43 protein-coding genes and 1 pseudogene (2 of these 44 running past the window's edge) are annotated in these 57,671 nt (G+C 38.1%); 23 read left to right on the top strand and 21 right to left on the bottom strand.

From position 1 onward, the window contains the following. The 4 genes from IPP61_06950 to IPP61_06935 all read left to right on the top strand — a co-directional run. On the top strand, positions 1-816 hold the final stretch of the coding sequence (locus tag IPP61_06950) for a VCBS repeat-containing protein (GenBank protein MBL0324903.1). Its footprint begins 2,403 nt before the window's first position; only the last 816 of its 3,219 coding nucleotides appear in the window; its start codon lies beyond the left edge, outside the window; the stop codon is at positions 814-816. A 13-nt stretch (positions 817-829) separates the two neighbouring features. Then, positions 830-4,144 (top strand): VCBS repeat-containing protein, encoded by a 3,315-nt coding sequence (locus IPP61_06945; protein ID MBL0324902.1) that lies wholly within the window; start codon positions 830-832, stop codon positions 4,142-4,144. After that, the gene (locus tag IPP61_06940) at positions 4,144-7,428 is read left to right on the top strand and encodes a VCBS repeat-containing protein (protein ID MBL0324901.1); all 3,285 of its coding nucleotides are present in this window, start codon (positions 4,144-4,146) and stop codon (positions 7,426-7,428) included. The genes IPP61_06945 and IPP61_06940 overlap by 1 nt, the downstream gene beginning before the upstream one ends. Positions 7,429-7,544: 116 nt before the next feature. Further along, positions 7,545-9,737 (top strand): alpha-galactosidase, encoded by a 2,193-nt coding sequence (locus IPP61_06935; protein ID MBL0324900.1) that lies wholly within the window; start codon positions 7,545-7,547, stop codon positions 9,735-9,737. Positions 9,738-9,790: 53 nt separating this feature from the next. Here the strand turns inward: IPP61_06935 and IPP61_06930 are convergent, their stop codons facing one another. The 5 genes from IPP61_06930 to IPP61_06910 all read right to left on the bottom strand — a co-directional run bounded on the left by IPP61_06930 (position 9,791) and on the right by IPP61_06910 (position 17,914). Further along, positions 9,791-11,485: an alpha-glucosidase gene (locus IPP61_06930; GenBank protein MBL0324899.1), complete on the bottom strand. Its 1,695-nt coding sequence runs from the start codon at positions 11,483-11,485 to the stop codon at positions 9,791-9,793. A 323-nt stretch (positions 11,486-11,808) separates the two neighbouring features. After that, complete coding sequence (guaB, locus tag IPP61_06925) at positions 11,809-13,278, bottom strand: IMP dehydrogenase (protein ID MBL0324898.1); 1,470 nt, start codon at positions 13,276-13,278, stop codon at positions 11,809-11,811. 377 nt (positions 13,279-13,655) lie between these two features. Continuing rightward, the gene (gene msrA, locus IPP61_06920; protein MBL0324897.1) at positions 13,656-14,264 is read right to left on the bottom strand and encodes a peptide-methionine (S)-S-oxide reductase MsrA; all 609 of its coding nucleotides are present in this window, start codon (positions 14,262-14,264) and stop codon (positions 13,656-13,658) included. Between the two features lie 77 nt (positions 14,265-14,341). Further along, complete coding sequence (gene ppk1 / locus IPP61_06915) at positions 14,342-16,540, bottom strand: polyphosphate kinase 1 (protein ID MBL0324896.1); 2,199 nt, start codon at positions 16,538-16,540, stop codon at positions 14,342-14,344. 180 nt (positions 16,541-16,720) lie between these two features. Beyond that, on the bottom strand, positions 16,721-17,914 hold the full coding sequence (locus IPP61_06910) for a HAMP domain-containing histidine kinase (protein ID MBL0324895.1): 1,194 nt from the start codon (positions 17,912-17,914) through the stop codon (positions 16,721-16,723). Positions 17,915-18,330: 416 nt separating this feature from the next. Between IPP61_06910 and IPP61_06905 the strand changes: the two genes are divergently transcribed. Then, on the top strand, positions 18,331-19,584 hold the full coding sequence (locus IPP61_06905) for a glutamyl-tRNA reductase (protein ID MBL0324894.1): 1,254 nt from the start codon (positions 18,331-18,333) through the stop codon (positions 19,582-19,584). Positions 19,585-19,726: 142 nt separating this feature from the next. After that, positions 19,727-20,146: a DUF4190 domain-containing protein gene (locus IPP61_06900; protein ID MBL0324893.1), complete on the top strand. Its 420-nt coding sequence runs from the start codon at positions 19,727-19,729 to the stop codon at positions 20,144-20,146. A gap of 41 nt (positions 20,147-20,187) precedes the next feature. Here the strand turns inward: IPP61_06900 and IPP61_06895 are convergent, their stop codons facing one another. Beyond that, positions 20,188-22,563 (bottom strand): TonB-dependent receptor, encoded by a 2,376-nt coding sequence (locus IPP61_06895; GenBank protein ID MBL0324892.1) that lies wholly within the window; start codon positions 22,561-22,563, stop codon positions 20,188-20,190. Positions 22,564-22,659: 96 nt separating this feature from the next. On the opposite strand from IPP61_06895, the pseudogene IPP61_06890 reads away from it, so the two are divergent. The 4 genes and pseudogenes from IPP61_06890 to IPP61_06875 all read left to right on the top strand — a co-directional run bounded on the left by IPP61_06890 (position 22,660) and on the right by IPP61_06875 (position 27,953). Further along, positions 22,660-23,926 (top strand): annotated as a pseudogene (locus IPP61_06890) (right-handed parallel beta-helix repeat-containing protein). 79 nt (positions 23,927-24,005) lie between these two features. Continuing rightward, a complete protein-coding gene (locus IPP61_06885) occupies positions 24,006-25,073 on the top strand; it encodes a hypothetical protein (protein MBL0324891.1) in 1,068 nt (355 codons plus the stop codon). A gap of 199 nt (positions 25,074-25,272) precedes the next feature. Then, the gene (locus IPP61_06880; protein MBL0324890.1) at positions 25,273-25,860 is read left to right on the top strand and encodes a hypothetical protein; all 588 of its coding nucleotides are present in this window, start codon (positions 25,273-25,275) and stop codon (positions 25,858-25,860) included. A 2-nt stretch (positions 25,861-25,862) separates the two neighbouring features. Next, a complete protein-coding gene (locus IPP61_06875) occupies positions 25,863-27,953 on the top strand; it encodes a M48 family metalloprotease (protein ID MBL0324889.1) in 2,091 nt (696 codons plus the stop codon). Here the strand turns inward: IPP61_06875 and IPP61_06870 are convergent. Next, the gene (locus tag IPP61_06870) at positions 27,946-28,152 is read right to left on the bottom strand and encodes a hypothetical protein (GenBank protein MBL0324888.1); all 207 of its coding nucleotides are present in this window, start codon (positions 28,150-28,152) and stop codon (positions 27,946-27,948) included. The genes IPP61_06875 and IPP61_06870 overlap by 8 nt on opposite strands. A 40-nt stretch (positions 28,153-28,192) precedes the next feature. Then, positions 28,193-28,405 carry a hypothetical protein gene (locus tag IPP61_06865; GenBank protein ID MBL0324887.1) on the bottom strand — a complete coding sequence of 71 codons (213 nt, stop codon included), beginning with the start codon at positions 28,403-28,405 and terminating at the stop codon, positions 28,193-28,195. 709 nt (positions 28,406-29,114) lie between these two features. Between IPP61_06865 and IPP61_06860 the strand changes: the two genes are divergently transcribed. From IPP61_06860 to IPP61_06835, 6 genes are all read left to right on the top strand, one after another. Further along, a complete protein-coding gene (locus IPP61_06860) occupies positions 29,115-29,876 on the top strand; it encodes a hypothetical protein (protein MBL0324886.1) in 762 nt (253 codons plus the stop codon). A gap of 307 nt (positions 29,877-30,183) precedes the next feature. Continuing rightward, positions 30,184-30,594, top strand: a complete 411-nt coding sequence (locus IPP61_06855; protein MBL0324885.1) for a hypothetical protein — start codon at positions 30,184-30,186, stop codon at positions 30,592-30,594. 12 nt (positions 30,595-30,606) lie between these two features. Further along, positions 30,607-31,842, top strand: a complete 1,236-nt coding sequence (locus tag IPP61_06850; protein MBL0324884.1) for a hypothetical protein — start codon at positions 30,607-30,609, stop codon at positions 31,840-31,842. Positions 31,843-31,954: 112 nt separating this feature from the next. Beyond that, positions 31,955-33,148, top strand: a complete 1,194-nt coding sequence (locus IPP61_06845) for a phospho-N-acetylmuramoyl-pentapeptide-transferase (GenBank protein ID MBL0324883.1) — start codon at positions 31,955-31,957, stop codon at positions 33,146-33,148. 209 nt (positions 33,149-33,357) lie between these two features. Then, positions 33,358-36,123, top strand: coding sequence for a S9 family peptidase (locus IPP61_06840; protein MBL0324882.1), 2,766 nt, complete (start codon positions 33,358-33,360; stop codon positions 36,121-36,123). Positions 36,124-36,162: 39 nt separating this feature from the next. Beyond that, on the top strand, positions 36,163-36,969 hold the full coding sequence (locus IPP61_06835; GenBank protein MBL0324881.1) for an ion transporter: 807 nt from the start codon (positions 36,163-36,165) through the stop codon (positions 36,967-36,969). A 5-nt stretch (positions 36,970-36,974) separates the two neighbouring features. On the opposite strand, the gene IPP61_06830 is transcribed toward IPP61_06835, so the two are convergent. The 4 genes from IPP61_06830 to IPP61_06815 form a co-directional block, all read right to left on the bottom strand. Then, on the bottom strand, positions 36,975-37,742 hold the full coding sequence (locus tag IPP61_06830; GenBank protein ID MBL0324880.1) for an amidohydrolase: 768 nt from the start codon (positions 37,740-37,742) through the stop codon (positions 36,975-36,977). 1 nt (position 37,743) lies between these two features. Beyond that, the gene (locus IPP61_06825; protein ID MBL0324879.1) at positions 37,744-38,316 is read right to left on the bottom strand and encodes a peptide deformylase; all 573 of its coding nucleotides are present in this window, start codon (positions 38,314-38,316) and stop codon (positions 37,744-37,746) included. Positions 38,317-38,379: 63 nt separating this feature from the next. Further along, entirely contained in the window at positions 38,380-39,477 is a 1,098-nt protein-coding gene (gene gmd / locus IPP61_06820; protein MBL0324878.1) for a GDP-mannose 4,6-dehydratase, read from the bottom strand. Then, positions 39,474-40,022: an SPOR domain-containing protein gene (locus tag IPP61_06815; GenBank protein MBL0324877.1), complete on the bottom strand. Its 549-nt coding sequence runs from the start codon at positions 40,020-40,022 to the stop codon at positions 39,474-39,476. Before IPP61_06815 ends, gmd begins: the two co-directional genes overlap by 4 nt. 393 nt (positions 40,023-40,415) lie before the next feature. On the opposite strand from IPP61_06815, the gene IPP61_06810 reads away from it, so the two are divergent. Beyond that, on the top strand, positions 40,416-41,198 hold the full coding sequence (locus IPP61_06810; protein ID MBL0324876.1) for an SDR family oxidoreductase: 783 nt from the start codon (positions 40,416-40,418) through the stop codon (positions 41,196-41,198). A gap of 23 nt (positions 41,199-41,221) precedes the next feature. Beyond that, positions 41,222-41,551, top strand: a complete 330-nt coding sequence (locus tag IPP61_06805) for an L-rhamnose mutarotase (GenBank protein MBL0324875.1) — start codon at positions 41,222-41,224, stop codon at positions 41,549-41,551. 3 nt (positions 41,552-41,554) lie between these two features. On the opposite strand, the gene recF is transcribed toward IPP61_06805, so the two are convergent. Continuing rightward, positions 41,555-42,619: a DNA replication and repair protein RecF gene (gene recF, locus IPP61_06800; GenBank protein MBL0324874.1), complete on the bottom strand. Its 1,065-nt coding sequence runs from the start codon at positions 42,617-42,619 to the stop codon at positions 41,555-41,557. Positions 42,620-42,961: 342 nt separating this feature from the next. On the opposite strand from recF, the gene IPP61_06795 reads away from it, so the two are divergent. Beyond that, positions 42,962-43,957: a hypothetical protein gene (locus IPP61_06795; protein MBL0324873.1), complete on the top strand. Its 996-nt coding sequence runs from the start codon at positions 42,962-42,964 to the stop codon at positions 43,955-43,957. 62 nt (positions 43,958-44,019) lie between these two features. On the opposite strand, the gene ygiD is transcribed toward IPP61_06795, so the two are convergent. From ygiD to IPP61_06775, 4 genes are all read right to left on the bottom strand, one after another. Continuing rightward, positions 44,020-44,871 (bottom strand): 4,5-DOPA dioxygenase extradiol, encoded by an 852-nt coding sequence (ygiD, locus tag IPP61_06790; GenBank protein MBL0324872.1) that lies wholly within the window; start codon positions 44,869-44,871, stop codon positions 44,020-44,022. Between the two features lie 222 nt (positions 44,872-45,093). Further along, positions 45,094-45,759, bottom strand: a complete 666-nt coding sequence (locus IPP61_06785) for a DUF2461 domain-containing protein (protein ID MBL0324871.1) — start codon at positions 45,757-45,759, stop codon at positions 45,094-45,096. 114 nt (positions 45,760-45,873) lie between these two features. After that, a complete protein-coding gene (locus IPP61_06780; protein MBL0324870.1) occupies positions 45,874-46,380 on the bottom strand; it encodes a hypothetical protein in 507 nt (168 codons plus the stop codon). A gap of 28 nt (positions 46,381-46,408) precedes the next feature. Further along, the gene (locus tag IPP61_06775; GenBank protein MBL0324869.1) at positions 46,409-46,774 is read right to left on the bottom strand and encodes a hypothetical protein; all 366 of its coding nucleotides are present in this window, start codon (positions 46,772-46,774) and stop codon (positions 46,409-46,411) included. Positions 46,775-46,978: 204 nt separating this feature from the next. Here IPP61_06775 and IPP61_06770 point away from each other — a divergent pair, with 204 nt between their 5' ends. Then, positions 46,979-48,505 (top strand): carboxypeptidase, encoded by a 1,527-nt coding sequence (locus IPP61_06770; protein ID MBL0324868.1) that lies wholly within the window; start codon positions 46,979-46,981, stop codon positions 48,503-48,505. Positions 48,506-49,019: 514 nt separating this feature from the next. Here IPP61_06770 and IPP61_06765 read toward each other — a convergent pair. The 4 genes from IPP61_06765 to IPP61_06750 all read right to left on the bottom strand — a co-directional run bounded on the left by IPP61_06765 (position 49,020) and on the right by IPP61_06750 (position 54,173). Further along, the gene (locus tag IPP61_06765; GenBank protein MBL0324867.1) at positions 49,020-51,572 is read right to left on the bottom strand and encodes a carboxypeptidase-like regulatory domain-containing protein; all 2,553 of its coding nucleotides are present in this window, start codon (positions 51,570-51,572) and stop codon (positions 49,020-49,022) included. Positions 51,573-51,648: 76 nt separating this feature from the next. Beyond that, on the bottom strand, positions 51,649-52,155 hold the full coding sequence (locus tag IPP61_06760; protein MBL0324866.1) for a hypothetical protein: 507 nt from the start codon (positions 52,153-52,155) through the stop codon (positions 51,649-51,651). Positions 52,156-52,218: 63 nt separating this feature from the next. Beyond that, positions 52,219-52,890 carry a DUF1080 domain-containing protein gene (locus tag IPP61_06755; protein ID MBL0324865.1) on the bottom strand — a complete coding sequence of 224 codons (672 nt, stop codon included), beginning with the start codon at positions 52,888-52,890 and terminating at the stop codon, positions 52,219-52,221. A 23-nt stretch (positions 52,891-52,913) separates the two neighbouring features. Beyond that, complete coding sequence (locus IPP61_06750) at positions 52,914-54,173, bottom strand: DUF5009 domain-containing protein (GenBank protein MBL0324864.1); 1,260 nt, start codon at positions 54,171-54,173, stop codon at positions 52,914-52,916. Positions 54,174-54,283: 110 nt separating this feature from the next. Between IPP61_06750 and IPP61_06745 the strand changes: the two genes are divergently transcribed. The 3 genes from IPP61_06745 to prfA form a co-directional block, all read left to right on the top strand. Beyond that, positions 54,284-55,528 carry a D-alanyl-D-alanine carboxypeptidase gene (locus IPP61_06745; protein MBL0324863.1) on the top strand — a complete coding sequence of 415 codons (1,245 nt, stop codon included), beginning with the start codon at positions 54,284-54,286 and terminating at the stop codon, positions 55,526-55,528. Positions 55,529-55,979: 451 nt separating this feature from the next. After that, the gene (locus IPP61_06740; protein MBL0324862.1) at positions 55,980-56,546 is read left to right on the top strand and encodes a Crp/Fnr family transcriptional regulator; all 567 of its coding nucleotides are present in this window, start codon (positions 55,980-55,982) and stop codon (positions 56,544-56,546) included. A gap of 210 nt (positions 56,547-56,756) precedes the next feature. Continuing rightward, on the top strand, positions 56,757-57,671 hold the 5' portion of the coding sequence (prfA, locus tag IPP61_06735) for a peptide chain release factor 1 (protein ID MBL0324861.1). It continues 156 nt past the right edge of the window; the window shows 915 of its 1,071 coding nt (coding positions 1-915); the start codon lies at positions 56,757-56,759; the stop codon falls past the right edge of the window.

The following is a 57,671-nucleotide window of genomic DNA, read 5'->3' as shown; positions in this document are numbered from 1 at the left end:
ACGGCTTCAATAAAATTGGCTGATAATAAAATTCTGGTGGTAGGAGAATGGATGGCTCCAACCATTTTGGAATGGAACTCGGGAGAACTCAAGATAAACAACCAAGGAATTTCCGATAACCTTGAAGGCTGGTGGAATTGTGTAAAATCAGGTGACCTAGACGGAGATGGCGACCTGGATCTGGTGCTTGGAAACATCGGCAGGAATGTACAGTTTAAAGCTAGCCCCGAAGAACCGGCGGCTTTGGTTTTTAGTGATTTTGACCAAAATGGGCAAATTGACCCATTTATGGATTATTACATTCAAGGTTCAGCTTATCCACCTTATAGCAGAGATGAAGTTACTGATCAGATACCATTGCTCAGAAGAAAATTCCAAACCTATAAAAGCTTTTCAACGGCAGTTTTAAGTGATTTTTTTGAGAAAAAGCAGCTCGAAAGTGCCCAAAGGCAGCAGATCAAAGAAACAGAAACCTTGTTTCTCGAAAATCAAAACGGGAAATACATAATCCATAGATTGCCAATTGAGGCACAGTACAGTTCAGTGTTCGACATCTTGATTGAAGATTTTAACCATGACCATAAAAAAGATATTTTGCTGGTGGGAAATAACAGCAAAATGAGGCTCAGAATGGGCAAAATAGATGCTAATTTTGGTCAGATGTTTTTGCAAAAAAATAAATTTCAATTTGATTTTGTGGAACCTCTGAAATCAGGTGTTAAATTAAAAGGAGATGTAAAAAGTGTAGTAAAAATAGGAAACAGGATAATATTTGGAATAAACAACCGGAAAACGGAAGTCTATTCTTTGCGATAAATATTTTAACAAAATGAAAAAATACTTAATACTGTTAATTCTAATACCAGGAGCATTTTTGGGTTGCAAAAAGCAAAATCAGGATGCTCTTTTTGAACTTCTGGATTCCTCCGAAACAGGAATTAACTTCAGTAATGACATCAGGAACTCCGAAAATTTCAATATTTTCAACTATCGCAATTTCTACAATGGTGGCGGTGTAGCTGTGGGAGATATCAACAACGACAACCTGCCCGATGTGCTCCTGACCTCTAACATGGGCGAAAACAAACTTTTCCTTAATAAAGGCAACATGAAATTTGAGGACATCAGTCAAAAGGCCGGGATCACTCAAAAAGGCAAATGGAACACAGGCGTGGTCATGGTTGACATCAACCAGGACGGCTGGCTGGATATTTATATCTGCAATGCCGGAATCGACAAATTTAAAAACAAAGAGGGTAACGCACTGTTTATCAACAACAAAGATTTGACTTTTTCAGAAAAAGCCCGGGAATACGGCCTCGACGATAAAGGTTATACCACTCATGCTGCGTTTTTTGACTATGACATGGATGGCGACCTCGATTGTTATATTCTCAACAATAGCTTTATTCCGGTAAACACCCTCAACTATGACAACAACCGCGACCTTAGAGCCGAGGATTGGCCGGTGAAAGATTTCCTGAAAGGCGGTGGCGATAAACTGATGAAAAATGAAAATGGTAAGTTTGTCGATGTATCAAAAGAAGCCGGTATTTATGGAAGCCTTATCGGTTTTGGTTTGGGTGTAACCGTAGGCGATGTTAACAACGACAATTACCCCGACATCTATATTTCAAACGACTTTTTTGAAAAAGATTATCTGTATATCAACCAGAAAAACGGGAAGTTTTCAGAAGAACTCGAGCAGAGAATTGAGCACACTTCACTGGCATCAATGGGTGCTGATATGGCAGATATCAACAATGACGGCTTTCAGGAAATCTACGTTACAGACATGCTCCCACGGGACGAAATGCGGCTGAAAACCACCACTTCTTTTGACAATCATTATGTGTATAAACTCAAATATGATAAGGGATTCTATAACCAGTTTATGCAAAACAGCCTGCAACTCAATAATCAGGATGGTACATATTCTGAAATCGCCAACTATGCGGGTGTATCGGCAAGTGACTGGAGTTGGGGTGCCCTCATGTTTGATGCCGACAACGACACCAAAACCGATATTTATGTTTGCAACGGTATCTATCATGACCTGATTGATCAGGATTTTATTGATTTTTTTGCCAATGAGGTCAACCAGAAAATGGTGCTTTCGGGGAAAAAAGAGAAATTTAATGACATCATCAAACAAATGCCTTCACGCCCGATTGTCAATAAGTTTTTTCACAATATTGGCGACCTGAAATTTGCTGACGAAGAAGAAAAATTTGGATTTACTGAGCCTTCATTTTCTAATGGTGCCGCCTACGTTGACCTTGACAATGACGGCGATCTCGATTTGGTTGTCAACAATGTAAATCAGGAATGTTTTGTTTACAAAAATAAAACTCAGGAAAGCAAGACTTCTGAGAATAAGAATTTCTTAAAAATTAAACTCAACGGAAATGCTCCCAATCTCAATGCAATAGGCTCTAAAATATGTGTTTTTCTGCCAAATGGTGAAAAGCTGGTAAGGATTATTAACCCTTCCAGAGGTTTTCAGTCAAGTACCGAGTATATGCAGACAATCGGCTTGGGAAAACATACACAGGTAGATTCAATAAAAATTATCTGGCCCGACAGGAAAGTGTTTTTGGCAAAAAATGTAAAATCAAACCAAACTTTAACTTATAACCAAAATCAGGCGAAAATTGAACCTGAAACTAAAGGGCAATTACCCAATACGATTTTTGCAGAAAGTAACCTTATCAATGATTTTATTCATAAAGAAGACTCCTACGAAGATTATTATTCTGAAAAAAATATACCACAAAAACTCAGTGCAGAAGGCCCAAAAGTAGCGGTAGGAGACGTAAATGGCGACAAACTGGTGGATATTTATATTTGCGGAGCCAAAGACCAGGCAGGGGTATTGTATTTGCAATCAGGCGGAAAATTTGTCAAAAAACAAGAACCTGATTTTGAAAAAACAGCCTTCTTTGAAGATACAGCCGCCGAGTTTTTTGATTGTGATGGCGACGGCGACCTCGACCTGTTTGTAGGAACCGGCGGCAATCAGGAAGACCCTAAGGACAATCGCTACCTGAGCAGATTATACAAAAATGATGGAAAAGGGAATTTTTCTGGTGATCAGAAGGCAATTCCCTATTTAGGAACCAACGTTTCCTGTGTTGCTCCCCATGATTTTGATGGAGATGGTGACATTGACCTTTTTGTGGGTAGTCGCTCGATGCCGCTCAATTATGGGCAGGTTCCGCCGAGCTTTTTTCTGGTAAACAACGGAAAAGGATATTTTGAAAATTTAAAAAGTGATGAAAGTGAAACCAAATTTGGATTGGTTAGAGCCGCCGAGTGGGCCGATGTTGATAATGATAACCGCAAAGAATTAATCGTTGTGGGTGACTGGATGGCACCTACTATTATTTCTTTAAAAGGCAGAAAGATACAGAAAATTACCTCCGGACTTGAAAGTTTTCCAGGTTTTTATGGTGACGTGAAAGTTGCGGACTTTAATGGTGACGGCAAAACTGATTTGGTTTTAGGCAATATGTCTGAAAACTCATTCTTTAAAGGATACCCCCTGAAACTTTGGGTAGGAGATTTTGACAAAAATAAAATCAACGACAAGGTCATTACCCGAAATGTAGATGGAAAAGACAAGCCTGTATTTTTGAAAAGAGAACTAATGGAGCAATTTCCATTTCTCAAAGCACAAAACCTTAAACACAGTGAGTTTGCCAAAAGAAGTATTCAGGATATTTTTGATGAGAAAAAAGTGTTGTCTGGAATTCAACAGACAGAGGCTTCGGAGTTCAGGTCGTATGTTGCCATCAACAAAGGCAAGGGGCAATTTGAGATGGTTTTGTTACCTACTCAAGCTCAGTTGAGTGCTGTAAGTGCCATTTCGGTGTTTGATTATGACCATGACAACAAACCCGATATTATTCTGGGAGGAAATTACTATGGGTTTATTCCGCAATTTGGCCGTCTGGATGCCAGCCGTGGTGTGGTTTTAAAAAATATGGGGCAAGGGAAATTCCAGAATGTCTCCAATATAAAAACCGGATTATATCTGAAAGGTGAGGTAAAAAATATCAAAACCCTTCAAATCAACGGTAAAACGTGGTTGCTCAGTGCCAGCAACAATTTGAAACCTCAATTCTTTAAACTCAGTATTTGATGACGAGGCGAATCATTTGGATTGTTTTGGCTTGGTTGGTTTTTTCCTGTAATAAGGAAAACTCAGAGCCCGTTTTCAGGCTTTTGGAAAGCAAGGATACCGGGCTAGATTTTGTCAATAAACTTACCCCCACCAAAGACCTCAATATTTTTAATTATCTGTATTATTACAATGGAGCCGGATCCGGTGCTGGCGATCTCAATAATGATGGCCTCATAGATCTCGTGTTTTCAGGAAATCAGGTGGACAACAAACTCTATCTCAACAAAGGGAATCTGAAATTTGAAGATATAACAATTAAATCAGGTTTTTCTGCCAAAAAAGGTTGGTCCACTGGGGTTTCATTGGTCGATATCAATCAGGATGGCCTTTTAGATATTTACATTTGCAGGGTGGGCGATTTTCTGGGTTTAAAAGGTCATAACCTGCTTTTTGTATGTAAAAATATTGATAAAAATGGCCTTCCACATTATACTGAAGAGTCGGCAAAATATGGTCTGAATTTGGTTGGATTTGGAACTCAGGCCTCGTTTTTTGATTATGATGCCGATGGTGACCTTGATTTTTTTCTGCTGACCCATTCTGTGCATCAAAACAACACCTATAACCAGCGGAGTATATTTCTTGACACTTTTCATCCGCTTGCCGGAGATCGTTTTTTTGAAAATATTGATGGAAAATACATAGAAAAGACCAAAGAAGCCGGAATTCAGGCTTCAGCAGTGGGTTATGGACTGGGCTTGGCTCTCGGCGACGTAAACCTTGATGGCTACCCGGACATTTATGTTGGCAACGATTTTCACGAAAATGATTATTTGTATATCAATCAAAAAAATAAAAACTTCAAAGACCTCTCCACACAGAGTTTTTCTAATACCAGCCGGTTTTCTATGGGTGTGGATGTAGCCGACCTCAACAACGATATTTTTCCGGAAATCTTTTCACTCGATATGCTTCCCTATGACTCTGAGCTTTTGAAACGCTCCGACGGTGAGGATGCTTTTTACAATTTCAAATTCAAACTTTCGCAAGGCTATAGCGTACAATTTGCCAGAAACAACCTTCAGCACAACAACGGTGACGGTACATTTTCAGAAGTAGGGATGTTTGCCGGAGTTCATGCTACCGACTGGTCCTGGTCCACTTTATTGTTTGATTTTCAGAACGATGGCCTTAAAGATATCTATATTTCCAACGGTATCAGCAAGCGGCTCAACGATCTCGATTATATCAATTTTATTTCCAATACCGAGATGCAAAGAAAGCTTTCTGAAGGGAAAATTGATGAACTCGAAAAGGCCTTACATGACTTTTTGCCTGAAATAAAAATCCCGAATCGATTTTATTCCAATAATGGTAATCTGGCATTTAGTGATTTTACTAGTGCTATCAAAAATGCCCGGGATTCTTATTCCAATGGCTCAATCTATGCCGACCTCGACAATGACGGCGACCAGGATATTGTAACCAACAATATTGATGATGCCGCATTTTTGTATGAAAATCTTAGCAATGAACAACATTCCGAAAATCAAACGCTGACGATAGACCTTAAAGGCCCTGAAAAAAACAAAACCGGAGTGGGAACCAAATGCATAGTTTATGCCGGAGGTAAAACTTTTTATCAGGAAAAATTTCCCGTTCATGGCTTTATGTCGTCAATGGAAACACCTCTCCAATTTGGATTGGGTACGGTTAAAAAAATAGATTCTGTTTTGGTAATTTGGCCAGATAATCATTTCGAAAAAATCATTTCGGCTCAAGGCAAAAAACGCATTTCGGTAAGTTATAAATCCAATTTGCCGGTATTTGAATATTCAAAGTTACATAAGGAAAATACTGAATATAAGGATATTAGTGAAGAGATTAATCCTGGAATAGTACACCAGGAAAACGATTTCAATGATTTTGATTATCAGCCACTTTTGCCCAATATGATTTCTAAAGAAGGTCCTGCTTTGGCCATTGGAGATGTAAATCATGACGGACAGGAAGACTTATTTTTGGGCAATGCCAAAGGAAAAGTGTCTGAAATTTACTTACAAAATAAAACCGGCAAACTTCTTCGGTTTCCGCAACCTGAGCTCGAAAACGACAGCCTTTTTGAAGATATCGATGCCCAATTTGCCGATTTTAACCATGACGGCCACCTCGATTTAGCCGTACTTTCAGGAGGAAATCAGTTTGAAAAAAATTCAGAGTATCTCAGACCAAGAATTTATCTCAATGACGGAAAAGGCAATTTCAAAAAGAATCCTTCGGCATTCTCCGGAATCTCACTTTGCGGTTCGGTTTTGCTGGTCAAAGATGTCAATGCTGACGGCCATCCTGACCTGTTTCTGGGTGCCCGCTGTGTGCCATTCGCCTATGGAGAAATCCCGAAATCCTACCTCTTGATTAATGACGGCAAAGGCAATTTTCAGGATAAAACCGAACAATTAATGCCCGGCCTCGGGTTGAAAGGCATGGTTAAATCTGCCGTTTGGACCGATATCAATCAGGATAAAGTCCAAGAGCTCGTAGTAGCCTATGACTGGGGCAAAGTGGTGGTTTTTGAATATAAAAACAAAAAATATGTGGCTCGTGACCTCACCGAAAAGTCGGGTTGGTGGAATTTCGTGTATCCCATGGATGTGAACCTAGATGGCAAAACAGACCTGATATGTGGAAATCTGGGGACCAACAGCCGTCTAAAAGCTACTGAAAATGAGCCGGTTAAAATGTATGTCAACGACTATGACCAAAACACACGGTTGGATCAGATCCTCACTTATTATGTCGGTGGAAAAGAGACTATCTTTATCGATAAGCGGGAGTTGGAGAAGCAACTTCCGTCTTTCAAGAAGAAATTTTTATACTACAAGGATTTCGCCCAAGCCAGCTTAGAAGACTTATTGGGTGTCGAAAAAATAAAAAGTGCCACTATTTTTGAAGCTGATTTTATGGAAAATGCTGTCTTGATTAATAAAGGCAAGGGTACATTTGATCTGATGCCACTAGATGGCAAAGCCCAATGGGCACCATTTTATGCAGCTGAGAAAGTTTCAGATAGTGGAGACTTCCTCATGCTTGGCAATTTTTATGATTGCAATATCCAAATGGGTATTTATGATGCCGACCGCGGCAATATTTATAATTTTTCAGGCAAAAAAGCTATCAAACCCTTTGTTTCTGGTGGGATAAGAGGCCAAATCAAAAAAATTAAAACTATGACCATTGCCGGAAAACAGGTCGTCGTTGTAGCTGGCAATAATCAGGCTTTGAAATTTTATAGTAAGAAATAATTTTTGAACGGTTATTAATTAGTATTACCGTAATTATCTCAAAATAAGTCTGAAAGCTTTTTTAATTAAGTTTGTAATTTGTAAATTGAATACTTAAAATCGCCGTTTGGTTAAAAATGAAAATCCTTAAATTACTAATCACTTTTATATTCCTTGGATGTTCGGTCGTATTTGGACAGAAGACTGTTTTAATTGAAACTAAGGATTTTGCCCAGGTTTTTGAAGTAGATCCTGACCAAAAGCTAAAAAGCATTCATTTTGGTTCAAAACTTATCAATGAGTCTGATTATTCGGCTGTTTCAAATAGTTACAATTATTTTGATAACAATGCCGGAATCTTCAACAATATTTATACTCCGTCCGGTACTTCAAATTTGGTTGAGCCCGCTATTTCAATTATTCATTCTGATGGAAACACTTCCACGGAATTGCTCTACAATACGCATAAAGTTGAGAAACTAAGTGAAAATGTTAGACAAACCGTCATCTCGTTGATTGATCCGGTTTACAATACGATAGTTAAACTTTATTTTAAAGCCTATTTTGATCAAAATGTTGTGGAGCAATGGGCCGAAATTACAAATGGTGAAAAGTCTTCAATCAGGCTTTCAAAATATGCATCAGCAAATTTATATTTTCACAATCAGGAATATTTTCTAAAACACTTTCATGGAGGCTGGGGCAAGGAAATGAAACCCGAAGAAACCCGTTTAACAGCAGGAATAAAGACACTGGACTCAAAACTTGGTACACGTGCAAACCTCTTTCAACCTCCCAGTTTTCAGCTTTCTTTTGAAAAACCTGCTACCGAAACTTCCGGAAAAGTTTTGCTGGCCAATTTGGCATGGTCGGGTAATTTTAAAATTGATTTTGAAAAAGACGCTTACGAAAACCTGCGGTTAATTGCCGGAATTAATCCTCATGCCTCTGAATATCAGCTTGCTGCCAATCAGACATTTAAATGCCCTTCTTTGATTTATACTTATTCGGAAAACGGCATTGGAGAGGCCAGTCGGAATTTACATAGCTGGGCCAGAAAATTCAGAATTCTTGATGGTGAAGGTTCCAGGCTTACACTTCTCAATAACTGGGAGGCAACCTATTTCGATTTTGATGAAAACAAGCTCACTGAACTTTTTAAAGGTGCCAAAAAACTTGGAGTAGATATGTTTTTGCTGGATGATGGGTGGTTTGGCAACAAATATCCCAGAAATGCCGACACCGCCGGTCTTGGAGATTGGCAGGAAAACAGAAAGAAATTGCCCAATGGAATTGGTTATTTGGTGAAAGAAGCAACTAAAGCAGGGGTGAAATTTGGAATTTGGGTAGAGCCAGAAATGGTAAATCCCAAAAGTGAACTTTATGAAAAACACAAAGATTGGGTAATAAGGCAAGACAGCAGGCCTGAGCATTATTTCAGAAATCAACTCGTGCTCGACCTTACTAACCCCGAAGTTCAGGAATTTGTTTTTGGAATTTTAGACAATCTTTTCTCCAAAAATCCTGAATTGGCTTTTGTTAAATGGGACTGTAATGCAGTCATTTTTAATGCCCACTCTGAATATCTGGAAAAAAATAAGATTCCTCAAACCCAGCTCTATGTTGACTACGTAAAAGGATTGTATTCGGTTCTGGAAAAATTAAGAGCTAAATATCCCAAATTACCCATGATGCTATGCTCCGGTGGTGGAGGAAGGGTTGATTATGAGGCTCTTAAGTACTTTACAGAATTTTGGCTTAGCGATAATACCGACCCTTTGGAGAGAGTTTTCATTCAATGGGAAAGCTCAATGTTCTATCCGGCGGTTTCCAGTTGTAATCACATCACTGATTGGAGTAAGGTAGGTTTAAAATACCGCACCGACGTAGCCATGATGGGCAAAATGGGCTATGACATTGTTGTGGATCATCTTAGTGCCAATGAGTTGCTGTTTAGTCAGGAAGCCCTTAAAAAATATGATGAGCTAAAGCCGGTTATCTGGAAAGGAAATTTGTACCGATTACTTAATCCCTGGGAAAGTCCGGTTGCTTCTTTGTTTTATTCCAATCCCGGAAAATCAAAAGCCGTAATGTTTAATTATTTGGTTTCCAATAGGTTTGATATTAATTATACTGTTCGTCCAATAAAACTACAAGGACTAGACCCCAAAAAGAACTATACCATAAAAGAGATAAATCTTTTTCCAGGGACAAAATCAGGGATGGAAGATAGCAAAGTATATACGGGTGATTTCCTGATGAAAATTGGAATAAATCCCAACATTACCCTTTCCAGAACAAGTGTTGTTTTAGAAATATCGGAGAAATGAAATACCATTTAAATTGTCCTATGAATCTTTTTTCGATTCATAGGACTTATTTTCTATTTCACCTCATATACCCTCGCCTCGTAAGGCCTCAGTACTATTTTATTTCCACTTATTTTTTGTGTATCGGAATAATTGTTAATCAGTAACTTACCCAGTTTTTTATCAGTAACCGTACTTGCATTTTTCTTTGAGAAATTCAATAAAACCAATATTTTCTTGCCTTCCATCTCACGGGTGTAGGCATATATGTCAGGATTGTGTTCATCGACCAGCGTGTATTTACCATATACCAGCACCTGATTTTTCTTTCTCAATGCCACCACTTTTCTGAAATAATTCAATGGCGAATTTGGATCCATTTCCTGTGCGGCTGCATTTAGCGTTTTATAATTGGGGTTTACTTTCAGCCAGGGTTCTCCGGTCGTAAATCCGGCATTTTTGGTGTCATTCCATTGAAATGGCGTGCGGCCGTTGTCACGGCTGCCCAACTTCATATCTTCCAGAAGCTTCTTCAGGTCGCCACCATTTTTCTTTTGATATTCATACTCATTTCTACCGGCCACGTCACGGTAGTCATCAATCGTCTCAAATCTAATGTTAGTCATCGCCAGCTCATCACCATTATAATAATACGGCGTGCCACGCATGGTCATGATAAATGTGGTCAGCATCTTCGAGGATAAATCCCGATATTCCGGTGCATCATTACCAAAGCGGGTTACCATTCGGGCCTGGTCGTGGTTGGCCAAAAATATCGATAGCCAGCCTTTTTCTGCAAATTCGGCGTCCCATTTCGAGAACACCTTTTTAAAATGTGTCAGACTGTAGCCGTCGGGTTTTGCGATGTCCACCCCCTCAAAAGCATACGCCATATTTAATTCCTTTCTTTCTGCATCAACCAGATTATGAGCATCTTGCATCGTATTGCCGGCTCCTTCGGCTACACTCATCACCTTATACTTGCTGAAAACCTGCTCATGCATTTCCTTCAGATAATCATGCAGATGTGGCCCCATGGCATAGTATTTCACAAAATCCTTCTCCCAGCCTTTGGGCCATTCCGGGAAGGCGATGTCTTTCGAAGCAAATTGAAACGCATCCAGCCTAAAGCCATCCACTCCTTTTTCTGCCCAAAACTTCATAATATCATACACCTCCTGTCTCAGCTTGGGGTTCTCCCAGTTTAGGTCGGGTTGTTTTACAGAAAAATAGTGCAGGTAGTAGCTATCTGTTGTTGCATCGTACTTCCAGGCATCATGATTTAAATCAAAAAGACTGTATCGGTAAGGAGGCTTACCCTTTTCTGCCGGCCACCAGTGGTAGTAATCGCGGTATGGGCTAGTACGCGAGCTGCGGCTCTGCTTAAACCATTCATGCTCGTCGCTGCTGTGGTTCACCACCAGGTCCATCACGAGTTTAATATTCCGTTCATGCATCCCTTTAAGCATCGCATCAAAGTCGTCCATCGTGCCAAATTCCTTCATAATCGCCCGATAATCACTGATATCATAGCCATTGTCATCATTGGGAGAGGCAAAATACGGGTTGATCCACACCGCCGTTATTCCCAGGCTTTTCAGATAATCCAACTTCGAGATGATGCCCTTCAGGTCACCCACACCGTCGCCATCACTATCCTTAAAGCTCCTGGGATATATCTGGTACACCACTTCTTTTTTCCACCATTCTGTATTATTTGATTTTTGTGCCCACACCGCACCGGCAGCAAAGCATAGCAGCCCCGCCATAAAGAGAGATTTCATTTTAATCATAGGTTATTTCAAACAAAAATAGCTTTTTCTATATTTTTCGAAGCCATTTTTATTAAAAAATTCAATTGGGCGGCTGACCCATGCCATCCCCCTCAGCCGGGGGCTGTCTTGAGTCACCAGGCTATCCGCTACAAGTCCGGCCACGCACCAGCCTGCCGCACTGCGGGCTTTTCGCTACTATCCTTGCCGCGGGGAAAATAAAGTCATATAAAACTGTTTCCCCAGGGTTTTTGCAGAAGATTTACAAAAAAGAGCCTTGAAAAAGAAAAATTAAAAATATTCTGTTTTCAGACAAAGATTTATCTTGTCGAATAGTTCGGTGCTTCTTTGGTAATCATGATATCATGAGGGTGAGACTCCTTCATACCTGAGGAAGTTATTTTTATAAATTTCGCTTTTTGCAAATCCTCAATAGAGCCGGCACCACAATAGCCCATCCCGGCTTTAAGACCACCTGTCATCTGATATATTATTTCGCGGGCCATACCTTTAAATGGCACCCTGCCCACGATTCCTTCCGGAACGAGTTTTTTCACATCCTCGGTTGCATCTTGAAAATAACGGTCTTTCGAGCCATCTTCCATGGCCTCCACTGAACCCATGCCGCGGTAAGACTTAAATTTCCGGCCTTCAAATATTACGATTTCTCCGGGTGCTTCTTCGGTACCGGCTAAAAGGGAGCCCATCATAACAGTGCTTGCCCCGGCAGCTATGGCTTTAGCAATATCGCCTGAGAATCTGATACCTCCATCGGCTATAACCGGTACTCCTGTGCCTTCCAATGCCTGTGCACAAAGATATACCGCCGAAAGCTGCGGCATGCCTATACCGGCAATAATACGGGTGGTACAGATACTACCAGGGCCTACGCCTACTTTTACAGCATCGGCACCGGCATCAGCAAGGGCTTTTGCGGCTTCTCCTGTGGCAATATTTCCACAGATTACATCTAATTTTGGAAATCTGGCTTTAATGCTTTTCAATGCATCTATCACCCCTTTGGAGTGACCATGGGCAGTATCAATGCTCACCACATCAACTCCGGCTTTTACCAAAGCTTCAACTCTGGCTTCCAGATCAGCCGTAACGCCCACAGCGGCACCAGCCAACAACCTGCCCAGCTTGTCTTTGGCTGCATGAGGTTTGTTTTTCTTTTTAAGAATATCTCTGTAAGTAATAAGCCCTGCCAATTTTTTATTATTATCTATAATCGGAAGTTTTTCAATTTTATGTTCCATCAAAATACCTTCTGCTTCTTCGAGGCTTATTCCTTCGGGTGCAGTTACAAGCTTTTCGATGGTCATGATTTCGGTGATAGGCTTTGACATCTGAGTTTGGAATCTCAGGTCACGGTTGGTCACGATTCCTGCCAATATACCTTTTTCGTCAATAACCGGAATCCCACCAATTTTAAACTCAGACATGATTCTAAGTGCGTCGCCTACTACTGCGTTGATATTGAGCGTAATAGGGTCTATGATCATGCCACTTTCGGAGCGTTTTACCCGACGTACCTGATCAGCTTGCTGCTCGATACTCATGTTTTTGTGAATAAACCCTATACCTCCTTCCTGAGCAATAGCAACGGCCATTTCGAATTCCGTAACAGTATCCATGGCAGCCGATACCAAAGGTATATTGATTTCGATATTACGTGTAAGCTTGGTTTTGGTACTTGTATTTTTAGGCAAGACCTCAGAATAGGCCGGAACAAGGAGTACGTCGTCGTAGGTGAGTGCTTCGAAAAGAAGCTTTGATGAGTCTAACATTGGCAAATAATTCAGTTTACTTATTTGCCACGCAAAGCTAAGGGTTTTTTGGGAGAAAATTTCCTAAATATTATTATATTTTAGAAAAATTGATATAATGATTGAAAGAACTTATACTTTTAATCAATTTATTATAAAAGTTGAATATTTCAAATATTATCTGATAGTTATCTATTATTGCTTTATTTATATTTTGGGTTATATTGATTTTGTTGTTTGTTGAACAATCTTTAATCAAAATTAATAACTTCTAAATTATATCTTTCATATCAATTTCACCATTTGAATCAATTCATAAAAAAATTACAATTTACTGAATATCAACAAAAAAGAAGAAACCTTTTGGTCTCTCCTTTTTTAGAATAATATTTTGAGTTTCAATGCTTTAATTTGTCCTTGAATACCTTCTGGAATTTCTCAACTTTGGGTCTCACAACCAGCTGACAGTACGGGTTTTTGTCGGCATTTTGATTAAAATAATCCTGATGATAGTCTTCGGCTTTGTAAAATATTTCAAAAGGCTCCAGTTTGGTCACGATTTTTGAATCATACGCACCGGCTGCATCCAGGTCTTTGATGATTTTTTCTGCAATCTCTTTTTGTTCAGGGTTATGATAGAATATAGCCGAGCGATATTGCGTGCCCACATCGGCTCCCTGGCGATTGAGTGTGGTGGGGTCGTGAGTTTTGAAAAACACTTCCAAAATCTCAGTAAACGAGGTTTTCGTGGTGTCATAAGTAATCTGAATCACCTCTGCATGACCTGTGTTGCCGGTACAAACCTGCTCATAACTGGGATCCTTAACTGTCCCACCCGAATACCCCGATGCCACCGTTTCAACGCCATTAAGCTGTTGATAAACCGCCTCTACACACCAAAAGCATCCTGCCGCAAGGGTTGCGGTTGTTGTTCCTGCTTTGTTTTCCATTTTTATTGATTCTTTCTTTTTAGTTTTTTGGGCACAAGAATTTAACCCTAAAAACATCAACACGATTAAAATTGAAAAGTTTCTCACCACGATAATATTTTGTTTCCTAATAAACGTGATTTCAAGAAAATAGTTTAATACAAGGTACTTATATCTGAATTTTGTTTTTCTTTTCTGAAAAAATACTTGTGAAGGTTAATCACTTCGCCCTCAGGTTTGACCTTAATATATTCGCCATTTTCTTGCAACTCAAAGGCGTTGGTGTTGTCTTCGAGATTTATTTTCAATATATGTACAAGTTGATTTTTGATGTCCTGATTGATAAATTCAAAAATAGATTCGATACGTTTATCAAAACTTCTTACCATCAAATCAGCCGAACCACCAAAAATATGCGGCTTGCCACCATTGTGAAAATACAGTATTCTGGCATGCTCAAGGAAGTTTCCTACTATCGATCGCACGGTAATATTCTCACTTAAACCCGGTCTTCCAGGTCTGAGACAGCAGATTCCCCGCACAATGAGGTTGATTCTAACACCTGCCTGCGAAGCCGCATAGAGCTCTTCGATGATTTCGCGATCTTCAAGCGAATTGACCTTAAAGCATATTCCCGCAGGATAACCATTTTGGGCGTTTTCAGCTTCCTGCCTTATTTTTTGGACAAGGGCTCTTCGCATGTCTTTTGGCGAAGTGATGAGATTTTTATATCCGGAAGGTTGCGAATGACCGGTGATAACGTTAAAAAACTCGGCAATATCTTTGGTATAATCCTGATTGGAAGTCAGAACGCCAACATCAGTATATAGTTTTGAGGTATCTTCATTGTAGTTTCCGCTGGCCAGGTGGGCGTATTGAACCACTTTTGGCCCTTCTTTTCTCACGATGAGCATCAACTTGGTATGGGTTTTTAACCAACCAATACCATAGATTACAAAACAGCCGGCTTTTTGAAGCTTTTCGGCTTCTCTGATATTATTTTCTTCATCAAAACGAGCTTTGATTTCAAACAATGCCGAGATGTGCTTCCCGTTTTCTGCCGCTTTCAAAAGAGCAGCGGTAATTCTGGAATTTTTCGCCAGACGATAAATTGTGAGCTTTATGGCCAGCACATTGGGGTCTTCGGCGGCTTTTTCAAGCAAATGTAAAACCGGATCAAAACTGTTGTAAGGATGATGCAGTAAAATATCATTCTCTTTTATGGCATCAAAAATATTGATTTCGCGGTTGAAATTTTGAGGCTGGACAGTTTGCGGTGAGGCAGGAAGTTTAGTTTTAAAATCCTGATGATTAACAATTTGCCACAAACGAGTGTAATCCATCAGCTCATTATTGACATGAATATTGTATTTGTCAATATCCCACTTTTTCTTCAGAATCGACAAAACATATTGAGATGGATTGCTTTCAATAATTAAACTCACCACTCTCCCTGCTTGGCGACCGCGGATTTTCTCTCTGATCTCATCCACAAAATCAGCATCGGCATCGTCGTTTTCATCTATAGTAAAGTCACCGTTTCTGATAATTCTGAATAAATCAACCGACTCTATAGTAATGTTTTTGTACAATTTAGAAATTTCATTTTTTACAATCTCTTCAATCGGCAGGAATCCAATCCAGTCTTCATTATCAAATTCATAAAACTTAGGAAGGTTGCCGGGTATCTGCACAAAAGACAGTTTTTTGTTGTCTTCGGTTTCAGGGAAAAGTGTGGTTTGTTGGTCGATTGAGACTACTCCAAAAATCAGATTCTTGGGTAAAAGAACAGGGAAAACATGGGTATTGTCACACACCATGGGCGTGAGCATAGGATAAATGGTATTGTCAAAATACTCTGAAACTTCCTTTTTTTGATTTTCAGAAAGTTCATGATATCTTATGATTCTGAAACCATTTTTTTCAAATTGAGGCTTAAGGTCTTCTCTGAAAAGTCGGTTTCGCTCATCGACAAACTTTTTAATATAATTGAGTAATGCTTTCCGGAACGGACCTTCTCTCAACCCTGAATAATCGACACGTTCTTTGTCGTAATCCACGTAATTGTACAAACTACCTACCCTTACGGTCATAAACTCATCGAGATTTGATGCCGTAATGGCCAAAAACTTGAGTTTTTCGAAAATATTCAGATCCTGACGATTAAGTTGATCCAAAACCCGCTCATTAAACCTCATCCAACTTAAATCCCGGCTAATCAGGTTCGAATTTTCAATGTCCTGATCCGATTTTTGGTCTTTTGGGCTAGGATTATAGGTAAACTCGCTTTCGTTGGGATTAAAATCCATTAGATTTTTAAAAAACGACTTTACTCCTTCAGATACACTTCCCATTTATTTTGATTTAAAAAACAAATTCAAATTACAAAAAATCTACCACTTCCTGATTCTTTACCTTTCCTAATCAGCTATCTTATCTAAAATATTTAATCCAGAATAAAATACTAAAAGGATAAGTTTAAGACCTCAAATATCCGAATAATAATTTCTTCTGAAATAAAGATAAGATTAAATTCATAATACAACCCTAAATGTAGTCCCCGAATTGGGTGTAGATTTTAAGACATATATTTCTCCATCATGATAAACCTCTACAATGCGTTTTGAAAGCGTAAGTCCCAGCCCCCAGCCTCTTTTTTTGGTAGAAAATCCCGGGTTGAAGATTTTGCGTTGAGTTGCAGAGCTCATTCCTTTTCCAGTATCAGAAATATCGATATTCACACCATTTTTAGAGTTTTCCGAGATACTGATTTTTAAACTCCCCACACCTCCCATGGCATCAACGGCATTTTTACAAAGATTTTCTATTACCCATTCAATCAGGTTTTTATTGATTTTTTTTACAAATGGCTTTGTAAGATTATTTCTAAATTCCCAGATAATTTTTGTTGAAATTCTGACCTTAAGGTATTCCACAGTGGACTCCAAAAGTTCTCCCAGATTTTCGTCTTTCATGCTGGGAACTGACCCAATATTGGAAAACCGGTTGGTGATAGTTTCGAGCCGCTGAATGTCTTTCAACATTTCGTCACCAATAGATTTATCAAAATCAGGGTTGATTTTTAGAACTTCTATCCAGCCCATTAAACCAGAAATAGGTGTTCCAAGCTGATGGGCTGTTTCCTTGGCTAAGCCTACCCAAACACGGTTTTGTTCGGCTTTTCTCGACGAAGAATAGGCAATAAAGGCAAGAAGGCTAAACACAAAAAATGTAACAATAAGTATATATGGAAAATATCTCAGTTGTTTTACCACGGTTGAGTTGCTGTAATAAACATAGCCCCTACTCCCTTCAATTTTGAATTCTATTGGCGTGTGTTCTTCGCCCATTTCGGCGATTTTTGAGTATAAAAACTGCTCCTTTTGTTTTGGAGTCCAATTGCGTGTGCTGTCATCGAGTTCAGCAATATTCCGGTAGTCTTTTGGGCTACCGTCGGTAACCAATATCGTCGGAACGGTCTCATTGGCTTCCAACACTTCCTGAACAAAAGTGTAATCACAGGTGCTGTTTACAGCTTTTTCGATGTAAAATCTAATACTTTCGGCATAAAGTCGCGTATATTTTTCCTCTCTGTCTTCAAGTTTCTTCCTGAGATCATTAAAATAAAACAATATCGCTATTACAAACAACAAAAGAGTTGCTACCAGCACTATGCGTTTGGTGGAAATATTGACATAAATATCATGAAAGAGTTTTTTATTTCTCATAAAAAATTGAATCAAACTATGTGATTCGTATATTTAATTCAAGAGGTTTCTTAATCAAAATTAACATGAATTGTTGAAAACTCTTAAAAAATCAATCTCATTCTCAACATTATAAAAAGTTTTCTAACCTGCTGGAATCTTTTCATTCTACAATTTCGTAGATAAAGCAGTAAAACATTTCAACGAGTTAATTAACGCAAAACTTAGGGGTTTTAAGTTAAACTAAATACAAAAACTACATTTATGAATTTATAAGCGTAAATTTTTGTTTTATTTTTTCTTCAAAACATGACAATGTTCATAGTTTGATGGCTTGTTTAGATAGAATCTAAATTAAAAAAACTGCAATTTATCATGCTTATATAGCAAATTGAGGGGTAATTTTGCAGACGTTTTATAAACAATTGTTGGAATCGATGGCGGAAATATTCAGAGTAATATCATTATCATACAAAAAAGCTCCGTTGGCTGTAAGAGAAAGTTTGACACTTGATGAGTCTCAAACCAAAGCCTTTTATTTAAAGCTTAAGGATGTTTTTGGATTAAATGAGGCCCTGATTTTGTCAACCTGCAATCGTACTGAGATTTATTACAAATCAGAAACCAACAGATTCGATGATTTAATAAGTCTGCTCGCCATCGAAAAAGCGATTTCTGCAACCGATATCAAAGAATATTTTGAACAAATAAATGATGAAACCGAGGCTGCAAGATACCTTTTTGAGGTTTCTCTAGGTTTGGAATCTCAGGTTTTGGGTGATCAGCAAATCATCAATCAAGCCAAGAATGCCTACCAATGGTCAGCGGATATGCAAATGGCCGGGCCGTTTATTCACCGTATCATGCACTCGGTATTTTATGCCAACAAAAGATTGGTGCAGGAAACATCGTTTCGCGATGGCACAGCTTCAACATCCTACGCCACGGTTGATCTGATGGAAAGCTTTTTGCCACTTATGGCCAATCCTAAGATATTGGTAATTGGCTTGGGCGAGATTGGCGAAGATGTAGTAAAGACACTTTCAGAAAAAGGGCATAAAAATATTACACTTTGTAACCGCACGAAAGAAAAAGCCGAAAATCTGGCTGCCGGATTTGGATTTGACGTTGTGCCGTTTGAAAACCTGGGTCAGGATTGCAGGAAATACAATGTGATAATTTCAACAGTTAGAACTGAGAATTATATTATCAGCACTGACTGTTTAAATAAAAGAAAGTCAGTTAGTTATCTATTCGATTTGTCTATGCCAAGAAGTATCGATCCGCAGGTAGAAAAACTGCCCGGGGTTGTACTATATGAGTTGGATGAAATCCAGAAAAAAACAGAACAAGCCATACAATCACGGCTGGAGGCTATCCCGGCGGTGAAAAATATCATTTCTGAGATGGTTGCCGATTTGAGTGACTGGTCAAAAGAACTTCAGGTTTCTCCTACAATTCAGAAACTTAAGAATGCTCTGGAGCAAATCAGAAAGGATGAAATGGCCAGATACATGAAAGGTATGACTGCCGAAGAAGCCGAAAAGGTGGAGAAAATTACCACTGGCATGATGCAGAAAATCATCAAACTGCCAGTACTGCAACTTAAAGCTGCCTGTAAAAGAGGCGAAGCCGACACCTTGATTGATGTGCTCAATGACCTTTTTGACCTGGAAAAAGTGAAGATTTAATTTGTTTTAAATCAACATATTAAATACTTTTTTAATTTAGTTTGTATAACTAATTTTAAAATTTACTTGCGTAAAACTTCATTCAATAAAAATTCTTTCTGAATAGTAGATTTAGGTTTAAATTTGTGGAAAAAGCATTTATATGAAGCTAACCCTAAATTTATTCCTATTAATATTTATATCCTTTCAGAGTTTTGCTGTAACCATTGAATCCAATCAGACACAACAATTAGATTCTCTTTTAAAAGTTTCAGAAAAACATGTTGTGAACAAAAAAGCTCATTCTACCCCCAAAAAGCCATATAACAAACTTGCAGTAATTGGATTTGGCTTATCTACTCTGGGAATAGTGTCATTGCTTGCATTACTTTTTGCCGGAATTGCTACCACCGGGAGTGCCCTTTTATCTTTAGCCGGACTGGTTATAAGTATTATTAGCTTATTCAAAATCAAAAAAAGAAGGGAAAGAGGTAAAGGACTGGCTATAACAGGAATAGTATTTTCGATTCTTCCGTATTTGTTTTTATTGGCCATAGTACTACTTTGGGTAGGGTTTTCTTAATAGATCATAAAAGAAATTTTGATTATCCCCTAAATTCCCCCTCAAAAATCAAACTGAAAAGCCATTACCGGCACAAAACCACTGCTGCCATAAAAAATGTTGGTGGTATTGGTTTTTGCGTTGTAAGTGACCGATGAAGCGTTGATTCTGTTAAAGACATTCTGTACATCAAGGCTGATGTTGCCGGCCAGTTTTCGGGCATTGTATCTGTAGGCTATTCTACCATCGAGTCGTCTGTAGGCTGGCACTTGCTCTGAGAAATCGGCATTTTGCATTTCCACATACTGACCTTTTTCTTTTGATTTTACAGGGTCATAAGGCGTATATCTGAAGCCTCCATTGATCAGATACCTCGCTCCTAACTGTAATATGTTACCATTTTTGAATGGAAATTCTTTTCCAAACGTAAACGATGTTGTAAAGCCGGTATTGAACCTGCTGTTTAAGGTAATATTATTGGGGGTTTTGTAGGTAGAGTTAAGCCAGGAGCCCGTCACCAAAAAATAGTAAGAATTTGAAAAAAGCTTTTCCACGGCCACGTCGAGGCCATAGTTGGTACCTGTGCCATTGCTTTCGACCTTAAATGTCGGAAACTCGGAACTGTTGTTCAGCATCCAATAATTGGATTTTGAATTGGGCTCAACAGGCACATTTTTGAGAGTTTGGTAATACCCCTCCACACTAAATCTAATCTTCGAGGCGGTGTAAATATGGTATGACGCCACCAGATGGTTGGCTTTTAGCAGGTCGAGGTTTTTGTTTACAAAAGCTCCGGTAGAATCTTTAAAATAATAGGCCATCAACGGCAATGCCCGGGCATGAATACCATAAGCCAGACTGATTCTGTGGTTGATTTTTGGTAAAAACTGGAGAGAAACCCGCGGCTCCAGAGAATGGGTATTATTGGCAAAAAAATGCAGATAATGATACCCAAAATTAAGGTGGATTTTAGGTGTGAGCTCGGAATGAATCTGGGCGTATTGCTGAAACTGACCCGTAGTGCCACTTCCATCTACGGTTACGCTTCGTTGCTGCTGGTTTACGTCAGAAAGGCTGGTGCGGCTTTTGGTATCTTTGAAAAAATTAAATCCGATGTAGTTTCCTATGATTCCTGTTTTCAAAGTGGTTTTTGTCGAAAGCTTGGTTTGATAAATCGCAGTGGCTACCAGTCGCTTATCTACATATTGTTGCGTATCAAACCGGTACCTTACATTTTTCAAATCCAGCGTATCGCTCATTCTTTTGATTTCACTTCCAACTACCGCCACTACGGTTTTTAAGAAAGACTTTTGGTTCAAAAGGTAGGTCCAGGTATAACCAACCGCTCCCATGTTGGCCGGTTTTCTTCTGTCCTCCCACTGATTGGCTTCTCCAATCTTTCTGTTTTGTGCATCGGTGACCGGTTCATAATGCTCCTCACTCAAGCCTCCCATTCCGAAGAGCGTCTGAATGCTTTTGTTGTTTTTACTTTTGAAAACCAGGTTAAATGATAAATCCTGAAAATTATGGTTGACCCGCTCACCCACCAAATAGATGCCCATGCTGGTCAATAGCCCCAGCGTAGAATACCGGTAGTTAACCAGGTATGATGAGTTTCCTTTTTTTAATGGGCCTTCGGTGGAGAAATCAATGCCCAGCACACCAAGTTTGAATCTGTTCTCACGTTTTTGGTCATTTCCGTTTCTGAATCTCACATCAAAAACTCCGGAAAGGGCATTGCCGTATTCCGCCGCAAAACCACCTGTGGAGAAATCAGACTTGGCAACCAATTGCGAAGAAAACACTGTCACGCCACCACCCGACGCACCTATCAGGGCAAAGTGGTTGGGGTTGGGGATGTCGATTCCTTCCAGCCTCCACAGAATTCCAATGGGAGAATTGCCCCTTACCACAATCTGGTTTTCGCTGTCGTCCTGACCTTTTTGTACACCAGGATACGAAAGTGCCACCCTGCCGGGGTCATTGATACCGGCGGGCATTCTTTCGGTTTCTTCTGCTGTAAATGAGCGTGTACTTACCACCGAAAGCTCATTGAGTGGTTCGTATGCATTTTTTGAGGCACTGATTACTACCTCACCGGCTTGTATTGCTCCTACTTTGAGTTCAATCGAAATAAAAGGTTCTTTGGTGCTCTGTACAATAAAATCAGGCATTGTAAATGACTCGTATCCAACATATTGAGCCTTAAGTGATCGCCTTCCTATTGGAATATTTTTCAAAACAAATTCGCCGTTTTCATCAGTAAAAGCCGCAGTTTCATTTTTATCTAAATTGATAAAAACAGATGCCCCAACCAAAGGTTGTCTGGTGTTTTTGTCAATCACAATACCTCGTACATTCTGGGTTTTTGATTGCGAATAAGAATTTTTGGCAAATAATATGAAACTTAAAATGGCCAACAATAAAGGTTTTCTCATAGGGTCAATTAAATACTGTCCTAAAATAAGTCAAATTTTTTTTAAAATATTTCAATTTTTTTGTTGATTCGTATTATCATTCAAACAAACCCTAAAATGAAACCAAAATTTTTAATCTTAAGCTTAATTTTTTCAGTTTTGATTTTTTCTTGCAAAAACAAAGAAGAATCCACAAAACTAGACATTTCAAAACTCCCAAAGGCCTCTGAAGCTCAGATTGAAGAATTGGTTGGAAAATTTATCGATGCCACGGAGGGTTCAACCATCGAGATTGCTGAAGGGTATTACGAAATGCCAACGCAGCTAATTTTAGACAACGTAAACAACGTAACCATCAAAGGAGCAGGAATGTACAACACAGTGATTTCCTTTAAAACTATGACCACAGGGGGTGAAGGCATGAAAATAGCCGGAAACAAAATTACACTGGAGGGTTTTACAGTGACAGATGCACCCGGCGACGATATTAAAACCCAAAAATGCGATGGTTTGACTTTCAGAGCGATAAACACTACCTGGACAAACGGTGAAAAATCTAAAAACGGTACTTATGGCATTTATCCGGTACAATGTAAAAATGTTTTGGTCGAAAAATGTGAAGTGAGCAACTCACGTGATGCGGGTATATATGTAGGGCAATCTGAAAATATCATCGTTCGGGATAATTATGTACACGAAAACGTAGCAGGCATCGAAATCGAAAACTCAGACAACGCCGAAGTGTATAACAACCGTACAGAAAATAACACCGGAGGCATTTTGATTTTCAACCTTCCAGGCCTTCCAAAAGCAGCTGGTTCCAGAACGAGGGTTTTCAAAAACCTTATCAAAAATAATAATCATGAGAATTTTGCTATTACCGAAAATGGTAACGCAGTATCGATGATTCCACCGGGAAGCGGGGTGGTGATTTTGGCCGGAAATGAAGTTGAAGTATTTGACAATCAGATCATTGATAACAAAACAATGGGTGTGGCTATAGCAAGCTATCATATTACCGAGTTGCCGATTCCGACACACCCAGGCTGGAGCCCATATAGCACAAACATTTACGTCCACGATAATATCTTTGAAAGGGCCATGGCCGTTCCCGACCTTACCAAAAATATGGGAAAGCTCATCGCTACCAAATGCTTCAAGGCTCCTGATATAATTTATGATGGTATTTTAGACGAAAAAAAGGGCAAAGACCCTCTTAAAAATCCTATGGGTGTTTTTTGTAAATGAAAAAGCAAAAGACTTGCGGTTTTCGAGGCTGATAATCCCCGCAGACGGTGGAATAATGAGCATAAAGGTGGCCAACGATGTCAGTACTTTTAAAGGCGAATACCTGGTAAAAACCGATGTTTCGATGGTGAAATAATTACAGGGAATTGTAAAAAGTGATAAGATTAAAAAAAAATATAAATAATTAGAAGTCAGGCATTAATAGCCAAAAAATAATGAAAAAAGTACTTTATATAATTGCTGTTATCGCAATTGCTACAGCATGTTTTAAAAACGCAACCAACCGAATGCCAGATGAAATAGACTTTTCAAAACTTCCATATAAAACCCTTTCTGAATACGGATTTTTTAAAGGTGAAATGAACCACCTTGCTGAAAATGAGGGCGTAGTACCTTATGAACCTATTTCGCCACTTTTTACCGACTATGCTTTCAAGAAAAGGTTTGTTTTTATGCCAAAAAACACTCAGGCTTCTATTCCTGATGACCCTGATGCTATGCTGGACTTCCCTGAAAATACCATCCTGATCAAGAACTTTTATTATCCTTCTGATTTCAGAAAGCCTGAAGGAGAAAAACAAATTGTGGAAACGAGAATATTATTTAAGCGAAAAGGAAAATGGGAGGCCTACCCCTACCTCTGGAATGACCAACAAACAGAAGCAAATCTGAAAAATACCGGAGCTAAAGTTGATGTAAAGTACATTAATCAACATGGTGAAAATGTGGCCATAAAATATGCCATGCCACAAAAAAACCAATGCAAAAGCTGCCACTACCGCAACAATACTTTCTCTCCGATTGGCCCAAAAGCCAAACAGCTCAACTTTGAGATAAGCTATGCCGACGGAAAAGCCAATCAGCTGAGCAAGTGGAAAGCATTGGGAATATTAAAGAGCGAGAAAGACATTGCCAGCATAAAAACTTTGGTAAACCCAATGGACGAAACCAAACCCATCAATGACAGGGCCAGAGCGTATCTCGATGCCAACTGCGGGCATTGCCATAGTGGCTATGGTCCGGCTGCTTCATCTGGTCTTTATCTTAATTTTGAAGAAACTCGGCAGTTCCATATTGGTGTGAAAAAATCTCCGGTGGCAGCGGGAATCGGTGCCGGCACTTTCAATTATGACGTGAACCCAGGCCATGGCATGGAGTCTATCATGACGTTCAGAATGAATTCTACTCACCCCGGAATCATGATGCCCGAGATCGGTCGGGTGACTATCCACAAAGAGGGCGTGGACTTGATAGCTAAGTGGATTGATGGGTTGGAGCAATGATAATTTCACGTCTATGATTTCAATTTAAAACTCCAAACTTTTAAATTGAATTATCCATCATATTTTTCTTATAATTTCTATAGAATATTATGATTCGGTGCATTTCAATTGAAAAATTTCTGACAAAATAATTTTAAGTTCTGAATTAGAATATTTTATGAAAAAATAAATCCTTAATTTTAGTTTTCATAAAAAAACTATGCCCGAAACCTACTCCATTGAGCCTCCCTCCCTGTTAAAGTCGAGGTATTCTTTTGAGTTTTTTTTGAAAATATTGACTTATTACATCGTATTTATAATTGGTGCGATTATTCTTTATGGTATTTTATATATTGTTTATCAACGTTTTTTCTCTTCCAAATCCTCTCTGAATTTCGGATTATTAATTATTGCCGGTTCAATTATTTTTTCAATCGGATTGGTTATTAAATATCGCTATTTCTACAAACTTTGGCCACTGATTTCCATATCATTTGAAAATACCAATAATGAAATTGCTTTTAAAATTATGAACCCATATACTGGCAAAATGATTACCAAAATTGTACAGTTTCAAGACCTTTCGATTCAATATTCTGAGCATTATGATCTGGAAAAAGGAATCAGTAAGAAAATGATAATCAAAAAAACATTTTTGCCCATAAACCATTGGAAAATTAGTTATTCTGACTGGGTCAATCTTGAAGATCTCGACGAAGTTGTAGATAGACTCAAACTTCTGGCATTCAAAAACAACAGATATTTTGTCGAAAATGAAACCTGGCTAACAAAAGAAACCGGAAATTAAAAATGACAAACAACACAACCGCAGGGCGAATACCAAACGTAAATCAAAATGAGATTTTCAAATCTGTGTTATCGATTTTGACATTCTTAGTCGGTTTTTTTGTTTTAATTTCTTCTGTAATTGTTTTGTCCGGACTACTCTTTTTCTGGGGTATCAACTTGATATTCAAAAAATATCTGCTTTTTACAATTCCTTTAGGCATAAGTTTCACCGTTGTGGCATTAATGCAAATGGTTTTTATCGCCAATTTCCTTTTTTCTGCCAAGAAAAGAACTACACAAGACTTAAAGGAAATTGATGAATTCACACAGCCGGGGTTATTCCGTTTTATAGTCGCCGCAGCCTATGAAGCCAAAGTAAGACTTCCCAAAAAAATATTCTTAAGCTCTGATGCCAATGCCTATGTATTTTATGATTTAAGTATCTGGCACTTGTTTTTCCCTCCAAAAAAAAACCTATGTATTGGAATCGGACTGATAAATGTACTTAACCAAGCAGAATTAAGATGTATTTTAGCTCATGAATTCGGTCATTTTAAACAAAATTCTATTAAAATTGAGAGCTTTGTAAACCGAACCAACCAGATCATCCATAATCTGCTTTTTGAGCAGGTAAAGCTTGAAAAAACAAGAAGTTTTCTCCCAAAAACCTATCCCAATTTTGTGTATTATGTACAGTATGGCAATTTCCTGATATCGTTAATTGAAGATGTTTTGAGGTGGCATTTTATTAAAATAAACACCCATCATTTTAGCCTAAAAAGAACTCTCGAGTTTGATGCCGACAGGTTTTCGTCGAAAGTATTTGGGTCTGAAAGAATGATAAAAGCACTTACAATGCTGAAATATGGTGCCTTTGCCCTGGACGAAGTTTTGCGGTTTTATTGTTCCAAATCAGAAATTCAAACGGCAGATCTGTATTCCCAGCAATTTTACCTTTTTAATAATCTCATTTTACAACACACTCTGCCAGCAGATGTAACAAGATTTGATTATACACCAAATTTCAATTGTAATAATCCATTCTCGGAGATAAAATTTCATGACCCTTTTGCTAGTCACCCACCAATTTTGGACCGAATCGCCTATTTACAAGAACTCAATTTTCCCAACAGAAAACCGGGAGATTTGTTGGCAAGAGACTTATTATCAGACAAGAATAAGATTTTTGAATATTTTTCTGAAGAAATTTTTAAAGAAATTGGTTTTGATAATAAACCCAAAATATTGTCACAAGTAGAATTTGAAAAAGAATATTACGAAATCGAAAAATCGATGTCATTTGGAGAGCCTTTTGGAAAGTTTTATACCTATTACTCTCCTGATTTTTCGCAAATCGATACAAACTACTCAAGTGTTTTTGAAATAAACATGGATACCTTATTTTCAGCTGAAAACCAAAAAAAATCACTAGAATACAATGTACTTAAAGAAGACCTTGCTGTAGTCAGAAAAATCTCAAAAGGTGAAATCTCAGCTGATTTTTTTGAATTTAAAGGCTTGAGCTATTACAAAAACCAAACTCTTGAAATCGAAAACGAGATTGTTAAAGGTATTACTGCTCTTGAAAATGAATTTAAGATTGTTGACAAAAACGCTCTGAAATACTTTGAAAATGAAGCAAAAAAGCAATATAAACTGAATGAATTGGAAACTTTATTAAAAAGATACCAAATGGCTTTTTTACAATTTCATGAAAACCAAAATCTCCTTCAGGAAATGTATAAAGGCTCTGATTTTATTAATTTGAATGCCCCTCCTGATATTATTTTAATCAAGTTGAAAGCGTTCAAAAAGTTAGAAGAGACATTTAAATCAGCAATTAAAAAATCCATTGACACGATGGAAAAAGACGATATTTTATCTCCTGGTAACCTCCAAATATTTGAAAAATACTTAAACAAAGACCTGTCCTATTTTTCAGGAATAAATTATAATGAAAAAGATATTCGGGTTTTATTTCAAATATTTACAGAATTTGAAAATCTCTCTATGCTAAAATTCCATTTTCACAAAAAGCAATTATTACAATTTTTCAGTGCATTGTACATTTTCAATACATCAAATTTAGTTTCGGGTCAGGTGCTCAAATAAACCCTTTTATACTCAAAGTTCCGTTTTCTTTCTGAAAAATCGGCATCAGGGTTTGATTACCCTGATTGAGCGTGCCATAGAAATAATGACTGTAAGATTTGACTTTCATCTGCAACAAATCAGGAAACTGAGCCTTTAACAAAGCCGGAATCTCATGATTGGTCTTAATCAGGTGCTTTGGAACGATTATTCTGGCCATAATTCTGAATGATTTGATGGTTAATAATTTCTTTATGTTTTCAATAACAAGCGAATCCCATAATGCTCAATGTACCTCCTACCCTTTTTAACACGGGAGTCAAAGTCTGATTTTCCACACAGTTGGTGCCATAAAAATTATGACTAAAAGAACTTGTTTTCTCTTGCGATAAATCAGGAAAATGGTTTTTCAATAAAGATGTAATCTCACGATTAGACTTAACTAAGTGCTTTGGTACGATAATTCTGGCCATGGTAATTGATGTTTATAATTTTTGAAAAGCTTAATTTAGAATGGCTTACGCCTTCTTTTATGAACCAAAAGTAAAAGGATTTTTTTGTGCTAAAAAATTTTGCTTCATTTTGCTAATATTTTGAGCAACGGTATTCGAACTTAAAATTCCTAATAGTCAGGTCAGTACCGAAGGTCAGACCCTCCTGGATAATAATGAACATCATTTTTTTGTATATCTAAACCGGTCTGACCTGCGGTACTGACCTAATTTTTAGATAAAATGCCCGCATGAGGGATCGTCGCGGAGCTCCCACGCCTAAGCGTGGAGCGGGAGCAGAGAGCCCGACCCTGACACATGTAGCGATAGCGGAATGCGGAGGGGGCATGCCCAAATAATATGTCGTGAAAATATAAAAAAATTGCACCTCCATATTTGTGTTCGCCATTGTTTGTGTTCGCCATTGTTTGTGTTCGCCATTGTTTGTGTTCGCCATTGTTTGTGTTCGCCATTGTTTGTGTTCGCCATTGTTTGTGTTCGCCATTGTTTGTGTTCGCCATTGTTTGTGTTCGCCATTGTTTGTGGGGACACAAACAACACACCGCCATTGTTTGTGTCCCCACAAACAATTATAGATAGAATGTAATAATATTATTCCCGATTCGTTTTCACTTTTGCAACAAAATCACTGTATTTTTGCACCTGAAAATGTTATTACTATTTAATTAAAATGAAAAACTTCGTCGCCATTTTGGCACTTTCTCTTTTTGCTTTTTCCTGCGGAAATAAGGACACCCAAACCACACAGAGACCCGAAAAGAACAATCATATTTTTGTGTTCTTTGACAAGACCCAAAGCGTGGATACTGACAATGCTTTTATTCGAAATAAATATCTAACCGCCCTTAAAGAGCTTATAGATAACTATATACAAAAAGAAGGCGACAGGTTGGATGTTTATTACATTCATGAAAACACTTCCAAAGCCAAGGTGCTTTCGGTAACTTCCCGCACGACCAAAGAAAATACAGATGGCTTAAACGCTACCGATCTGGAAGCCGCTAGTACAACTTACCAAATGAGCATTGGCCGTGAGCGTAAAATGATTCTGGATGCCGCATTGCTGAAGATGCTTGAAAAAAACACTGGAGCTTCGAATGCCGAAACCAACATCACTGCCAGTGTACCACTGCTTTCTACAGCACTTGATGGCGGAAAAAATGTGGTGGCATTTTATTTTTCTGATATGGTAGAAAGCATGAAAGCCGGGAGAGATTTTCACAAAATGGCTCCCATAAGCCATGACCAGGCTGAAGAATGGGCCAAAGCCGATGCCGGAAAACAGACTACTGTCAACCTGGCTGGTTCTGTTGTGAAAATCATTTTGCCTTTTGAACCGACTAGTTCTACTAAAGAGAACAACCCCAATGTGAGTGACTATTGGAAAGTATATTTTGAAGCATTGGGTGTCAATAATATAGAGGAAATATAAGTCTCATAAAAAAATCTGACCGTAAAATCATTTTTGTAGAGGAATTTGTGAATAATTGAGCTACGTTGGGCTTTTTATTTTTACATTTGACTTTAAGTCCTTTTATAAAATGAGATTCCACCAGTTAATATTTTTATTTCTTGTATTCTCAAATAATTTATTTGCTCAGACGGCAGATTCAACCAGAAAATCCGGTTTTTTTCACAAATTGTATTGGGATCCTCTAAGCTTATTTTCAAATTCTAAAAACCAAGAGCCCAGAAATATTATTTCTGGTCAGATTTTGGGGAACACGCCTTATATAGGAATGGCCTATTCAAGAATTTTTCCCTTGAATACCAAATTTAAAATAGAAAGTGGTCTTGGTATTGGGCTTACTCCACATTTGTTTGGTTATAACAAAGAATCCAAAAATCTGAGTTATTCACATCATCTGCTTCTTTATAAAAAAATAAACTCTTCTTTTGGTTTATATACAGGCTATTCAGGAATTTTTTATAATGGATTTTACTTTAAAGAAAAGATATACAACTATATTCCAGCTCCTCAGCTAGGAATCAGGCTCGGTAATAATAAGCCTGTGTCTTTGAACTTTAACTGGACATTCTACTTTGTAAAAGAGGACTTTGTCAGATTAAAAGAACCTGATATTGTGTTGAATGGAGTGACTTCAAAATTGTTGGGCTCATTTGGCATTAGTTTAAATTATTCATTTTAATATCCATATAACATGAAATATTTTTTCTTTTTGTTATTGATTTTTGTTTTTAGCTCATGTAATCAATGGATTATCAACGAAGAAATAATTTCAGAGAAAAAGCTGGAGGCTTTGGTAAATTATGAGGTTGGGGTGATAGCTTCTGATGAGGAAAGAGTAAGTCTAAGTGTAATGAAAGATTTTTTTGATAAATCTCAACTTGGTCCCAATTGTGTTTCGCCGTTAAAATCTGAAAATCAATATCTTACAATTTCTTTTAAAGATTCAATCATTACTCAATATCCTAATATTCCTGCAAACTTCAAAGAATATACTTATTTTTCCAACAACACAATTTTTAATTATTCTTCAGAAATATTTTCAAATGTAAATCGTCAGATTATCAATACGTACGATGAAAAATTTACATGGAACCATCAGAATATATTTGATTTATCAGCATATTTTACACAAAAATTCGAATACATTAATTACAATATTCCAAACCCGTCGTCAGATGGAAACTTCTTTATTATTGGCAATTCTAACAATTATCAAAAAGAAAATGATGCAGAGCTGGTGGTAGCAAAAACCTTAGGAGGTAGTATTCAATACACAGGGAATTATGTTTTTAAGGGGATAAAGAACTTTGGAGTTTGGAAAACAATTGAGGATAAGGAAGGCAATCTTTTTATTGTCACGGCATACAGTGAAAAAGAGTCTAACCTTATCAGCATTCTTAAATTTGATGTATTACAAAGAAAACTAATCCTTCAAAAACAAATAAATATACAAAATTACTTTACATCGAGAGTTAAGTTTGATACAGAAGGGAATCTTATGCTTATTCCCACTAACTTAGACTTTTCTAAGCCTGAAATTGTTGTATATCAACCTTCTAAGAAGGAATTCATTACAAAAAACCTAAATTTTGATTCCAATGAAAATTGGAAAACAGGCTACAATTTTGATACAAGGATGCTTGATCATAGTATTTTTGTTTTATCAAATGAAAAAGGGAATAATACAATCGCCGAGGTAAATAATGATTATTATGTAAAAACTCTGTTTAAGCCTAATTTTGTCAATAGTCATAAATTCTTCCCCTTGACAATCAATAAACCTTTCATGATGTATGAACTTAAATATCCCGGATCTGAAAAGTCGAAAGAAATAAGTATTTTTCAACATACTTCAATTACAACACAAAGAAAGATTATTTTATTTAAAGATCACGCAAGTGTAAACAGATGTTACCGGTTTGACTGAGTGATAATTTCCAAAAATATTTCAGGAAATTTTAACAGGATAGTTACTACTTTCATTTATCCGAAATATTTCAATTAACTTTGTACCAACGACTATTATTACCCCTAAAACAATGCTTTATTATATTTTCAACTATCTGGATCATGTATTTGATTTTCCCGGAGCCGGTGTGTTTAAATACATCTCTTTCAGGGCATCAGCGGCAACTATTTTGTCATTGATGATTGCCGCCATTTATGGTAAGCCCATCATTTATAAGTTACAAAAATTGCAGATAGGAGAAAGTATCAGAGACCTGGGACTTCATGGCCAGTTGGAAAAAAGGGGTACACCTACAATGGGGGGCTTTATCATTATCGCCTCTTTGTTGATACCTGTACTTTTGTTTGCCAGACTTGATAATGTCTATATTTTGCTTCTTATAATTGCCACCATCTGGACTACCATGATTGGCTTTGCCGACGATTACATCAAAGTTTTCAAAAAAGACAAACAAGGCCTTAAAGGCATTTTTAAAGTCATTGGGCAGGTAGGTTTAGGTTTAATTGTAGGTCTTACTTTGTATTATAATCAGCATGTTGTAGTGCGGGAGTTTTTGGGAGGCGGAAAATTTATCGATAAGCATTCTTTGATAACCACTGTTCCTTTTCTTAAAAATAATTTACTCGATTACGACATACTATCCAGCTACTTACCGGCTAGTTTGGGTTGGTTGCCCTATGTTTTTATTTGTATTTTTATCATAACAGCCGTTTCCAACGCTGCTAATATTACAGATGGAATTGATGGATTAGCGGCGGGTACTTCTGCAATTATCGGATTAACACTAGCTATTTTTGCTTATCTGTCTGGAAATAAGATTTTTGCCGAATACCTCAATATAATGCTTATCCCTAACTCAGGCGAAATGGTAATTTTTGCCGCTGCTTTTTTGGGGGCTTGTATCGGGTTCCTTTGGTACAATGCATTCCCCGCACAAGTATTTATGGGTGATACAGGTAGTCTAATGTTGGGTAGTGTAATTGCTACCATGGCATTGATTTTAAGGAAAGAGCTCATGATTCCGCTTTTATGTGGAATATTCCTGGTCGAAAACCTTTCTGTAATTCTTCAGGTGGCTTATTTTAAATATCAAAAAAAGAAAAATGGAATTGAATTTGCCCGGGAAAACCGGTTGTTTAAAATGGCACCATTGCACCATCATTATCAGAAAAAAGGCTACCATGAGGCTAAAATTGTTACCCGTTTCTGGATAGTAGCCATTGTACTTTCTGTAATTAGTTTGGTAATTTTAAAACTACAATAATTTTCAATTACTTAGATGATTGTTTATCAGCCATCTAAGTAGATTTGGCTTCTGAATAAAGCATTACCAAATATTTCCCAAAGTGGGGGGCGAATGTCTGATTCGCCCCCCTTTTATTTTGGATATATTTTTGCTAAATTTGACAAGCTTTTTTTTTACAAATTAAAATTTTGATTTTTCCAAAAATTAGTTCCTCCCGATAACCAACCATGAAACAAATTCTATTTTTTTGCCTGCTTCTTTCACAACTTTCCTTTGCTCAGAAAAGGCCTCTTAATCATAGCGATTACGATGGCTGGAATGCCATCAATGAGACCAAAATAAGTGAAAACGGCCAGTGGGCGGCCTATATTCTTGCACCACAGGATGGCGACTCCCGACTGGTGTTTTATCCTTTAAGGGGCAATGCCATTGATTCTATAGAACGGGCATCAGACTTATGGCTGAGTAAAGACTCGCAATGGGCAGCATTCAAAATCTCTCCCTATAAAAAAGAAGTCAAAGAGGCGAAAATCAGGAAACTTAAGAAAGATGATATGCCCAAAGACAGCCTGGGTTTTCAAAATTTGAATACCCATGAAACCATAAAATTTGGCAATGTAAAGAGTTTTGTTTTCCCCGAAAAATCAACCGATTGGGTAGCCTTTCTGAGTAATCCAGTCAACAAAACAGACTCAGCCTCGAAAGCTAAAAAAAGTAAAAAGGAGTCAGAAATAAATGGTTCAATTTTGAATGTTTATAGTTTGAAAAACAACACTTTACATAAGTTTCCGTATGTCAATTCCTATCATTTTGATTCCGAAGCAAAAACATTGATTTTCTATACAACCGGTAAGGATAGTACTTTCAAATCGGGCTTATATTCTTTTTCAACAGAAGCACAGAAATATAACATGATTAACAAAGAAAAAGGCAACTATAAACATCTGGTTTCTGACGAAACAGGGAGTCAGTTTGCCGCTATTTTTGATCCGGATACTACCCAAAAAGCCTTGGTGAAGAATTTTCAATTATTGCAATGGCAAGTCAATGAAAATCCGAAAATAATAGCGGATACCAATATTCTGGCTGGAGCCAAAAATCTTTTTGTTAGTGCCGATTTTAAACCGGAGTTTTCGAAAAACGGGCATAGACTTTTCCTTGGAACGCTCCCGAGATATCTGGTTAAAGATACATCCAGAATTGAGGAGGAAGTAGTTAACCTTGATATATGGAACTGGAAAGACAAGCGAAATATGCCTCAGCAACTTGCTAATTTGTCTAAAGATCAAAAGACAAGTAATTTGGCAATTTATGATGTTAAGTCTCAGAAAATAAGCCAAATAGCCAATGAGGAGTATTTGTTGCCCAATTTCACCAAAGAAAAAAACGAAGAAAATATCTTACTCGTTTCACCTTACGCATATGGAGATCAGCACTGGTTTTTTAACCCTCCGGTAGATGTGTTTTTGGTAGATACGGAAAACTTAAAGAAGAACAGGATATTAGAAAACAAAAGGATTAGTGACTTGAAAATGTCGCCTGATGGCAGATTTGTGGTCTATTACTCCCTGCAGGATACCGCATGGTATTCCTATCAAATAAAAAATCAGAAAACTTACAAAATCACTGAAAGCAAAGATTTTTCAGATGTCGCTGACGACGACCACCCCGACGAACCGGGTAGTTATGGAGTTGCCGGATTTTTGAAAGAACAGGAAAAAATATGGCTTTACGATAAGTTTGATATTTGGGAAGCAAGTCTTGGAAAGTCTAAAGAACTCAAAAGGCTAACCAAAGGCAGGGAAAAAGGAATCACTTTCAGGCACATTACATTAGACGAAAAAGCTCCGGCAATTGAACCGGGAATGCCGGTACTTTTACACCAGTTTAACAACAAATCCAAGGCATCAGGTTATGCCAGATTAAACCCAACCGATAGTTCAGGAGTATCCGACCTCAATTGGGACAATATGCATTTTTCTGAAAAAGTTTGGAAAGCCAAAAATTCAGATGACTTGATTTTTTCGGTCGAAAACTTTGAGGTATTTCCTGACCTTCAGCACACTCAAATGTCCGATTTCAAAGAGATTAAAAAGATTAGTACGGCAAATCCGCAACAAGAAAAAATAAATTGGGGTAGGGTAGAACTAATTGATTATCAATCAACTTATGGAAAAAATCTGCAGGGTATGTTATTCCGTCCGGCTGATTTTGATCCTACAAAAAAATATCCGATGATAACTTATTTTTATGAAAAAATGTCGGACGAACTGCACACCTATATTGTTCCTCAACCGGGAAGATCGAGTATTAATTTTTCATATTATACAAGTAATGGATATTTTGTTTTTGTTCCGGATATCGTATATAAAGTTGGTTATCCAGGTCAAAGTGCCATGGATTGCATAATTCCCGGAGTGAAAAAAGTACTTGAATTGGGTTTTATTGATAGCACAAAACTTGGAATACAAGGACATAGCTGGGGTGGGTACCAAACTGCATATTTAATCACTCAAACGCCAATCTTTGCGGCTGCGGAGGCCGGTGCTCCTGTTGCCAATATGACGAGTGCTTATGGTGGAATTAGGTGGGAAACTGGACTTTCTCGTCAGGCACAATACGAAAGAACCCAGTCGAGATTAGGAGTAACACTTTGGGAAGACACCCAAAAATATCTGGAAAACAGCCCATTGTTTTATTTGCCTTCGGTAAAAACCCCGCTTTTGATGATGCATAACGACGACGATGGAGCAGTGCCATGGTACCAGGGCATCGAGATGTTTATGGGCTTAAAAAGACTCAGTAAGCCGGTATGGATGATTAATTATAATGGTGAAAAACATGGTCTGACCCAAAGAAAAAACAGAAAAGACTGGACAGTTAGAATGGCACAATTTTTTGATTATTACCTTAAAAATCAGCCCCTTCCACAATGGATGGATAAAGGCGTGCCAGCCACTGAAAAAACTTTAAATTATGGACTCGAAAAATAAACATGCCGAATTCTCAAAAATAACTTTTAGAAGGAGGATCTGGAGTGCCCTCAATATCAGGTACACCGAGAAAAAGGCCTTAGCTTTATTATCAATATATCACTTTCGGTATTGATATTTCTAAATACTATTGCCATTATTCTAAATACCATTCCTAGCTTATCTTCCACTTACCATCATATATTCTGGGACTTTGAAGTTTTTTCAGTAATTATTTTTTCAATTGAATATCTGTTACGGCTATGGTCATGTGTTGAAAGCCGTTTCTATACCCATAAGTTTTGGGGAAGAATAAAATTTATTTTTTCTTTTTGGGGTATTGTTGATTTATTGGCTATTGCTCCGTTTTTTCTATCTGCCTTTGTTACAGATTTCGGGGTTATAAGGATGTTAAGATTGCTCCGTATTCTGAGGCTGTTCAGAATGAGCAAATATTTTCATGCTTTCAGAATCATAAAAAATGTATTGACCAGCAAAAGAGAGGAGCTGATTCTGGCATTTTCATTTATCATATTTTTAATTTTATTTTCCAGTTCTCTCATGTATTTTCTGGAGCATCCGGTGCAACCTGAAAATTTTTCAAGCATTCCTGCCGCACTTTGGTGGGGTGTAAATACCATGACAACAGTGGGTTATGGAGATATTTATCCAATCACACTTGCCGGAAAAATACTCGGTTCTCTTGTGGCAATTTCCGGAATTTCTCTTTTTGCTTTGCCTGCAGGTATTATTGCATCAGGATTTAATGAGCACATCAGAGGCTATAAAAACGAACAGGGAAAAGTGAAATGTCCTTATTGCCAGGCTGAATATTATCTGGCAGAAAAACATAAACATCAGCATTGATTATTTCAGAAATGAAACGAATCCATGTCATTTAGAAACGGAAATTTTTTCCTAAAATCCTGAAGATCCTGGTAGTTGAGTTGAGCAGAAATGATGTTTTCTGCATCCCCAGCTTCTGCGATTATTTCTCCCTGAAAATCAATTAACATACTTTGTCCGTTATATTCCAGCCCATTTCCATCGGTTCCAATTCTGTTAACTCCAATCACAAAGCATTGATTTTCAATGGCTCTGGCTATTAATAGCTGCCTCCAGGCATTAATTCTCGCTTTTGGCCATGAGGCTACAAAAACCAGCACATCATAGTAGGGAAAAATATTTCTACACCAAACCGGGAACCTTAAGTCGTAGCATATCAGAGGCTTGATTTTCCATCCTTTTTCGTAGATGGTCACGTTGTCATTGCCAGGCGAAAAAGTTTCGGTTTCTTTTCCGTATCCAAAAAGGTGCTTTTTGTCGTATTTGTAAGTCTTACCATCGGGGTTTACCAATAGAGCCCTGTTGTATTTGGCATCACCTTCTTTTACAGCCAATGAGCCCAAAATGTGGCTCTGGTGCTTAGAAGCCATGTTTTTCATCCATTTATGGGTCGAAAAATTCATGGGTTCTGATACCTCCATGCTGAAACCCGTGTTAAACATTTCCGGGAAGATTACGAGGTCAGTTTCAGCAGGAATTTTTTCCAGAATTTCCTCAAAATGTGAAAGATTGGCATCGGTATTTTCCCAATACAAATCAGATTGAACTAGGCTCACATTGAGGTTTGGTATCATATCATGCAAATTTCATCCGGTAATCAGCATCCACAATTCCTTTTTGAATATTTCCAAGTCTTTTCTTGAGCATTTGTTTTTTGAGCGGTGCCAGATAGTCGATGAAAAGTACCCCCTGGATATGGTCATACTCATGCTGAATGATACGTGCAGCCATCCCTGTGTAGGTTTCGGTATATTCATTGAAATCAGTATCCATGTATTTAATGGTAAGACTTTCAGGCCGCGACACATCAGCCCTGATACCCGGAATGCTCAGGCAACCTTCCTCATAAGGCCATTTTTCACCTGTTTCTTCCAAAATTTGTGCGTTCACAAAGGTCTTCTTAAATCCAACTAAAGTCTGGTCAATATCTTCTTCGGTTTCAGCACCACTGTTCATTATTTCGCCATCTACCACAAAAATCCTCAATGCCAACCCTACCTGAGGGCCAGCCAGACCAACACCCGAAGCCGCATACATGGTCTCAAACATGTCGTCAGACAACTTCTTTACATCTATTTGTCCGGGTTTTATGTTTTCACATACTTTTCTTAAAACCTGAGCCCCATAGGCCACAATCGGCAATACCATACCAGCGATTTTTTTATTATTCTATATTTTTTACGTCGGGTTAAATCCAGATGATTTTTAATTTCAAACAGGCAAACCGGCTTTGTTAAATTTTGGTTTGTCTTTAAAATATCTCAAGTCTGAATCCATCATTTCCTCTACCAATGCTTTCAGGTCATATTTTGGTTTCCAGTTTAGCTTGGTCTGGGCTTTGGTTGGATCCCCAATCAAAAGCTCCACTTCAGTTGGCCGATAATAAACCGGGTCAATCGCCAATACTTTCTGACCTACTGGTATCTGATAATCAGGATTTTTACATGCAACTACAAAAGCGGCCTCATTTTCGGCAGTTCCTTTGAATTCGATTTCAATACCAACTTCATTGAAAGCCATCAGAATAAAATCACGAACGGTAGTAGTAATACCCGTCGCAATCACATAGTCTTCGGGTTTTTCCTGTTGCAGAATCAACCACATGGCTTCAACATAGTCTTTGGCATGACCCCAGTCGCGTTTGGCATCAATATTTCCCATGTAAAGGCATTGCTCCTGGCCAAGTGCAATCTGCGAAACTCCCCTTGTGATTTTACGAGTTACGAAGGTTTCGCCTCTCAGGGGAGATTCGTGATTAAATAAAATACCATTACATGCATACATATTGTAAGCTTCCCGATAGTTTACTGTAATCCAATATCCGTAAAGTTTCGCTACAGCATAGGGTGACCTTGGATAAAACGGCGTTTTTTCAGATTGGGGCACTTCCTGCACCAAACCATAAAGCTCTGAGGTCGAAGCCTGATAAATGCGGCATTTTTCAGTAAGACCTAAAAGCCTTACAGCTTCAAGTATCCTCAAAGTGCCTATTCCATCAACATTGGCGGTATATTCCGGCTCGTCAAAACTTACTTTAACATGCGACATAGCACCCAGATTAAATATTTCGTCTGGTTGCACTTCCTGAATTATCCTGATGATGTTGGTTGAGTCACTAAGGTCACCGTAATGTAGTTTGAACCTTACATTGCTTTCATGTGGATCGGCATATAAATGGTCAATTCTGTCGGTATTGAAAAGCGAAGCCCTTCTTTTTATTCCGTGAACTTCGTATCCTTTGTCTAATAATAATTGAGCCAAATAGGCTCCATCTTGTCCGGTTACACCGGTAATCAAGGCTTTTTTCATTTAATATTAAGTGCTTTTTTTAAATTAATTTTATCACCAACTATTCTGGTAGTATTAAACCTTCCTTTTAAATCTTTTTGATATCTCTCAGCGTCGGAATACTGTATAAAATCTCCAACTTTTATCAGATAAGTAGGCTGGCTATAGCTTTCATAAATCTCCAATTCCTCAAAATTTCTCAACAAAAAGCTTTTGGCGTTTTCAAAATCTTCTTTGTTATTACCTGAAAAAACCTGTATTCTGAATCCCCGACCCGAAATATTTTTTTTATTATTCTCAATTATTTCGTTTAAAACCTTTTCGGCTTCGGCATTTTGATCATTGAAATTATTAGTAGTTTTCTGATCGTTATTTTTGATTTTTGAGCTGGTAGTATTTTCTTTTGGTGAGGTTTCTGATGAATTATATTTTGGTCTGAAAACCGTCAAGTCCTCTGAATACTCAGTAACAGGAGTTTCCTTATTGCCTGATTTCGAAGTAGTAATCTTATTCGAACAAGCAAAATTTACCAAAATCAATAAGCCGTAAATAAAGAATTTCGACATTATGAATACTTAAATCAGATGCAAATTTAATAATTTAGTTCTCAAAGTGTTAATGAAGTAAACAAAAAAGACATCCGGGAGTCCCAAATGCCTTTCCAAGACGAAAATACTTTAACCTATGATAAATCACCTTATTAAAGGGTGAACTCTTAAATCTTATTTTAATGCAAAAATATAAAACAAACTGGTTAATTATATACAATATTTTATAATTTTTATTATTAGGCGGATGTTTTTGCGTTTTTTAACACTTATTCCAAATATAATTCTAATTTTTCAAGGCCAGAAATTACTCAAAATCAATCTTTTTTGTCTTTTTGATATTTAATCAAACGAAAATTTTTGAAGTAATAGAATATTTTTTTTAACTTAAATTTACGAAAATTTAAATAAATGAACCTCAACCTAAAAGAAAAAGTAATAATAGTATCCGGTGGTGCCCGGGGAATAGGAGAAGGTATCACAAGACAGTTGGCTTTGGAGGGTGCTTTTCCTGTGATAGTGGGAAATAATGCCGAACACAATGAGCTGGCACTTGAAAAGATTGTTGCTGCCGGAGGTTTTGGATTTACGGTTGAGGCCGATCTTACCAAGCCGGAGGATTGCAAAAAAGCCATAGATGCAACTTTGGAGAAATTTGGTGTAATTCATGGACTGGTCAATAATGCTGGTTTTAACGATGGTGTAAGTCTCGAAAATGGCAGTTATGAAGAATTTGTTAATTCCTATCACCTTAATACCGTACACTATTTTTTGATGGCACATTATGCCCTTCCGGCATTAAAATTGACCAAAGGTCCGATACTGAATATAGCATCAAAAGTTGCCGAAACCGGTCAGGGGGATACTTCAGGTTATGCTGCTGCCAATGGTGCCCGCAATGCCCTCACACGTGAATGGGCGGTGGAATTGCTGAAATATAAAATCAGGGTAAACTCAGTGATTGTGGCGGAGTGCTTCACGCCGATGTATGATGCATGGCTCAATAAATTTCCCAATCGGGAAGAGGTCTTTGAAGATATAAACAGAAGAATACCTTTTGAAAAACGTATGACTACACCCGAAGAAATCGCAAATATGGCTGTATTTTTACTTTCAAACAGAGCGAGTCATATTACCGGGCAATTGATTCATGTCGATGGGGGTTATGTTCATCTCGACAGGGCTTTGTTATAATTTTTATTGAAAATGAATATTTTATGAAAACCTATATACTGGCATGTGATCTGAAAGATGATCTGAAACTGATTGCAGAATACGAGGCTTATCACCAAAATGTGTGGCCAGAAATCCTGAAAAGTATAAGCGACTCAGGAATAGTTTCTATGCAGATTTACCGTACTGGTAACCGCATGTTGATGTTGATGCAAACGCAAGACGATTTTAGTTTTGAGGCCAAAGGCAAGGCCGATGCCGAAAACCCCAAAGTGCAGGAGTGGGAACAATTGATGTGGAACTACCAGCAAGCTCTTCCTCATGCCAAACCGGGAGAAAAGTGGATTTTGATGGAAAAAATTTTTGAGCTTTAAACCTTATTCTATTTCCAAAAAGTTTACTGAGACCTTGCTGAGCAGCTCGCGGGTGCGTTTGGGGCGGGCGTCGGTCAGGAAAACCTGGCCGAATTTACCGGCTTCAATCATTTCAATCAGTTTGGCAATGCGTTTTTCGTCGAGTTTGTCAAAAATATCGTCAAGGAGCAGGATGGGCTTCATTTCCTTTGCGGCTGCCGTAATCTCAAACTGTGCCATTCTGATGGCCATAATGAAAGACTTTTTCTGCCCTTGCGAGCCAAATTTTTTTACAGGCATTCCATCCATCGAAAACACGTAGTCGTCTTTATGAATCCCGCGTGTGGTTCGTTGGGCTGCCAGGTCGGTATTAAGGTTTTTGTCAAAAATATCGGATAGTTCACATTTATCCCAATCCGATATATATTCAATGTTTACGGTTTCTTTATTTTCTGAAATATTTTCATAATTGCTCGTAAAATGTGGCAGGAAATCATTCAGGAATTTCTTCCGGTATTCATGAATTACGCTTCCTGAGGATACCAACTGTTCGGTATAAATAGAAAGCAAATCGCCATCAAAATATTGATTTTCAGCAAATTGCTTGAGTAGAGAATTGCGTTGGTCAAGTGCTTTGTTGTATTTGAGATATTCCTTGAGGTACTCGGAATGCAACTGAGACAGAATGCCATCAAACAACTTTCGACGGGTTTCGGAGCCGTCTCTGATCAGGTCAGTGTCGTCGGGGGTAATGAGCACCACCGGTATTTTACCGATATGGTCAGAGAGTTTTTCGTAAGGTTTTTTGTCGAGAAAAAAGACTTTCTTTCCTGCTTTTTGGAGCGAAAAACCTATGAGTTCTTTCTCAAACTTACCCTCGACCATGGTGTAGTCTTCTTCAAATCTGATGCTCAGGGAGTCGAGATTATGGATGGAGCTTTTGCAAACGGCCAGGAAATAAATAGCATCGAGGAGGTTGGTTTTTCCGCTGCCATTTTTGCCCACAATGCAATTGAGCCCTTCCGAAAATTCAAAGTACTGGTTTTCGTAGTTCCGGAAATTGGTCAGCTGAAGTTTTAACAATGCCATATCGGCCACAAAGGTCGTGAAGAATTGTGAGGAATGGAAATGGAATGGAAAATGAAGGATTTTGGAAGGGATGATTTATTTTGTTTAAGAGATTTTCCTATTTTTTACGAATTGAATGTGAATTTTTATAATAAATCAACAAACCGCAGCAGGGATCGAAGCAATTGTTTGAGCTCCCACGCCTTAGCGTGGAGCGATGTCCACGCTAAAGCGTGGCCGGCCGCTGCCCAAATACTAGTCAAAAATAACTATTTTCGGCTTTATTTTTATCATTAACAATTCGTTAAGAAACTATCAGCGGGCTTTTTGCATCTATATAGCAAATTCTAAAATTTTAAAGATATGAAAAAGGTTCTGGCAGTTTTGGCGATGATAGTGATGGGTAATGTAGCCCTTGCCCAATATGACTATGACGATTATGATTCTTACGATGGTCCCGACCGGTATTTTTACGACGAGGACTTTGACTGGCGTTGGGATGTGCGGGTGCGTATCTCAGATGGTATCAGCAATGGATTGCTGACCCAAAGAGAGGCTAATCGCCTTTATAATCGCCTGGAAGATGTTGAAAGAAAAGAATATGCCTATCAGTCAGATGGCGTGTACTCAAGCTGGGAACAAGACGAAATATGGGAAGATGTGGTATGGCTCAACCGTCAGCTGGGCGTTGAACTCAGAGACCTTGACCGCAGATATTATGGGTATTCGGGAGGAATATACAGAGGGTATCTGCCCTGGTACTTTGGTGGATCGTATGACTTTTACCGTTTTGACAGAAGAGGCTTTGGGAGTATCACTTTAGGTTACGCTCCAAGATATTACTATCCAAGAAATCATTTCTATTATCACCCAAACAGAAGCTATAGCAGCACCTGGGGACATAGAAACAATGGATGGAACAATAACAATAAAGCAAACAGAAACTGGAACGAGAGCCGCAGCCGCAACTGGACCAACGACAATCGTGGCCGTGACAACCGTAACAGTGACAACTGGAACAACCGTAGCCGCAATGAGCGTGGTAGCTCCCGCACTTCACCTCAAAGAGATTCTTCGCCATCGGTTGGTAGTGGATCAAGGGGAAATAGTAATAGCGGACAAAGAGAATCCTCGCCTTCATGGGGTGGAGGCTCAAGAGGCAACAGCAACAGTGACCGTTCGTCAGGCAGTGGAAGAGTGGAGTCTGGCAGAAGTGGACAAAGAGAGAGTTCTGTTAGTCCGCGTTCGTCAGGAAGCAGCGAGATGAGATCGCAAAGAGCAGAAAAAGCCCAAAGGAATTCTTCTTCTTCTAGCGGTCGCTCTTCAGAAAGCGGTGCCAGACGTGGAGGCAGAAACTAAAAGATAATTAATAATCCGGAACCATTAACCTCAGTCTGATTTTCGGGCTGAGGTTTTTTGTTTTATCCTATTATAACTGAAGTCATTGTGAGTGAGCCTGCTATAACTTTATCGTTAAAAAACTTTGTCTCGTCTTTGGCACCCTGGAGCCCCAATGTATAGAGCAATGGGAAATAATGGTCAGGAGTCGGAATGGCCAATTCGGAACTTTTGTGCAAGGTTTTATAATTGAATAGCGGCTTATGGTTTTTGTCGCTGATATGTTTTTTGAAAACTTCGTTCAACTCTATGGCCCAGTCAAATCCATATTCTACATTAAATCCTTTGGCCGGGTTGGCGTTTCGTGGCAGGCTTATCATGCGTAGATTATGCACCATGTTGCCACTTCCGAGTATCAAAACACCTTTTTTTCGCAATTCTGCAAGGGCTTTTCCGAGTTCATAGTGATATTCGCCGGGTTTATAGAAATCAATACTCAGCTGTATCATCGGGATGTTGGCCTTGGGGTACATCTGCTTTACCACACTCCAGCTGCCGTGGTCAAAGCCCCAGTCGTGATCCATGCCTACGTTGGTGTCTTTGATGAGTTTGGCGGTTTCGGCTGCCAATAAAGGCATACCGGGAGCAGGATATTCTACTTCAAAAAGTTCCCGGGGAAAACCACCAAAATCATGGATGGTTTTGGGGCTGGGTGAGGCCGTCACAAAGGTTCCTCTTGTAAGCCAATGAGCCGAAATACAAAGTACGGCCTTGGGCTGAGGGATGTTTTGAACCAGTTTTTTCCACGATTGACTAAATTCGTTGTTTTCGATGGCGTTCATCGGGCTGCCGTGACCAACAAATAAAACGGGCATTTTGTGGCCGTTTTCAGGTAGGGTGTCGGCCAAACTTTTTAAAGAACTCAAGGTGCTCATACTACTTACGGCGGCTATTGATTTTACAAATCCTCTTCTTTTCATTTTAAAGAGTTTTCAATTATTTCTTCTTGTATTTTAGTAAGAAAACAATCATATAAACCTTAAAACCAAATCATTTTAGAAATAAGTTCCTCAAATATAATAAAAATACGAATACAATATATGTACATACATTTATTATTAAAAATGAAATCTTGTTCGTTTTAAGAGGAATGAATATTAATTTCTGTTCAGAAAATCACCCAATGGCTTGAGGGTTTTAAAGACGTTAACTGCTTTTTGCAGAAAATCGGGGCTGCTTAACTCACTATCATTGACATGGTGAGTTGCCAGAAAACTCTTCATTTTCAGAAGCTCTGCCTGAGGGTGGGCAGGGTCAAAATCTTTGGGTACTTTTTGAAGTTTTTCGCCTTCGATTTCACCAAAAACAGCTTTAAAGTTATTTTCGAGCAATATTTTTTCCAGATCAGCTCCATTGTAATCAATTTCCTGCCTGATGCCTTTGAGCCAGTCGCCCTGCGGCAAATATGCACCACCTGCGAGCATGCTTTGGTTGCCGGTTTCGATGTGTATGTAGTAGCCTGACCGCGTGTGTATGTCAGATTTTTTGGCTGCCGGTGTGATATGAGCACCAAAATGGGTTTTGTAAGGTGATTTATCTTTTGAAAATCTTACATAGCGGTAGATTCTGAAAATGCAGCTTTTGGGGTCATGATGACCAATTTCGGGGTCAAATTGAGCGATTTCCCCAAAAAGATCTTTGATAAAAACCTCAAAATCAGCTTTTGCTTTTTCATACAATGACTTATTGGCCGTAAACCACTCCTTGTTATTGTTTTGTTTGAGTTGGTTCAGGAAATCTATTATTTCGGGAGAAATTACCATTTTGAGAGATTTTTTTAAACACTCAAAATTACTTTTTTGAATTTTATTATTTGGATTTAACTACCTAAAATTTTGAATTGCTAATAATTTTAGGATTAAAAGAACAATTATAAGTTATCTGAAAAGTTTTATGTCTTTGCTCTCAACCTCATCTCCTTTTCCATAAATAGCTTGGGAGAAAATTACATCATTTACCAAAATGGCATTCACCAGATATTCTTGAGAGGTTTTGGAATGAACAAAACGAAAAGTTATTTTATCCGTCAACCCATTTGGCCAGGTAATATTTACATTGCAATAATTATCAGGCATGAAATCAGTTACATTCACTTTTAGCTTGGTGGTGGTGTTTTCCAGTAAAACCGAAGGCTTAGCTACAGTAGAGTCGTATATTGAGAATTTTTTCCCGGGATAATAAGAAAATTCTAACAAAATCTTAGACAAATCAAAATGATTCTTGGTAGATGGATCCAATAAATTCTCACCAGAGATTTTATCAAGAACCGAGATTTTAACAAACCCTGTTCTGACAGGGTCACCATCTGATAGACTAATAGGATCAATATTTTTTGTACAGCTTATAAAAAGTGTTACGACGAAAATAGTTAAAATGTGTTTCATTTTATTGATTTGAAATAATGAATGAATGTTAAAAAATCTGATAATTAATCAGTTCAATTGGATTTTCTCTCACATTAAGGTTTTCAAATTCAAAAACCTTATAAGTTACTTTTACTCTTTTACCTATTGAAAGCTTCAACTCATCAGGAAAATTGCAGGGCAAGAAAACCCTTTGGTCGTCACTATTTCTAAAACCATATATAACGGTTTTAGAATCGGTGCTGATATTATCAATACTTAATATCCGTTCTTCGGTAATTACATTTGAACTATATTTTCTTCCGTCTTTTATTCCACAGGGATAAATTCCTTGTTCAATTTTAACATTTTGGTTTTTTTCATCACAAGAAAAAATGAAAAAACTGAATACCACCAATAGAATTTTCAATTTCATTGTTTTCGGATTTTTTTTAAATTTAATTATTAATCTATTTCTTTGAAACAAATAGTTATTTTACGGTAAAAAAATAAAGGCAATATTTTGACTTTATTCTAAAATGGAACAACATTTAATAAGTAGTAATTTAGTTTTGAATAAAAAGCCTAACAAGGTACATTTGTTAACCTTATTTATCACCAAACCAATTACCTGATAGCTATGAAAAAGCTTTTCTTGCTTTTTGCAATTACTTCATTTACTGGTGTTTTTGCACAGCAAACGCCCTCGAAACCCAAAACTGAAGATAAAGGAACGGTTTCGGAGTCGCGTACTCTCAACCCTGACATGACCATTGTATCCAATGCCGAGATTACGGTCAATGGCCAGAAAGTACCCTATAAAGCGACCGTGGGCACCCAGCCGGTTTGGGATGAAAAAGGCAAAATTATAGCCTCCTGTTTTTATACTTATTATGAGCGTAGCGATGTGAAAGACCGTGCAACCCGGCCTTTGGTGATTTCATTCAACGGCGGCCCCGGCACGGCTTCGGTGTGGATGCACATGGCTTACACCGGACCAAAAATCCTTAATATTGACGACGAGGGATACCCGCTACAGCCTTATGGATACAAGGAAAACCCTTATTCTTTGCTCGATGTGGCCGATATTGTTTTTATCGACCCCGTAAATACCGGTTTTAGCCGTATCATTGACCAGGAGGCCCCGAGAAGCTCTTTTTTTGGCATAAAACCTGATATTTCTTATCTGGCAGATTGGATCAATACATTCGTGAGCCGCACCAACAGATGGGCTTCTCCAAAATATTTGATAGGAGAAAGTTATGGTACAACACGGGTGTCGGGACTGGTACAGGAACTGCAAAACAATCACTGGATGTACTTCAATGGTGTGATTTTGGTGTCGCCTACCACACTTGGTATTGAGCGAGACGATGTTTCTTCTACTGCACTTCGCCTACCTTATTATGCAGCTACGGCCTGGTATCATAAGGCACTTTCTGCCGATTTACAATCCAAAGATCTGGAAAAAATGTTGCCGGAAGTAGAGCAGTTTACTACACAGGAGTTCTTGCCAGCCTTGTCTTTGGGTAATATGCTTTCTGATGCCAAAAAGAAAGAAATAGCAGCCAAAGTTGCCCGATATTCAGGTATCTCGGAACAATATGTTTTGGAAAATAACCTCAGTGTAAGCTTTAATCAGTTTTGGAAAGAATTGTTACGTGATAAAGGTTTTACTATAGGCCGCCTGGATTCCAGATATCTGGGTATTGACGCCAAAGCTGCAGGCGAACGCCCGGATTACAATGCAGAGCTCACCTCATGGCTCCACTCGTTTACTCCTCCTATCAACATGTATTTGCGGGAAGAATTGAAGTTTAAAACCGACTTGAAATATTTTATGTTTGGCCCCGTGCACCCTTGGGGCAACTATGAGGCCGAACTCAATGTGGCCGAACAGCTTCGTCAGGCGATGGCGATTAACCCTTATCTGAAACTTTTGGTGCAGTCGGGTTACTATGACGGTGCCTGTGACTACTTCAATGCCAAATATAATATGTGGCAAATGGACCCTTCAGGCAAACTCAAAGACCGTATGTACTGGAAAGGTTATCGCTCGGGTCACATGATGTACCTGCGTAAGGAAGACCTGAAAAAAGGCAATGACGACATCAGAGAATTTATCAAAAACTCTACTCCCGGGGCTAAGGTGCCAGCGAAGTTTTGAGGTACTTTTGTAAATAAAAAATCTGATAGAAAAAGGGTAGTTTTAATTCTTACAAATTCCCATTCTACATTTCCTTTATTGCATAGTCTGCAACCCGGGCAGAAAGGGTCAAGTAGGAAACTAATATTTTAATAAGTCTTATATTTGACCTATATGCTGATGTAGAATAATTGCTCCAGGTTTTTGGGTGATTAACCCCACCCTACTCTTTTTCTTTATATTATCGGATATAAACTCTTTATCATACTCCCTAGTCGCCATAAACCTCAATCTTACTGACATGGAATCCTGCAATAAGCTTTTTGATGCCAGGATGCTCAAGCCTTAATCAGAAAGAAAACAGATTTGGATTTGAGCCAAATGTGACTGCGAAAATTTCTCGAATCAAAAGCAAAAGGGTTTATGAAGTTGGGATTTCGTACTTTAGAGGTACTTATTTAGAGGGCAAGAAAAACAATTGGAAAGATGGCTTTAAGGCCATTTACTGCATTATAAATATGGTTTTTTTAGGGGTTTATTTTTCCCCGGCCAAAGGCAAAATAATTCTGAAACCTTTTGAAAGTAATTTCTGATTTTCATATGCTGTATAGAATTCAGCAGAAATCTTTTGTCCAAACAATGAAATACCATATCCGGCCTCCTGATGAGAAACATACTGGTTTTTTAGAAAATTACCGAATACATATTCGGAAATCCCCGCTTTTCGTATCTGAGGAATCTGTGACAAAACCAGCCTTTCGGGTTTATATTCGAGAAAGCCCTGCACATAAAATTTGTCTGACGAGAATTTATAATAATCTAAATCACGAAAATTTCTGTGTGAGCTTATTAACAGTTCATTTCCCATAAATTGCTTGTAGTCAAGTATATTTGTAGGCTTATTCCCATAAAAAAACCCTGAGTTAAAGCTGGCAGTAAGATATCCAGACTTGATTTTTTGGGTATGAGTAACTTCCAGATCTATTTGCCCGAATACATTTTTAATAAACGAGAAAGTATGATTTATACGAAAACTGGGAGCGTTTTGCTTCTCCATTCGGTCGATGCCATTGTAGCGGTTTAGCCGTGCATTGGGACTATACTGAAGTGAAGTTTTCAGAAAAACCCTGTTGCTCAGGTTTCCTTCCGTAAGTTTATTGCCATTGAAATGGGAAATATTATTTGGCTCAAACATTTTTTCCGGATTTAACCATACATGGAAAACCTGATTTTCGGGAACACTCCTTTGTTCGCCAATAAACTGATTGCTAAGGATCATTCTTGGACTGAAAGTATAGCGATGAGAAATGGTGATTTGGCTTTTTTCTGTCAGTTTGGCCTCATGCCGGCCATTGAGTAAGGCGTAAGTTTCGTTTAGGAAGGTGGAAACCGGCATTTGCTGATTTATTTGGAATACTCTACGCCCTCCCGAAATTCCGAAAGTAGATCTGTTTATTTGTTTTGAAAAATACACTTCTCCATTCAGGCGGTTATGTTGAACGGAATAGTAAGCCTTCACCCCAACTTTAAAATTTTCTGAGGCATTCTTATTTTTCGAAAATTCTAATCGGTTTATTCCAAGCGTATAGCCTTCTACGGCATTGAATCGCAGGTCATCAAATATTTTCCCGACCGAAAAAACGGTTTCTCTGAGCCTGGTGGTTGTGTCAATGGTTTTACCAAACTGATATTTATGACCCAAAAATAATTGAGGCACTTTGAACTTATTGCCACCCGAAAACCTGGTGCTATCCTTTTTTATTTTCTTTTGAATGGCCTCAGCATTAATCACATATAGGCTGTCGGCTTTTTTAAAACCTACTATTTCAGAGATAGTAAGTGGCACCTGCCTTTCCAGATTCCAAAAAGTTGAGTCACGTTTGGTAGCCATAGAGTCAACTTTAAAGTTTCGGTCAGAATCAACTGCTTCACCGGTTTTTCGGTCTTCGTTTTCCAGAGATTTTGCCAGAGTCTTCAAATCTTTAAGAGTAGCCTCCTTATTCACTGGAGCATCTTTTGGTTTTAGTGTGGCTTTTTCTTTAAATATTTTTTCATCAATTATTTCAGGTTTAACCTCTGCATATTTGGGGTTCTTTTTGAAAGCAATATCTTTTAAAGCCACCACAGCACGCATTTCCATTTCGGCACCATAACTTTCCAATGTGGTTTCTATATTTAGGTTTGACAAAAACCACACACCATCAATGGCATTAAAAATGGCCCTTGTGCGGGTATTACTCACATCGTCAGAAGTTTTAAAGTCGTAACTATGAATGTACCAGCTGCCATCAACGATGTTCATCACCCCACTGTTATATCCTTTGATTTTTGGAGTTACTTTTATTTTGTTAATTACCTGGCCGTTTTCTTCAAAATAACCCAGATATTCATACTTAAAATTTCTTGCCCCTTTTTTAGTCACCGGAGAGCCTTCGTTATCAGGAGAATAGATTTCATATTTTCCAAATGAAATACTTACACTGTTTTTGAGATTTGGCGGCAGGTTATCTTTTTTAGCAATCACATTTTCTGAAAGCTGGCCCGGTTGTTTGAAATTTACTTTGTGAACACTCTCAAAAACATAGAGTTGGTTTTTTTCGATAAAATTCTTTTTGGCAAGTTTTTCAAAAACAAAAGGAATATCCAAAATCTTCATGTTGCCTTTGAGATAAGATTTGAAGGAATAGGTTTCGAGTTCTTTATAATGAAATATCGACATGGCTATGGTCTTTCGCATGATGGTCAGGGCCGGGTCTTCCTTTTGGGTGCCAACTACGGCATCAGAAAGCTGGATTATAGCCGGTGTCATTCGGATATTAAATGTTATATCCTGGGTTTCAATATTTACAGCTTTGGTTAAAGTTTCATATCCCAAATACCTGAAAACAACTTCATAAGTGCCGGTTTGAAGAGATAGTGAAAATTCACCCTTTTCGTTGCTATTGGTGCCTATTTTAGTGTTTTTTACAAAAATCGAAGCAAACGGAAGTGCCTGGTTATTTTCGTCGGTGATTTTACCTTTAAAATAAAATGCGGAAGATTGGGTAAAAGAAAAAAGCAGGAAAAATAGTATTAGTCTGAAGTTCATAAATTTTACATAGGGTATGTATTTCAGAACGGTGTTTGGGACTGAATATTATGAAAAGCGGGACTAAAACCAGATATTATTCCTTCCAATGTCCAAGTTTAATCAGCACGTTTTTGAGTTCTTCGGCCCGGTGAGTGCCTATGAGTAAGTGAGAATTTCCGTTATATTCCAACTGTAAACCTTCATTTCCCGAAACATTGTAAGCCGTACCACCAAATCCATACCTCAGTCCCCAGCCGCCAAACTCTAACAAAGGTTTGTATTTTCGGGTGTAGGATTTATTGATAATATTCCAGTCAATGAACCGAAATTTGAAATGTATGGGAAACAATTTGACATAAATGCCATCTTCAGTAATGACAGTTTCCAGTTTGAAGTTGTAAAGCAGCAAATTAATTAAAAACATAAAAACCAACAACAGACCCAGCCCGGTATTGCTCATGGGGTTATTGCCAAAAGACTGCCCAAGAAAGAGTTGTTGTAAAACCCCCAATAGGATTCCAAGGTCAATAATCCCCAAAATAGCCCAAAGCCACCATTGTGAAAACCTTTGAGTCTCAGAAAAACAGACTTTTTGATTCATGATTTTAATAATTTTTTTTAGGGAAAGCGATTACTAATAACCAAATATTTTCCTAAAATTTCATTAAAACTCTTTAATCCTGATTTTCCTGAATGACACCATATCTCCGTGATCTTGCAATGCAATTTTTCCTTTTGTATGTGCTTTGGCATAAGGCCATTTGGCAAATTTACTACCTGCTACATCGTCGTCCCACTTTACACTACCATATTCATAATCAGCCACTTTTATGCCGTTTAGCCAATGGGTCACACGGTTTTCTTTAATCTGAATTTTCCCTGAGTTCCACTGATCTGCTGGTTTCACTGCATTCAAATCCCTGGGTGGCTGTATGTCATAATTGGCTCCTGTTTTTTGCTTGTCGGTGATTTTTCCCGGATACCCGGCATCATCTATAATCTGGTATTCGGGACCAGAGGCGTAGGAGGCGAATAAGTCTTTGTTTGCATGGTCTTCCAATACTTTATATATCACACCACTGTTACCTTTTGGGGCTACTTTAAATTCAAATTCCAGTATGAAATCCCCATATTCCTGGTCTGAAACCAGGTCGCCATTTCCACCGTGGGTCATCAAAGCACCTCCCATTACATGCCAGCCTTTTACATCGGTTTGATTCCAGATGTGCCAGCCGGCAGTTGATTTTCCATCAAAAAGGTTAACCCATTTTTTCTTTTGGGCCGAAACAGACAAACTCAATAAAATGGTTAAGAAAAATACAAGTAAGTTTTTCATTATAAACTATTTAATAAAAAATATCACACTTTAAAAATCAATTTTTTCCGGTCTAGAATTATCAATATTACAGACCAAAGGATTACATAAAAAATCGCAAAAGCAAGGGAGGCGTTCATTGGATTGCTAAACATAGGTTTTATCACGGCCTCATTTAAATAATCTAAAGTTCCCAGCGATTCTTCACCAAAAGGAATTTTTACCATTCCCAATGCCCGGGGCAATATGCCCGATCCAAAAAACACTATCATGGGATTTACTCCCCAGATTATCAAAAATTTGGTTATAGGATTATTTCCGATTTTTTCATCAATTACACTTACAATCGCCAGCACCAACATGGCCCATCCACCGGCAAATAACACGTAGCTGCTGGTCCACAAGGCTTTGTTGATTGGGAAAATCACTCCCCACAATTTGCCTGCAATAATCAAAGCCAGGCCTATTATCAATAACCATTTGTAAGACTCTGATTTTTGTTTTTGGATAATATTACCAGTCCAAATTCCCAGTAATACAGTAGTGATAGCAGGTATGGTACTCAAAATTCCTTCCGGATCCCATGTTTTTGATGATGCCCAGAGATGGCCGGGTAGCAAAGTGTTGTCGAGCCATGCTGCCAGGTTGGTACCTTTGTCAAAGTTGGCTTCAATGCCGCCAGGGACAGGAATCAGTGCCATCATAGCCCAATAGGATAGCAACAAAACCACACCCGCTATGAGCTGTCCTTTCAATTCAAATTTCTGATATATAAGGGCAGCAAAGAAATAAACCAGAGCGATGCGTTGTAGCACTCCCGGAATTCTGACACTAGCGAAGTCTTCTCCTCCCCAAAACGCCAGAATAAACATCAGGGCGGTGGCACCCACAGCAAGCCACAGTTTGGTTTTGGCCTGAAAATTACCAAGCATGGCGTATGCAACACCAACTGCAATAACTAACCTGATGAGCATCAGAAGTGTGCCATCTAGGTCTCCAATATGTATTTTTGAGAAAAAATTAAGAAACAAACCCAGATTAAAAATTCTCAGGCTACGGGTCAGGATTTTCAGAAAAAACTCTTTCGAAATTTCTCCTGTTCTGATGGTTGAAAATGGCATTGCTGTCCCCATAATAAACACAAAGAAGGGAAAAACCATGTCAGTTGGAGTAGCTCCGTGCCATTCGGCATGAAGCAATGGTGCATATACATTTCCCCAGTCGCCGGGGTTATTTACTATCGTCATGAGCATCATAGTGAGCCCACGGAAGATATCAATCGAGGTTATTCTTTTTTTTTCCAAGTTTTATTCACAATTTGATTACAATTTATAAATTTTTTTAAAATATGAATTCAAAAAGGCTTTTTTTATTGGTTTTAGGGACATTATCTTTTTTTTCCTGTAAAAAACAAATGTTAGTTTCTTCCCTCAAAACTGATAAAATCACTGATTATTTGGCTAAAGACAGCACATTCAGAAACCATCATATTTCTGTGGCACTGTATGATCCAAAAGAAGAAAAGTATATTTTCGAAAAAGACACCGACAAATATTTTGTTCCGGCTTCCAATACAAAAACTTACACGCTTTATGCGGCTTTGAAAACCATGCGTGACTCCATTCCCGGCTTGAAAATTATTGAGAGAAATGATACGCTTTTTTGCAAACCTACAGGGGATCCTACATTCTTACATCCTGATTTGCCTCAAAGTAAAGTTTTCGATTTTTTGAAAAATCATAAGGCTAAAACGCTGGCATTCTGTTTTGACCATTTTGATAACCAAAGATTAGGTGCAGGTTGGGCCTGGGACGACTACAATGACGATTATCAGGTCGAGCGGTCGGCTTTCCCGATTTACGGAAATATATTAAGAATCAGATCAAACGCCTATCAATCAGCCCTTAGTATTCCTGCTTTTAAAAATAGTTTTGTGTTTCAATCGGGTACTTTTGATTACATAAAAAGGGATATTTCCGATAATATTTTTTATTATTCCGAAAAGTTAAAAGCTGATTTCAAACAAGACATTCCTCTAAAAATATCGGATCAACTAACCATGAAACTTTTGGCAGATACCCTCAAAAGAGACTTAGTTATAGTGAAAGAAATTGATTTTTCCGATGCAAAAACTGTGTATTCTATGCCTGTGGACACTGTTTTAAGACGCATGATGCAGGTGTCTGACAATATGCTTGCCGAACAGACGATGCTGATGGCCGGCAGACTGCTGACCGATACACTTTCTATTTCAAAAGGCATAAAAACATTCACTGATAAACATCTCTCTGACTTACCCAAGAGGCCAAACCTTGTTGATGGAAGCGGCCTTTCAAGATATAACCTTGTTACGGCCAATGATAATATTAAATTGCTCGAAAAGCTGCTGTCGGAGTTTCCACAGGAAAGACTTTTTGGTCTGATGGCAATTGGTGGAAAGACCGGTACTTTGAAACGATATTTTCCAGCCAATGAACCCCCGTATGTATATGCCAAAACCGGCTCAATGTCAGGTGTTTATAATATGAGCGGTTATGTAAAAACCCTTAGTGGAAAAGTGCTGATATTTAGTGTTATGAATAATAATTTTTCACACTCAATATCAAAAGTGGGTCTTTCTACTGCAAATCTTGTAAAATTTATTCATGAGAATTATTGAGTGCCAAACCAGAAGAAGGTTTGATATATTGCCTAAGACTTAACTGTTAAATAAAAAACATAGAAAATTTTGTGACTTTTTGTAAAAATACACGTCGTCTGTTTTCTGTGTGATTTTTTGTAGAATATTGATAACTAAACTCTTGAATTTGCCTGATTTTTCTAACAACGGTTAGTTTTGATATAACAAAACACAAAATAGTCTTGTAAAATTACTTTTTCCCAATAACATTTGTGATTGAATAGTATTCAATTTTAACTAAGTAGTGGTTTTCCAGCATTTAGTTAAACCTAAAATAAGGATTTTAGATTAATAAATTTTGTGAAAAGAATTAATTCATCACAAACTTTAGGCTTATAGTAAATGCCTGAATTAACAAAAATTCACAAAAAAAATATAATACACCCAAAAACAGAAAATGACACATTCGCAAAAATTGTTTAAAGATTTTTTGAAGAGTTTAATCCCATTTACAGCTCCGGAATTCAAAAAAATAATCTCAATTTTTGAGGAAGTAAGTTTAAAAAAAGGTGATATGCCCATTGAAATGGGAAAAGCTTCCAATACGATACTTTTTATTACAAAAGGAGTTTTCAGAGAATTTACCTTAATTAATGAGGAAGAACATACCCTGTGGATATCGGTTGAAGGAGAAGCCGTGCTTGATGTAAGTAATTTTATGTCTGGTGGACCATCAAGAATATCAGTAGAAGCACTTACTAACTCTCAGGTTTTGAGAACTGATAAAGAAAGGTTTGAGAAAATGTTGTTAGAGACACCCAAAATGTCACTCGTAATGAACAAGGTGTATTTTCAGAATTTACATGAAATTAGAGAACACCAGATACTTTTGAAAGTATGGCCAACTCAAAAACGTGAAGAATTACTATTTGAAAACAAGCCATATCTATTCAGAAAAGAAATAAAAATAAAGCACCTGGCATCTCTACTCAATGTACACCCCAACTCTCTTAGCAGGATTCATAATCAGAGGTCAGAATCTGAACAGAAGGATTGAGTTTTTCTCCCGGTAAACATTCCTGACCACCGATTTTTCAAGATACTACTTTTAGTTTATCTAAAATATTCTGTTCCTCAATCCGGATAAACTTTGCAAGCTAAACTTTTTGAATTCCATTTCTGTTTTGAATATTGCACCCAAAAACCCGGAACAATTTGGGTATTTTGTAGTATTTTTGTGTCCCAATTTCTATTTTGATATTAAATGTTGATAGAGCAGTTAGAAGCAATCAAAGAGCGTTTTGAAGAAGTAAGTCAGCAGATTACTATGCCTGAGGTGGTTTCTGATATGGATAAATTTAAGAAAATCGGAAAAGAATATCGCGACCTCGAAAAAGTTGTTTTAGAATATCAAACCTATAAACTAATAATTGCCAATCTTGAAGAAGCCCGTCAGATTCTGGAAACAGAAAAAGACGAAGAGATGAGGGAAATGGCCAAAATGGAGTTGGAAGAGCTACAGCCTAAAAAATTGGCGGCAGAAGAAAAGCTAAAAGAGATGTTGATTCCGAAAGACCCCAACGATAGTAAAGATTGTTTTCTGGAAATCAGAGGAGGTACGGGAGGCGATGAAGCCGCGATTTTTGCAGGTGATCTTTTCAGAATGTACCAGCGATTTGCAACAACTCAAGGCTGGCAGTTTCAGGTGATGGACTTCACCGATGCGGCATCGGGTGGTTATAAAGAGATAGTAGTCAGCGTAAAAGGCGAAGATGTATATGGAAAATTGAAATTTGAATCTGGCGTACACAGGGTACAAAGGGTTCCGGCTACTGAGTCACAAGGTCGAATCCATACTTCAGCAGCCACAGTAGCTGTGCTTCCTGAAGCCGACGAAGTGGATGTTCAAATCAACATGAACGATATCAGAAAAGATACTTTTTGCTCTTCAGGTGCTGGAGGGCAATCTGTCAATACAACCTATTCTGCAATAAGGGTCACGCACATTCCTACCGGTGTAGTGGTGCAATGTCAGGACGAACGCTCCCAAATCAAAAACTTTGACAAAGCAATGTCAGTTCTTAGGTCAAGAATTTACGAAATGGAGCTCGCTAAACACAACGAAGCCATTGCAGGAGAAAGGAAATCGATGGTGGGTTCAGGAGACCGATCAGACAAAATA

The organism is Cytophagaceae bacterium (assembly GCA_016722655.1).
GTDB lineage: Bacteria > Bacteroidota > Bacteroidia > Cytophagales > Spirosomataceae > Leadbetterella.
Note: the sequence above shows the minus strand (reverse complement) of the source record. Positions and strands in the feature narration are given on the sequence as shown.

What these genes read in the sequence shown, in the direction of transcription:
- IPP61_06765 (MBL0324867.1), bottom strand. Translation starts at nt 51,572, where the DNA reads ATGAACTTCAGACTAATACTATTTTTCCTGCTTTTTTCTTTTACCCAA.
- IPP61_06815 (MBL0324877.1), bottom strand. Translation starts at nt 40,022, where the DNA reads ATGTCGAAATTCTTTATTTACGGCTTATTGATTTTGGTAAATTTTGCT.
- IPP61_06930 (MBL0324899.1), bottom strand. Translation starts at nt 11,485, where the DNA reads ATGGCGGGGCTGCTATGCTTTGCTGCCGGTGCGGTGTGGGCACAAAAA.
- IPP61_06775 (MBL0324869.1), bottom strand. Translation starts at nt 46,774, where the DNA reads ATGAAATTGAAAATTCTATTGGTGGTATTCAGTTTTTTCATTTTTTCT.
- ygiD (MBL0324872.1), bottom strand. Translation starts at nt 44,871, where the DNA reads ATGAGCACCTTGAGTTCTTTAAAAAGTTTGGCCGACACCCTACCTGAA.
- IPP61_06905 (MBL0324894.1), top strand. Translation starts at nt 18,331, where the DNA reads ATGGCGGAAATATTCAGAGTAATATCATTATCATACAAAAAAGCTCCG.
- IPP61_06855 (MBL0324885.1), top strand. Translation starts at nt 30,184, where the DNA reads ATGGCCTATTCAAGAATTTTTCCCTTGAATACCAAATTTAAAATAGAA.
- IPP61_06805 (MBL0324875.1), top strand. Translation starts at nt 41,222, where the DNA reads ATGAAAACCTATATACTGGCATGTGATCTGAAAGATGATCTGAAACTG.
- IPP61_06880 (MBL0324890.1), top strand. Translation starts at nt 25,273, where the DNA reads ATGCCCGAAACCTACTCCATTGAGCCTCCCTCCCTGTTAAAGTCGAGG.
- IPP61_06795 (MBL0324873.1), top strand. Translation starts at nt 42,962, where the DNA reads ATGAAAAAGGTTCTGGCAGTTTTGGCGATGATAGTGATGGGTAATGTA.
- IPP61_06760 (MBL0324866.1), bottom strand. Translation starts at nt 52,155, where the DNA reads ATGAATCAAAAAGTCTGTTTTTCTGAGACTCAAAGGTTTTCACAATGG.
- IPP61_06935 (MBL0324900.1), top strand. Translation starts at nt 7,545, where the DNA reads ATGAAAATCCTTAAATTACTAATCACTTTTATATTCCTTGGATGTTCG.
- guaB (MBL0324898.1), bottom strand. Translation starts at nt 13,278, where the DNA reads ATGTTAGACTCATCAAAGCTTCTTTTCGAAGCACTCACCTACGACGAC.
- gmd (MBL0324878.1), bottom strand. Translation starts at nt 39,477, where the DNA reads ATGAAAAAAGCCTTGATTACCGGTGTAACCGGACAAGATGGAGCCTAT.
- IPP61_06875 (MBL0324889.1), top strand. Translation starts at nt 25,863, where the DNA reads ATGACAAACAACACAACCGCAGGGCGAATACCAAACGTAAATCAAAAT.
- IPP61_06785 (MBL0324871.1), bottom strand. Translation starts at nt 45,759, where the DNA reads ATGGTAATTTCTCCCGAAATAATAGATTTCCTGAACCAACTCAAACAA.
- IPP61_06900 (MBL0324893.1), top strand. Translation starts at nt 19,727, where the DNA reads ATGAAGCTAACCCTAAATTTATTCCTATTAATATTTATATCCTTTCAG.
- IPP61_06830 (MBL0324880.1), bottom strand. Translation starts at nt 37,742, where the DNA reads ATGATACCAAACCTCAATGTGAGCCTAGTTCAATCTGATTTGTATTGG.
- ppk1 (MBL0324896.1), bottom strand. Translation starts at nt 16,540, where the DNA reads ATGGGAAGTGTATCTGAAGGAGTAAAGTCGTTTTTTAAAAATCTAATG.
- IPP61_06910 (MBL0324895.1), bottom strand. Translation starts at nt 17,914, where the DNA reads ATGAGAAATAAAAAACTCTTTCATGATATTTATGTCAATATTTCCACC.
- IPP61_06840 (MBL0324882.1), top strand. Translation starts at nt 33,358, where the DNA reads ATGAAACAAATTCTATTTTTTTGCCTGCTTCTTTCACAACTTTCCTTT.
- IPP61_06780 (MBL0324870.1), bottom strand. Translation starts at nt 46,380, where the DNA reads ATGAAACACATTTTAACTATTTTCGTCGTAACACTTTTTATAAGCTGT.
- IPP61_06845 (MBL0324883.1), top strand. Translation starts at nt 31,955, where the DNA reads ATGCTTTATTATATTTTCAACTATCTGGATCATGTATTTGATTTTCCC.
- IPP61_06945 (MBL0324902.1), top strand. Translation starts at nt 830, where the DNA reads ATGAAAAAATACTTAATACTGTTAATTCTAATACCAGGAGCATTTTTG.
- IPP61_06770 (MBL0324868.1), top strand. Translation starts at nt 46,979, where the DNA reads ATGAAAAAGCTTTTCTTGCTTTTTGCAATTACTTCATTTACTGGTGTT.
- IPP61_06870 (MBL0324888.1), bottom strand. Translation starts at nt 28,152, where the DNA reads ATGGCCAGAATAATCGTTCCAAAGCACCTGATTAAGACCAATCATGAG.
- IPP61_06825 (MBL0324879.1), bottom strand. Translation starts at nt 38,316, where the DNA reads ATGGTATTGCCGATTGTGGCCTATGGGGCTCAGGTTTTAAGAAAAGTA.
- IPP61_06865 (MBL0324887.1), bottom strand. Translation starts at nt 28,405, where the DNA reads ATGGCCAGAATTATCGTACCAAAGCACTTAGTTAAGTCTAATCGTGAG.
- IPP61_06755 (MBL0324865.1), bottom strand. Translation starts at nt 52,890, where the DNA reads ATGAAAAACTTACTTGTATTTTTCTTAACCATTTTATTGAGTTTGTCT.
- msrA (MBL0324897.1), bottom strand. Translation starts at nt 14,264, where the DNA reads ATGTTTTTAGGGTTAAATTCTTGTGCCCAAAAAACTAAAAAGAAAGAA.
- IPP61_06895 (MBL0324892.1), bottom strand. Translation starts at nt 22,563, where the DNA reads ATGAGAAAACCTTTATTGTTGGCCATTTTAAGTTTCATATTATTTGCC.
- IPP61_06940 (MBL0324901.1), top strand. Translation starts at nt 4,144, where the DNA reads ATGACGAGGCGAATCATTTGGATTGTTTTGGCTTGGTTGGTTTTTTCC.
- IPP61_06810 (MBL0324876.1), top strand. Translation starts at nt 40,416, where the DNA reads ATGAACCTCAACCTAAAAGAAAAAGTAATAATAGTATCCGGTGGTGCC.
- IPP61_06745 (MBL0324863.1), top strand. Translation starts at nt 54,284, where the DNA reads ATGTTAGTTTCTTCCCTCAAAACTGATAAAATCACTGATTATTTGGCT.
- IPP61_06860 (MBL0324886.1), top strand. Translation starts at nt 29,115, where the DNA reads ATGAAAAACTTCGTCGCCATTTTGGCACTTTCTCTTTTTGCTTTTTCC.
- IPP61_06885 (MBL0324891.1), top strand. Translation starts at nt 24,006, where the DNA reads ATGAAAAAAGTACTTTATATAATTGCTGTTATCGCAATTGCTACAGCA.
- recF (MBL0324874.1), bottom strand. Translation starts at nt 42,619, where the DNA reads ATGGCATTGTTAAAACTTCAGCTGACCAATTTCCGGAACTACGAAAAC.
- IPP61_06850 (MBL0324884.1), top strand. Translation starts at nt 30,607, where the DNA reads ATGAAATATTTTTTCTTTTTGTTATTGATTTTTGTTTTTAGCTCATGT.